Origin of the sequence: Larkinella terrae (assembly GCF_009668025.1) — a bacterium.
Lineage (GTDB): Bacteria > Bacteroidota > Bacteroidia > Cytophagales > Spirosomataceae > Larkinella > Larkinella terrae.
In genome coordinates this window covers 224,823-282,493 of record NZ_WJXZ01000007.1, presented here as the reverse complement: position 1 = coordinate 282,493, position 57,671 = coordinate 224,823, and the positions used below count along the sequence as shown (strand labels likewise).

Here is a 57,671-nt window from a genome sequence, read left to right as displayed (position 1 = left end):
AAGCGCACGGTTGCGTGTTTAAAAACCGCATTACCGTTCATGACAACATCAAAACCGCCCTCGTCGACCATTTCTTTCGTAGCCGAGCGCGACGGTCGACTGCTCCCCGGATCTTTCACATACAAATCTTCTGCGTAGCGACCGTCGGCGTGCAGGTGCGTGGTCAAAATGCGGTGTTCGGAATCTTTGGTGGCCTGCAAAACAGCCGCCCCCGCGCCATCGCCGAAAATAACGGCAACACCCCGGCCAGCCGTACTTTTGTTGATCCAGGTTGACTGAATTTCCGAACCCACTACCAGAACGGTTTTGTACATACCAGTTTTGATGAATTGGTCGGCGATCGACAAGGCGTAGACAAAACCCGAACACTGGTTGCGAATGTCGATGACCCCGATTCCTTCCAGTCCGAGTTCGCGCTGCATCAGAAAACCGGAACCGGGAAAAAAGTAATCCGGCGTAATGGTTGCAAAGACAATCAGCTCAATATCATCCGTTTGCAAACCGGCGCGATCAATCGCCATGCGGGAAGCCGCCGTCGCCATGCTGGCGTTGGTGTCTTTTCCGTAGGTAAAATACCGCCGTTGCTGAATACCGGTGCGTTCCCGAATCCATTCGTCCGACGTGTCCATGTACTGGATCAGATCCTGATTCGTAACGACGTTTTCGGGGACGTAAAATCCCAGACCGGTGATTTTGGAATAGGCCATTCCTTAGGCAGTAATTTCGGCGATCGAGAACGTATATTCTTCCATAATCAGGTTCGCCAGCAGTTGGCGGCAGGCGGTATCGACGGTCGCTTTCGCCGTTTCTTCCGATTCCGCTTCGACCTCCAGCCGGATGTGTTTACCAATCCGGACGTCGCCCACCGAATCGATGTGGAGGTTGTGTAATCCTAATTTTACGGCTTTTCCCTGCGGATCAAGGATTTCCTTTTGGGGCATTATGTCAATTTCAGCGATGTATTTCATGATTGGAGGTCCGGATAGAAGACCGAAAGCAGACAGGAAATTCCGGAGAACTTCGTTGCCTCTTTCTTCCCTCACTCCTTCTTTTTAGCAAAAAATGAGATCAAAATGTACAATACGATAATGAGCGGTACGGCTGCGAATTGCAAAAATAACAACAGAAACGCCGATAGTATCAGAAAAATGAATTTTATGCGGTTTTCGCGCCAGCCGAATGATTTGAATTTGAACGCCAGTAATGGCAATTCGGCTACCAGCATGAACGAAAAACCGATCAGAAAAAACAGCGTAATGGGGTTGTGCCACAGAAAAGAAAACTGCGGCTGGTAGTGACTCATGAGCGGAAATGCCGCAATAAAAATCGTATTGGCCGGAACCGGGAGACCAATAAACTGGTCAGACTGACGGGTGTCGATGTTGAAATTAGCCAGTCGCAGGGCCGATAAAACCGCAATCAGATACGCCAGATACGACCAGTTGCCAAGTCCCTGAGACCAAAGCTCCTGAAAAATCAGCGTAGCGGGCAGAACCCCGAACGTCACAACATCGGCCAGCGAGTCCAGCTCTTTCCCAAACGGGCCGGAAACGTGCACCAGCCGGGCCACAAAACCGTCGCCAAAATCGAGGATTCCGGCCAGAACAATCAGCCAGGCTGCCGTTTCGGGCTCACCGCGTAAAGTCATGACCAACCCGACGCACCCGCACAGCAGGTTGCCGCAGGTCATGGCATTGGGCAGATGACGAAGTAGCTTATTGATTGATTTGAAAAACTAAGTGAAACACGGCGGAACTCCATTTCCTAAAAACCGCAAACAACGGTGTAAATCTACACGAGAGTGTGGTCAACTCAAATTTTGGGCGAAAGAAAAAGAATTGATTCGCCGGTTAATCGCTTGTCCGTGCCGTTATCGATCAAAAAAAGCGTAAATTGGTCTTCAATTCCAGCAGCAAGAAACGTTCAGTGGACCAGCCAGCGAGCCGAAAAATCATCCACATCGACATGGATGCGTTTTATGCCTCTGTTGAACAACGGGATAATTCCGCGTTGCGCAACAAACCGATCGCTGTAGGAGGGTCGAGCCAGCGGGGCGTAGTGGCTGCGGCCAGTTACGAGGCCCGCAAATTTGGAGTTCGCTCGGCAATGGCGTCCACGGTTGCCATCCGCAAATGCCCCGATCTGATTTTTGTCAAACCCCGTTTCGACGTCTATAAATACGTTTCCAACGAGATACGGACCATTTTTGCCGAATACACCCCACTAATCGAACCGCTGTCTCTGGATGAAGCGTATCTGGATGTTACTGATAATCTGAAAAATATTGCATCAGCGACGCAGATTGCCGAAGAAATCCGCGCCAAAATTCACGAGAAAACCCAACTGACGGCTTCCGCGGGCGTTTCTTACAATAAATTCCTGGCCAAACTGGCCTCCGATTTCCGGAAACCGAACGGCTTGTACGTCATCAAACCCTCGCAGGGGCTGGCCTTCGTGGAAACCCTGACCGTCGGGCAATTTCACGGCATTGGTCGGGTGACAGCCGCCAAACTAAATCAGCTCGGCATTTTTACCGGTTTAGATCTGCGGCAACAATCGGAGGCATTTCTGAAAAAGCATTTTGGCAAAGTCGGAAGCTATTACTACACCATCGCCCGGGCCATCGACGAGCGTCCGGTTATGCCCGACCGGCTGCGGAAATCGATTGGTTCGGAAAACACCTTCGACCACGACCTGTCTACCGAGGCAGAGTTACTGGCCGGTTTGCAACCGGAACTCGATTCAGTCTGGCGGTTGTGCGAACGCATGCAGGTGGTGGGCCGCACGGTCACGCTGAAAGTAAAATTCGCCGATTTTGAGCAGATTACACGCAGCCGGACCACGTTTGGCCCTATTTCCCAGAAGTCATTTCTGGACCGAATCGGCACCGACTTGCTGACTGCCCTCTTTCCTGTCCCCAAAGGCGTCCGGTTATTGGGCGTTTCGCTGTCCAATCTGGAAGCCTCCGATGAATCATCCGGTCAGCAGTTAGTACTTCCTTTCTAACCACTATTCAAAACCGTCGGACCTTCTACCTATTGTAGGCTATCTTTCCATCGCCTTTTTTGTTATTTTTGTCCTGCATCACTTCAAAACCGCAGCAGACAGACTATGAAAATGTTAGCGATCCTGACCTTTGCCCTCGGAATTTCCCTCAGCGCCGTCGCGCAGGATAATGTGAGCTACCACGGCAAGAAAATTACGGCCGACAACGCCACGCCATCTTCGGCACTGGCGGCTAAAATGGGCGATAAAAAAGAATTAGCGACCAAAGTCGAAGGCACCGTCGAGTCGGTTTGCCAGGTGAAAGGCTGCTGGATGCGGGTTAAAACCGCCGATAACCAAACCATGCTGGTGCGGTTCCGCGACTACGGTTTCTTTGTCCCGAAAGACATTGCCGGCAAAAATGTCGTTTTTGAAGGAACCGCCGAAACCAAAACAACTTCTGTAGCTGAACTTCGTCATTATGCCGAAGATGCCGGAAAAAGCAAGGAAGAAATCGCCAAAATCACGGAACCCGAAAAAGCCCTTACGTTTACGGCTGACGGAGTAATTGTCAAAAAATAAAAAGCTGACAATCAGGCAAAAACCGCCGTCAGTTTTGATAAATACTGTATCCTGAAAGCCGCAGATCGTGCGGCTTTTTTGTTTTTACGGTACTCGTTGAAGCACTTTAAAATCAAAAATGAAAAATGATGAATATTGAATGATAAAGTAATGAGGCAGAGCCACTTTTACATTCGACATTCATCATTTTTCATTTAAAATTTCTTCCTTAAAACCCAAAGTATCCTTCGGCGTTGTTGTAACAGATGTTCTGCACAAGTTTGCCGATCCACTCGATGTCGTTGGGTAATTCGCCATTTTCGACGTCGTTCCCGAAGATATTGCAGAGAATCCGGCGGAAGTATTCGTGACGCGGATACGACAGGAAGCTGCGCGAATCGGTCAGCATCCCAACAAACCGGCTCAGTAAGCCCATGTTCGACAGGGCGTTGATCTGCCGCTCCATGCCGTCTTTCTGATCCAGAAACCACCAGCCCGAGCCAAACTGAATCTTGCCCGGCGTCGATCCATCGTTGAAATTACCAATCATGGTCGCCATGATTTCGTTGTCGCTCGGATTCAGGTTGTACAGGATGGTTTTGGCCAACTGATCCCGGTCGTCCAGACCGCCCAAGAACCGCGCCAGCGGACCTGCCTGCCGGAAATCGCCGATGCTGTCCCAGCCCGTATCGGGGCCGAGGGTTCGCAGGGCCCGTTTGTTGTTATTCCGTAGCGCGCCGAGGTGAAACTGCTGCGTCCAGCCTTTTTCCCAATCCCATTCCGCAAACCGGTCGAGCATATACGACTTGAATTGCAGTCGCTCGGTTTCGCTCAAAACCGCATTGGAAAGCAGTTTTTCAAACGTCGAACGAACTTCTGATTCGGTATACGGTTCGGCGTAAATGAGTTCCAGGCCGTGATCCGACAACCGGCAACCGGCCTGGGCAAAGTAATCGTGCCGCTGTTTCAGGCATTCGATGAAAACGTCAAGCGACCGAATGTCCTGGTTACAAACCTCGCCGACCCGTTTCACATACGACTGAAAAACCGGTACGTCGTCGATTGCCATCGCCTTGTCGGGGCGGAACGTTGGCAGCACTTTGATTTCAAAACCGTCTTCGGCAATTTTCCGGTGATGCTCCAGCGAATCCGTCGGATCGTCGGTGGTGCAAACTGTCCTGACGTTGAAATGACGCAGCAAAGCGCGGGTCGACATGCCGGGCAGTTGCTCGGTGCAGGTATCGTAAATCTGCCGGGCCGACGTGGCATTCAGCACCGTTTCGACGCCAAAGGGGTTTTTCAACTCCATGTGCGTCCAGTGGTAAAGTGGGTTACGCATTGTATACGGCACGGTTTCGGCCCACTTCTGAAATTTCTCGTAATCCGACGCGTCGCCGGTGCAGTATTTTTCCGATACACCGTTGGTCCGCATCGCCCGCCATTTGTAGTGATCGCCGTAGAGCCAGATCTGCGTCAGGTTCTCAAACGTTTTATCGGCAGCAATCTGATCGGGCGGCAGGTGACAGTGGTAGTCGATGATTGGCATCGACTTGGCGTAATCGTGGTAAAGCCGCCGGGCGGTATCGGTTTGGAGAAGAAAATCTTCGTCTAAAAAGGATTTAATCGGTTGATCAACCAGCATGATCGTAATGGAGTTCGTTCAGGAAGTAAAGCCGGTTACGCCGACTTTTTACCCGTCAACAACGCATCGAGTACAAACGAACAGCCCGGAAGCACGTCGATGGGCTGGTCCCAGTTCTTCAAAAGCCAGTCTTTCTGGGGTTCCGCAATCCATATTTTTCTTGATTCGGTAAAAATCCAGATCACTTTTTCGACGCCAAAATTGAGCAATTGGGTGGTTTTTTCCTGGTAATAATTAAAATCAGAATGAAAGCGGCTGAAGTCAGCTTTGGTGTCTACTTCAATCGCAATCTTCGGCGGAACCCAGGCATATTTGGACAGATCCTGACCTTCCAGCTGCGAATTCGAAAAAACGGCAATATCGCAGGCTCTCCAGTCATTCTTTTTAAACTGAACACCTAATTCATTGGTGACCACCGTAAACTCTTCCTCATTCAACCCATTGATTAACCGGGCGACCAATTTGGCGATCAATATTCCTCGTAACAAACGCGAACTCATTACGCTTTCTGCCGATTTAATACCGCTCAAGACATCCTTGTAGCCGGCGTAATAAACCGGTTTGCCGTCCCACATCTCATAGACGAGCGATTCGAGCAAACGAGCCCTCGCGATCCGGGCCTCGCGCTGCGCCGGATTGCGTTTTGTATTCTGTTTTTCCTGAACTTCCGCCATACGTCAGTTTATGGTTAAAGGTTTTAAAGTTTAAGGTTAAAACCAGGACCAGACTTTAAACCTTAAACTTTAAACCATAAACGATTTTACAGCAATATACAAAAATCAAAGACTCGACCGCTCAATTCCCAGCATCAATCCGCGCAGCTCGGCCAGCCCGCGCAAACGTCCGATGGCCGTGTAACCCGGGTTCGTTCGTTTACCGGAATTCAGATCATCGAGCATTTTGTGGCCGTGATCGGGACGGAAAGGCATCCGGAAATTCTCGATTCCCTCCTCTTCCCGGCGACGCTGTTCGCCCAGCAATGCGCTGACGACGGCAAACATATCCACATCGCCGTCGAGGTGATTGGCTTCGTAGAAATTACCTTCCTCATCGCGTTTGGTTGCCCGCAAATGAATGAAATGAATGCGGGAACCCAGCCGATCGACCATGCCCGCCAGATCGTTGTCGGGCCGAACGCCGTACGAACCGGTGCAGAAACACAGCCCGTTTGCCGGAATATCAATGGCATCCAGCACCAGCCTGGCATCGGCTTCCGTACTGACCACGCGCGGCAGGCCCAGAATCGGAAACGGCGGATCATCGGGGTGAATCGACAACCGAACGCCCGCATCCTGCGCCACGGGGGCGATTTCCTGCAGAAACGCGTACAGATTTTCGCGTAACTCCTTATCGCCGATGTGCTTATACGTATCCAGTGTCGCCTGAAACTGCTCGACGGTATAGCTTTCTTCCGAGCCCGGCAAACCCGCGATGATGTTCCGCTGTAAACGTAGGGCAGCGGTTTCGTCCATCGCTTCAAACCGGCTGCGGGCATTCTGAATCTGTTCTGGCGAATAATGCGCTTCGGCGCCGGGACGTTTCAGAATGAACAATTCAAAAGCCGCAAACTCCGTGGCATCAAACCGCAAAGCCGTCGAGCCATCAGGCATCAGGTAATCCAGATCGGTGCGGGTCCAGTCCAGCACCGGCATGAAATTGTAACAAACCGTATCGATGCCGCAGCGACCCAGGTTCACAATCGACTCCTTGTAATTCTCGATGTATTGCTGAAAACCGTCGGAGCGGGTTTTAATGGCGTCATGTACCGGAATACTTTCCACTACCGACCACGTCAACCGGTGTTCGCCCGGAGCGGCTTCAATGAGCGATTTTCGGGCGTTGATTTCATCGACGGACCAGACCTGTCCGTTCGGAATATGGTGTAACGCGGTTACAATTCCCGTTGCGCCGGCTTGCTTGATATCGGCGAGACTAACGGGATCGGCGGGACCGAACCAGCGCCAGGTTTGTTCTAATGCCATTTTTCAGTTCGTAATTTTGACGGAAAAGTACCCAAACCGGTTGGCTCTACTCATTTCCAGATGCAGGTTCTGCCAGCTAATTTTACAGCAGAAGCGGTTTTTCCGGATTTTAAGTTACGATTTCTTCGTATAACTAAATTCGTTCCCAATCACCAGCCCATCCAGTTTATTGCGTGCCTCCTGCGCGCGCAGTTCAACCCGACGGATTTTGCCGCTGATCGTTTTCGGCAATTCGTTGACAAATTCGATGATGCGGGGCATTTTAAACGGTGAAAGATGCGCCCGACTGAATACAAAAAGCTCTTCGGCCAGAGCAGCCGAAGGTTCAGAGTCCGGCGTCAGCACCACAAAAGCTTTAATTTCGAATCCTTTCACCGGATGCGGACTTCCCACAACGGCCGATTCCACCACTGCCTCGTGTTCCAACAGGGCGCTTTCCACCTCAAACGGACCAATGCGATAATCCGACGATTTGATCACGTCATCGTCCCGGCCGACGAACCAGATGTAACCATCCTGGTCTTGGTACGCCTTGTCACCCGTAAAGTACAGCCCTTCCCGAAAAACCGCTTTCATTTTTTCCGGCTCATTGAAATATCCGGCAAAAATCCCGTTTGGCGTTCCGGTATCCATTTTCACGCAGATCGTCCCTTCCTCGTAAAGCGACTGTTCGTTTCCTTCATCGTCGGCGATAACCACCTCATACAAAAAGAGCGGTTTTCCCATGCTGCCGGGCTTGATCACCGCGTTCGGCAAGTTGGCGATGAGGCAGGAACTTTCGGTCTGGCCGAAACCGTCGCGAATCGTTATGCCGGTTCCTTTTCGCCAGACCTCAATGATTTCGGGATTTAAAGGCTCGCCAGCCGCCACGCATTCCCGCAGGCTCAGCCGGAATGGCGTCAGGTCTTCCTGAATCAGCATTCGCAGAACGGTTGGCGGACAGCAAAAGGTCGTAACCTTATGTTTTTCAAGCTGCTGCAATTGCAATCGGGCATCAAACCGCCCGGGCTGGCTGTACGAAAAAATTGTCGCACCCATATTCCAGGGGGCAAAAAAACTGCTCCAGGCAAACTTGGCCCAGCCCGGTTGCGCAATGTTGTAATGAATGTCATTCGGCTTCAAACCAATCCACGAAGCGGTCGTCAGGTGCCCGATTGGGTACGTGAAATGCGTGTGATTCACCACTTTCGGCATTCCGGTGGTCCCGGAGGTGAAGAATAGAAACAGGGGGTCATCGGCCCGGGTCGGTGCGGCTTCGGCGGTTTTTGGGTAGTTCTGCACTTCATCATAAGCGATCCAGCCGTCGCGTTGGCCGTCGGTCAGAATCTTCAGGCCGATGTGAATAGTGGCCAGTTTTTCGGCCGCGTCGATTTTCTCCGCGTTGTCCGGGTCGGCCAAAACCACTTTCGGTCGCAGCTTGCCAAACCGGTAGACGAGGTCGTTCACTCCCAGCACGGTGGCCAGCGGAATCAGTTTAAAACCGCCTTTGATCACCGCCAGAATGGACGTCCAGATAGCCGGAAGACTGGCGAGCTGCGCCATGATGACGTCGCCCTGCTGCACTTCGCTGGCCCGCAGCAGGTTCAGCAACTGGTTACATTCTTCACTCAGTTCGCTATACGTATGGGTTTCCGAACGGTCGCCATTGGTCCAGATCAGGGCCGGTTTGTCCGGAAACCGGGCGACGTTCAGGTCTTCAAAAACGTCGGTGACCCAATTGAAATACGCCGGTTTTTCAAGTTCAAGATCCGGAAGAAGATCGAATTTTTCGTTAAAAATAAGGCTTCTAACGCGTTCGACGTACGCTGTTATGTCTTGACCCATAGCTATATATGATTTTCAAACATACGTAAGCCGGTGACCGGAAAGAATTACTCACGTTCAGGTGGAATGATTGGGAACCGGGCCGAAAAATTAACTTTACCCGGGTAAAATAGCATCCTGTTGTAATTTTACTATACTTCGCAGAATTTTGTCTTTTTAAAGATTGCAAACCTCGTTTCATGAAGCCCGACCCATCCGGAAACTATCGCTGGCGCATTGTGCTGCTTTTGTTTTTCGCGACCACCATCAATTACATCGACCGGCAAGTGCTTTCGTTCACGATGATCGACGAAACCTTTCGGCGGGAGATGATGGGAAAACCGGTCGGCGAAGCCCTGACCGAGAGCGATCTGGATCAGTTCAAGGTGCTGTACAGCTACGTCGATACGGTTTTCAAAATTGCCTACGCCCTTGGTTTTCTGCTGATTGGCTGGCTCATCGACCGGGTTGGCACGAAGCGTGGTTTTTCCCTTTCCATCATTATCTGGAGCATTGCGGGCGTTCTAAACGCGTTCATTAGCTCGCTGCAGGGCCTCAACCTGGTCCGGTTCATGCTGGGTATTGGCGAAGCCGGTAATTTTCCGTCGGCTATTAAATCCGTCGCCGAGTGGTTTCCCAAAAAGGAACGCTCGTTTGCTACGGGCCTGTTCAACGCCGGAACCAACGTCGGCATCATTGCCACGGCAGCTCTGATTCCGTGGCTTACGCTCCAGTTTGGCTGGCGGCTTTCGTTTGTGGCCACGGGCTTGCTGGGTTTTCTGGTGCTGCTGGCCTGGCTCCGGATCTACCGCCGACCCGAAGAACATCCGCGCGTCAGCAAAGCCGAACTTGCCTACATTTTACAGGATCACGAAGAGGAAATTCCGGAAGAAAAACTATCCTGGTGGCGTTTGCTGGGCTTTCGGCAAACCTGGGCCTTCATCGTCGGGAAGTTTATGTGCGACCCCATCTGGTGGTTTTACCTCAGTTGGCTCCCCGATTTTTTCAACAGCAGTGAATCCCTCGACCAGCGACTGGACCTGAAAAACGTCGGACTTCCCTTTCTGGTCATTTACATCGTTTCCGACGGCGGCAGCGTGCTGTTCGGCTGGCTGTCGTCCAAGTTTATCCACATGGGCTGGTCGGCAAACCGGGCGCGAAAAACCACGATGCTGATCTGTGCGGTTTGCGTCGTTCCAATATTTTTTGCCGCCCAAACCAGTAGTATTTACGTAGCTATTGCCTTGATTTCATTAGCGACGGCGGCCCACCAGGGCTGGTCGGCCAACATTTATACGTTTGCTTCCGACCTGTTCCCCAAAAGTGCCGTGGCTTCCGTGACCGGTATCGGCGGCATGTTTGGCGCAATGGGCGGTATTTTGCTGGCGGCCGTAGCGGGAAATATCCGGGTCAACCTGGGTTATTTGCCCTTGTTTATCATCGCGAGTTCGACGTACCTGATTGCGCTGGTGATTATTCACCTGCTGTCGCCCACGATGCAACCGGTGACTAAAAAGGAGTTGGAAAGCATCGGCGTTTAGATTAAATGGATAGATGGTTAAAAATGGTTGGATGGTTAGAAGGATTCAATGATTTAACCATCACAACCAGCTAACCATTTTAACCATAAACAGCCATCCAACCATTTTTAACCATCTTTCCATTTTTAACCAGTAAACCGTATTAACCATTTAGTTAATTGAAAAAAATTGTCACTTTCGGCGAGGTCATGATGCGACTGGCTCCGCCCGGTTTTGCAAAATTTAATCAGGCGCATTCGCTGAATGTCGTCTATGGCGGAACGGAAGCCAATGTGGCCGTTTCACTGGCTTATTTCGGGTGTAAAACAACGCACGTAACCCGGTTTCCCGACCACGCGCTGGGCCGGGCGGCAGCCGCTACCCTGCGCTACCACGGCGTCGATACGGACCACATCACCTTTGGCAGCGGAAGGCTCGGTTTGTATTTTCTGGAAACCGGAGCCGTCAGCCGTGCCAGCCAGATTATTTACGACCGCTACGATTCGGCCTTTTCGCTGATTCAGCCCGGCGATTTCGACTGGGAAGCCATCCTGACCGGCGCCGACTGGTTTCACTGGTCGGGCATTACGCCAGCCTTGTCGCAACAGGCTGCCGATTGTTTACAGGAAGCCATTCAGACCGCCAATCGCCTGGGAGTGACGGTTTCGGGCGATATTTATTTTCGGAGTAATCTCTGGAAATACGGTAAAAAACCGCAGGATATTCTGCCCGCTCTCACCGCAGGCTGCGACCTGGTGCTGGGCAATCAGGAAAACTTTGAGGAACTCTACGGCGTCAAAGCCGACTCGTTCGAAGACGCCTGCCGGGGCATGCAGGCGCTGTTTCCACGAAACCGGTATTTCACCGACACCGAACGGCAATCCATCAGCGCATCGCACAACCGGCTGGTTGCCAAGCTGTTCGACGGAGCAAAAACGTATTCGTCGGATGTATACGACATTACGCACATCGTTGACCGGATTGGTGGAGGAGATGCTTACCTCGCCGGATTGATTTACGGGTTATCCGTCAAAAACGATCCGCAATACGCCGTTGAATTCGGGGCAGCCGCAACGGCCCTGAAGCATACCGTTGAAGGTGATGCGAACTTAGTTACCGTTCCGGAAGTTGAAGCCGTAGTCGGTGGCGACAAGTCCGGCCGATTGAGAAGATAGTTTTTAACCAATTAACAATGAATAATGAACCGGTTTAAACTTTTCATAATTGAATCAAAATGACTGCATTTTGTCATCCCGGGGAACGAGGGATCTTCGAATGAATACTACTCGATCCTATCACCCGAAGATCCCTCGTTCCCCGGGATGACAAAGTGGAAAGTTTAAACAGTCTCAATGAATGGGGTAACCTGTTGAAATTCATTGTTCATTATTCATTGTTCATCATCTCCAAAAAACCGTGTCTCGTTTTTCAAGATTAGATGTTTACCAGACCATTCGGCGGGTGCCGGTGGTACCGGTTTTTTACCACGCCGACGCCGAGGTGTGCCGTGAGGTGCTGGGAGCCTGTTACCGGGCCGGTATCCGGGCGTTTGAATTCACCAACCGGGGCGATTTTGCCCATGAACTGTTCTCGGAATTAGCCAAAATTACCGCCCGCGATTACCCGGATCTGGTGCTGGGAGCCGGAACGCTTGTCGAAGCCGCAACTGCCGCACTGTATATTCAGTCGGGAGCGAACTTCATCGTGGGGCCATCGTTTCACGAATCCATCGCCCGCATCTGTAACCGTCGGAAAGTAGCCTACATGCCCGGCTGCGCAACACTCACCGAGATTTCGGCGGCCGAGGAATTTGGGGTTGAAGTAGTGAAAGCCTTTCCGGGCGACACGCTAGGACCCGGTTTTGTCAAGGCTGTCAAAGGCCCGATGCCCTGGACGAGTATCATGGTCACTGGAGGGGTCGAACCCACGCAGGCCAGCCTGAGCACCTGGTTCGGGGCGGGGGTTACCGCCGTCGGCATCGGTTCCCAGTTGTTCCCGAAAGATGTCCTGAAAAACCGCCAATACGATCAGATCGAAACCAAAGCCCGGGAAGTGATCGCCATCATTGACTCGCTGCGCTCGCAATGATGGATGATGGACGATGAAAAGTGGAAGCAAAATTCATCGTCCATTATCCATCATTCATAATTCCAGTTCAGGTTGCGCCCAATGCGTTTAAACTTTACTTTTACACATTACAAAACGAGTTGATTTCCGTCGAGACAACCGAGAAAGCTATCCAGTATCATGACATCACTGAATCGTTCGAACCATCCGGCAACCATCCACCCCGAACGCGTACTGCAATTTGGCACGGGCGTTTTGCTGCGTGGTTTACCCGATTATCTCATCAATAAAGCCAACCAGCAGGGTATTTTCAACGGTAGTATTGTCGTCGTTAAATCGACCGGCGGGACAACGGATGAGTTTGCGGAACAGGATGGTTTGTATACGGTAGTCACGCGCGGTTTTCAAAAGGGTCAGACAGTCGATAAACACACGGTGGTTTCGGCCATCAGCCGCGTGCTTTCGGCGAAGGAAGACTGGAAAGCGATTCTCGATATTGCCAAAAAACCGTCGTTGCAGGTCATCATTTCCAACACGACCGAAGTCGGGATTCAGTACGTCGCGGAGAGTATTTTTCAGAATCCGCCCCAGTCCTACCCGGGCAAGTTAACGGCGTTTCTCTACGAACGATTCAAGAGCTTCGGTGGGGGCCGCAGCAAAGGGCTGGTGGTTATCCCGACGGAATTGATTTCGGACAACGGGCTGAAACTGCGCGACATCGTTGAAAAACTGGCCAAACATAACGAGTTGGGCAAGCTGTTTATGAAGTGGCTGAAATACCACGTCCGTTTCTGTAACTCGCTGGTCGATCGCATTGTACCGGGAAAACCGGATGCCGAAACCCATCAGCAGACGCAGCAGGAACTGGGTTACGAAGACAAGCTGCTGATTATGGCAGAACCGTACCGGCTCTGGGCCATCGAGGGCGACGACCGGGTCAAAAGCGTCCTGACGTTTGCCAAAGCCGATCCGAATGTGATCATCGACGAGGATATCAATTTTTACCGGGAGCGCAAACTCCGCGTCCTGAACGGCGGCCATACCATCAGCGTTCCGCTGGCTTACCTGCTCGGTCTGGAAACCGTCAACGAGATGATGAACCACCCGCTGATGAGTCGTTTTGTGGAGGAAGTGATTACCCATGAAATTGTGCCGACCTTGCCCGAATGGATGATTCCGGAAGAGAATCCGGACGCGGTTCGGGAATTTGCCGCCGACGTGCTCGACCGGTTTCGCAATCCGTATATCGAACATTTGCTGCTGAGCATTACGCTGCACGAAACCTCGAAAATGCGCGCCCGGAACCTGCCGACCATTCAGCGGTTTGTGGAACAGCAGCAGCAGATTCCGCAGCGCATGGCGCTCGGTTTTGCGGCTTACCTCCGGTTTATGAAAGCCGTCCGGTTTGAAAAAGGCGTTTACCTGGGCGAAGCCACCACTCCGACCGGTGGCATCATTACCTACCCCATCCGCGACGATTACGCCGAATATTTCTACAACATGTGGCTGAAAGTCGATGTCCACGATGCGGCTTCGGTGCGGAATTTTGTGCAGACACTCTGTGCCGATTCGGCGCTGTGGGAAACGGATCTGGAATCGTTGACCGGTTTTGCCGATGCCGTAGCCGATCACCTCAACAACCTGCTGACGCTGGGTGTGGAAGCTACGATTGAACGGCAACTGGTTACGGCCGAATCTACGACCAGCGGCTCAGGAATTGATTGAACGCATCCTTGTGCTGATCGCTGACGGGGATGGTGGCGGCTCCGATCTGGATGGTATTGCGGGTTACGGCTTCGATTTTGTCCAAAGCGACGATAAACGACCGGTGTACCCGCATAAACCGCCGGGACGGCAGCTTGTCTTCCAGCGCTTTTAAGCTGGTCAGCGACAGAATGGGCTTGGGTGCGGTATCGGGACGCTCCTTCCGCAAATGCACTTTTACGTAGTCCTTCAGGCCTTCGATGTAGAGAATATCGTTGAACGCAATGCGTACCAACTGGTATTCCACTTTCAGAAACAAATATTCTTCCTCCGGTTCGGGAGCGGAAGGTAACACGACTGTGGGCCGGTGAATCAGCTCAAAATAGGCCCGCGCCTTGTTGGCAGCCCGCAGAAATTCTTCGTAATTGAACGGTTTGAGCAGGTAATCCAGCGCATCGACCTTGTAGCCTTCTAGCGCAAAGTGGTTAAAAGCCGTCGTGAAAATAATTCGGGGAGCATGGCCGCTTGTCTGGTTGCGTTCCAGCACGCGGGCCAGTTCCATTCCCGTCAGATCGGGCATCTGAATATCCAGAAACAACAGATCGACCGGGTGATCGTGAAGCCCCTGTAACGCTTCTACAGCACTGCTGTAACGCCCCGTCAGCGTCAGAAATGGAGTTTTGTCGATGAAGGCACACACCAGCCCGAGGGCCAGCGGTTCGTCGTCAACCGCAATGCAGTTTAATGTCATGAGAGTTGCAGGTTCAGATGAACCAGGTACTCGTTGGCGGGGGCATCTTCCTTCACGGAAAGTTGGTAGCGTTCGGGATAAAGCAGATCGAGCCGCCGACGCGTATTGGTCAGGCCGATACCGCTGCCCACTTCGAGTGACTGATTTTTTTCGGGAAATATCGTATTTCTCACTTCCATTTCCAACTGTGAACCTTCCTGGTGAATGCTAATCACGATCCGGCTGGGCAGCATCGCACTGACGCCGTGTTTAAAAGCATTCTCGACAAACGGCAGCAACAACATCGGCGCTACCGGCACATCCCGCAGCGGTTTGGGCTGTTCGAGCGTCACAGTCACCTTGTCCGTCAGCCGGAGTTGCATGAGCTGGATGTAGTCCTGCACAAAGTCAATTTCCTTGCTCAGCATGGTCGTGTTGTTACCGGTTTCGTACAGAACGTACCGCATCATCCGCGACAGCCGGTGCAGCGCTTCCCGCGACGCTTCGCCGTCGATGAGCGTCAGGGCGTAAATATTATTGAGGGTATTAAAGAAAAAATGCGGATTGATCTGGGCTTTCAGGAACGACAGTTCGGAGCTAACCCGGGCCTGTTCCAGGTCGAGCCGCAGCCGGGCGTCTTCCTGCCACTTCTGAACGGAGGCAATGCTGGTACCGATTCCCAGCATCAGAAACGTCGTCACCAGAACCGACTGGCTCCAGCCCCAGATATTCCGGGGTTTGCGAATACCGCCCTCCGGGTGAAACGCGCGGAACATCTTTTCGGGCAGATCAAACCAGGTATCGATGTTAAAAAGCAGAATCAACACCATCGCGGCTGTTCCAACCAGCGAGGCTATGTAAAGACCGGTTTGGTCGCGGAAGAGTAACCGGGGCGCCAGAACGAGGGTATTGAAATAATAGGCCCCAACCAGCAAGGCGAAATAAATCCCCTGCTTTACCCAGAAAAGCCTGGGCAAGGTAACATCCCAGTTCAGCGGTTGATAAACCAGGAGGGCAAAACCGAGTAATCCCCAGGCCAATACGTGAATCAAAACCGGAACATTACGGCGTAACGTGAGAAAATTCATGGGATGATAGGATTTCAGGCGATACTCACAAGATGAATAATTTCTTCCAGAATGACAAAACAACCTGGCATCAAATGAAACCAGGTTGTCCAACTACCATCTCTATTAAATAATATCTATATTCAGACAAAAGAAGAAAGAGAATAGATAAGCGATTAACCGGTTAAAAATTAATAAGATAATCTATCATCTTTTTTCTTTTGTCTAACTGTCTCCTATATACAGGTTCGACTAAAGTATTGTATGAATTGCCGTCGAACTATGATTGTCGTCAATCGATTTACAATCATACGGTACAAATTTCAAAACCGCATTTGAGAATCGACAAATTGCCCTCTTGTCCCGACCAATAGCCAATTTTCACCTATTAGTACCTTTCAATTTGTATTTTAAACATAAACCGGCGGTTTTCATCCATTAATCGGTCAGATCAACCCATTAATCGACGTCTCTAACTCACTGGTATATCGCGTTTTGCGGGCAATTTTCTCTGGTGTTGCTTTGTGTCGTTGGTCAGCTGCCAGCCGGTTGCTCCCCGACAAGCGCTCCATATTTCCCACAAAAAACATCATACCAATGAAAACCGTAATCGCTTCTCTTCTTATCGCTTTTTGCGCATCGACTGCCAGCTTCGCCGGTACCACCACGAACCCGACGGACGACAAAGTTCCGTTTGAAACATCGGTCATTGCTTTTCCCGCCCATATGAAACTTGACGTGATCGTTCAGAACCTGGAAGGTGCTAACCTGACCATCCGTCTCGTCAACGAAGCCGGTATTACGCAGGCAAGCCAATGGCTTAACAAACACGAAAAAGCATTCCGCACCCGCTTCGACATCAGTGCCCTGAGCGATGGAGTCTACAAAATTATCGTTACCGATGGTGCCAATACGAAAACTCAGGAGATCAATATCTCAACCAACGTACCCACGCCGGTAACAAACCGGACCATTTCCATTGAGTAATATCCAGCGAGCCCACTGTCTAACCGGCCAGTGGGCTCACCAGGAAACTGAAAAGTTCCGTTTGGATTCATCGGTGAAAAGACGCCATCCGGCGATGTTCCCCAGCCTTTAGTCTATTACATTTTCCAGAATACAACTGAGATTGTTGTTTTGTAACTTCAATGCATTCTGAGCACGAAATCATGAAAAAAATTTCCCTCTCTTTATTTTTAGTAGCATTCAGCCTGATATCCTTTCAGACGCTCGCTCAATTTCCGGGCGGAGGTGGTGGCGGTTTTGGCGGTGGGATGCGCGGCCCGGGCATGGGTGGGCAGCGTGGTAATGACCAGAAAGAAAAAACATTTATTCCCGGCACCGCCGACGACGATCGGCCCCGCGGTAACGGGAAAATCAGCGGCCTCCTGATGGACTCCACCTCAAGCCAGCCCGTTGAATATGCAACCATCGCTCTAATAGATACGAAAACCAATAAGCCCATCGACGGTACGACGGCCGATGGCAAGGGAAAATTTACGTTATCCAAACTTGCTCCGGGCACGTACAAGCTCCAGTACTCGTTTCTCGGCTACTCAAATAAAACCTCCGCTCCCATCAATATTGTAAAGGGTTCGGATATCAACGTGGGTGTCGTCAAATTATCCCAGGACGTTCGCACGCTGGGTGAGGTGACCGTTACGGGTCAGGCGGCTTTGATCGAAGAAAAAGTGGACCGTCTGGTTTACAACGCGGAAAAAGACATTACGTCCAAAGGGGGTGATGCGACCGACATCATGCGGAAAGTGCCGATGCTGAGCGTCGACCTCGACGGAAACGTCAGCCTGCGCGGAAGCAGTAACGTTCGGGTGTTGATCAACAACAAACCGTCGACCATCGTGGCAACCAGCGTGGCCGATGCCCTGAAGCAGATTCCAGCCGACATGATCAAGTCGGTGGAGGTGATTACCAGCCCGTCTGCCAAGTACGATGCGGAAGGTTCGGCCGGTATCATTAATATCGTAACCAAGAAAAATACGTTGCAGGGTGCCACCATGAATGTGGATATGGGAACCGGTAACCGGAGTTCGAACCTGAACCTGAACGCCAGCTATCGTCAGGGGAAGATGGGCTTCAACCTGGGCGGTTTTGGCCGGGCGATGTACAACATCAAAGGGGCCTTCAACAGTACGCAGAGCACTGTTGGACAGGTAGGAACCACCACCACCATCCAGTCGGCAGATACGCGTCAGCGCGGCATGTTTGGCAATTACCAGCTCGGCTGGGATTATGATATCGACAAGAACACGTCGCTGACGGCTACGGTGCGGTACGGTTTGCGGAACATGACCAACTTCCAGGACAACCTGCAAACGCTGTCGTATCTGAATTTGCTGGCGAGTATGTCGGGCCGGAATGTCGCGACGAAAAACACGTCCGGAACCGTTGATGCAAACGTCAGTTACACGAAAACCTACAAGCCGAATCAGGAACTGAGCGTTCTGGGTCTCTACAGCCGCAACAACAACACCAACAACTTTGTGGCGGAATTGCTGAACGGCACCGACATGCACACGATTACCGGTCGTCAGCGCAACGACAACCTGAGCTCCAACCAGGAATCGACGCTGCAGATCGATTACCAGACGCCCATCAAGAAAAACCAATTGCTGGAGTTTGGGGGAAAAGGAATTTTCCGGAACGTGAACAGCGATTACAAATATTTTATCGCCGTTGGTGATAACGAAAATTATCAGAACAGCCCGAATCAACAGGCTAACACGCTGAATTATGACCAGAACATCACGGCCGGTTATGTGGCTTACACCTACGCATCCAAAACGAAATGGACGCTGAAAGCCGGTGGTCGTTACGAATATACCTTCATCAACGCACATTTCAACCAGACTGAGCAAGGCAGCGACCTGAGTACGATTCCGAACTACGGCGTTTTTGTTCCGAGCGTCAACGTTTCGAAAAGCATCAAAGGCGGCAAGATCGTGAAGCTGGGATATAACCGCCGGATTCAACGCCCGGGCATCCAGTTCCTGAACCCGAACGTCAACGTTTCCAATCCGCTCAACATCAGCCAGGGTAACCCCTTCCTGAAACCGGAGTTGACCGATAACTTTGAGTTGGGCCTGAGCGGCCAGGTTAAGAAATTCTACCTGAATGCCACATTGTTTGCCCGTGTAACCAACAACTCCATTACGAGTGTTCGCGATACCGTGACCCGTAACACGGGCTCGGTTGTGAATCCGGTTTACCAGCAGGTGATTAGCAGTAGTTTCCAGAACATCGGGAAAGAACAGGCGTATGGGGTAAACCTCTTTACAAACGTGACGCTGTTCTCGATCTGGCAAATGGGCGGTGGTATCGACCTGTATCACACCTACCTGACCAACAACAACGCCAGCGCGGTTTACGGCGCATCCAACTCGGGTTGGGTCATTGGCGGCCGGTTGTTCACCAGTGTGACGCTGAAAAACGGCTGGGGTCTTCAGGGCTTCGGTGGCGGTCGCGGACGCCAGATCAACCTGCAAGGGTATCAGGGCAGCTTCGCCTTCTATAACCTCGGCGTCAAGAAAGACTTCAACAACAAGCGGGGCAGCATCGGTATTGGCGCGGAAAACTTCTTCAACCACCCGTTCAAGGTGCGTTCCGAGTCCAAGTCGCCCATCCTGACCCAGAGCAGCGTGAACAGCATGTATAACGCCGGTGTTCGCGTCAACTTCTCGTACCGCCTGGGTAAAATGAGTCTCGATGGCTCAGGATTCAGCCTCCGCCGGAAAAAATCCATCAACAACGACGACCAGAAAGGCGGTGGGGATGATAACGGCGGTGGCCAGCAGCAACAACAATCTCAACCAGCGGGTGGAGGAGCCGGTGGCGGCCGTCCACGTCAAAAATAATACCTGACTGTTCCTGACCTGGATGCGCTGATCTGTCGGGCGGATGAAACCTGGAATACTATTCTCATCCGTCCGACGTTTTGGCTTCGGGCCAGTCCTGCACAATCCTTTTATTTTAACCAACCATCCTTCTCTATCATGAAAACAAACCAAGTTGTTGCCGGTTTTCTCGCGGTCGTTCTGTTAACCGCAGCCCCATTAATGACCATCGCCGGTACGCACGGCCCCGATAAACGTGCGGCTAAAACAGTGGCAAAACCGGTTACGTACGCCGTTGATCCTGAACAAAGTACGATTGTGTGGAACTCGAAGAAAGTGGGTGGTGAACACACCGGAAACATTAAGCTGGCGAAAGGTGAGTTTGTTTTTGATGGCAAGAAACTGACGGCGGGAAATTTTACGGCCGACATGACCACGCTCAGCGAAAACAAAAACAGCGAGCGTGTGGTGAACCACCTCAAAAGTGACGATTTTTTTGGCGTTGAGAAAAACCCGACCTCTACGTTCAAAATCACTAAAGTCGAAGCGATTTCCGGCGCCAAAACCGGTGAACCCAACTACAACGTTACCGGTGATCTGATGATCAAAGGAACCACGAAACCCATCACGTTCCCGGCGGTTGTTAAACAATCGGGCGATGATGTGGAGGCTACTGCGAAACTGACCGTTAACCGGTTGGATTACGATATTAAATACCGGGCGGCCATCATCGGTACGGCGGCAGACCGGATTATTGAAGATACGTTCACGCTTGACCTGAAAATGGTCGGTAAGAAGTCGAAACCGATGTAATTTCGGGCTTTTATTACCTTTTCTGCCCTACCAGTAAGTCATTCGTTATCAAAAGAGGAATCTGTTTTCATTGATCGGTTTTATGTATTAATGAAAAAAGAACTCTCCTTTGGCCAGCGAATGACTTTTTCTGTAAATCGGAACGCAACAAATCTCCCGTAAGCTCAACCATCTGTGATGAAATACAAAACACGAATTGCTAAACCTATCTCCTTCCTGATCAATGCGACCCTGCTCGTCGGGCTGGCTTCGTTTACCTTACAAGACAATCCGAAAGATCAGAAACCGGACGAAAGCCGGTTTACGCCGGTCGTTATTGCCGACAACCTCGACGAACCGATGGTGTTTGAAGTCCTGAAAGACGGAACGGCCTACATTATCGAACGGAAAGGAGCGTTCAAGAAATACGATCCAGCCAGCAAAACCGTCAGCCTGATTGCCACGATTCCCGTCAACACCAAATACACCAGTGCCGAAGGTGTTTCGCGCGAAGCCGAAGAGGGTTTGATGGGACTTTCGCTCGACCCCAATTTCGATAAAAACCACTGGGTGTATCTGTATTATGCACACCCGACCGAGAAGAAGCACATTTTGACTCGTTGGGATCTCGTCAATGATCAGCTCGTGAAAGGTTCCGAAAAAGTGGTGATCGAAGTAACCACCCAACGCGAAGTTTGCTGCCATACCGGTGGCGGAATGACCTGGGACAAAGCCGGGAATCTATATCTGACCGTCGGAAACAATACCGGAAACCAGCAGGCTGCCCAAACCGACGAACGGCCGGGTCGCGCCAGTTGGGACGATCAGGGACATGCCGGAAATACGAACGATTTACGCGGTAAAATTCTCCGAATCCACCCCGAACCAGACGGTTCCTACACCATTCCCGACGGCAACCTGTTCGCTAAAGGAACCGCTAAAACCCGTCCGGAAATCTATTCGATGGGCCACCGCAACCCCTGGCGGATTTCGATCGACAGCAAAACCGGTTATGTGTATTGGGGCGAAGTGGGTCCCGATGCCAACGAAGATACGGAGATTGGACCGCGCGGTTACGACGAATTGAATCAGGCCCGCAAACCGGGGAACTTCGGATGGCCGTGGTTTGTCGGCAACGATCAGGCGTTCCCGGTTTTTGATTACGCGACCAATAAACCGCTCGACAAAAAAGATCCAAAAAAAATCATTAATAATTCGCCGAATAACACCGGTTTGACGGAATTGCCGTCAGTCGCGCCCTCGTTCATTTATTATCCTTACGGCGTTTCCGAAAAGTTTCCGCTGGTGGGTAGTGGTTCGCGCAGCGCAACGGGTGGCCCGATTTACCACCGCTCCGATTTCAAAGATCCGAAGCGGCCCTGGCCAGCGTATTACGAAGGTAAATGGATTGCGACCGACTTCTCGCGCGGCTGGATTATGGCCATCACGATGGATGAAAACGGCGATTACAAATCCATGGAGCGGGTTTTGCCCAATTACCGCCCCGTTGAACCCATTGATATGAAATTCGGTCCGGACGGTGATTTGTATACGTTGGAATACGGCAGCAACTGGTTCCGCAAGAGTGACAACTCAAGGCTGGTCCGGCTGGAATACAACGGTGGAAACCGCAAACCGCTCGTTCAGGCGACGGCCAGCAAAAAAGGCGGCACGGTTCCCTTCCAGGCCACCTTATCGTCGGAAGGCAGTAAGGATTTGGATGGTGACGCGCTGAAATACCATTGGAGAGTGGCAGCTCCGGGTGGTGCGGCCCGCGTGTTTACGACGGCCAATCCAACGGTTTCGTTCGACAAAGCCGGGTTGTATACGGCCACGCTGACCGTGAGCGATCCGAAAGGCGCCAGCAATAGCCAGTCGGTCAAAATCATCGCGGGCAATGAACCACCGGTTGTTGCAATCAATCTGGCCGGTAACCAGTCCTTTTTCTTTCCCGACAAACCGATCCAGTACGCGGTGCAGGTAACGGACAAAGAAGACGGTAGCCTCGCCAAATCGAATGCGGCCTCGGGCCAGATCAAACCGTCGCGGGTCGCCATCAGTATCGACTACACCTCCCAAGGTTTCGATTACGCAGAAGTCGTTCAGAGTCAGCGCAGTGTCGATGCTTCCACGCAATTCGCCGTAGCGCAGACTTTGATTGGTCAGAGCGATTGTAAAGTTTGCCACCAGGTCGCGTCCAAATCCGTAGGCCCGTCTTTTAACGACATTGCCAACCGGTATAAAGGTAAACCCGAGGCATTCAACCCACTGGTGAAGAAAGTCATCAACGGCGGTGGCGGTGTCTGGGGCGAGGTTGCGATGCCCGCTCACCCGGCGATGTCGGCGGGCGATGCGGCTGCGATCGTCAAATACATTCTGAACAGTACCGAAAAAACGTTGAGTACGCTGCCGGTTCAGGGCGAATATATGGTCAAAATCCCGGAAGGCGACAACGGCAAGGGAGCGGTTTTGGTGCGGGCGGCTTACACCGATTCGCCGGTCAAAACCATCCCTTCGCAAACGGCAGAAAGCCAGATCGTTTTGCGCAACCCGGAAGTAAGTCCGGCCGATGCAGAAATCACCAAAGGCGTCGACATCAAGGCGCGCGGCATGGGAAGTGGTGTTAGCCTGATGGCGTTTTCGAACGGGTATATCGGCTATAAGAAGCTGGATTTGACCGACATCAAACAACTCGAACTGGTTGCATCGGCACAAAAGCGCGAAGGCAGTGTCGGCGGAACCGTCGAAGTTCACCTGGATTCGCCTACAGGCGAGCTGATTGGTCAGATTCCCGTCGAAGTAGCGCAGCCCCGGGCCGCCAACGCTGCTCCTACCGCTACTTCGATCCAAACCGCCGGTGGGGCCACCCCGGCCGCCGGAACCGGAACGGCAGCCCAGCCAAAAACCGCTACGCCTTCGTATACACCGCGCGGTCCGGTTCCGCTGAAAGTCGATCTGAAAGAAACCAGCGGAAAGCACGATGTGTATCTGGTTTTCAAAAACGACCAGGCCAAAGCCATCGAACCGCTGTTGTCGCTCTCCAGCATTAAGTTTATTCCGACGATGAAGTAGTTTTAAACCCGTTACGACGATGTCTTCCCGAAGAGAATTTCTCAAAAATTCCGGTGCGCTGGCGCTCAGCAGCCTGATTTTACCGGCTTATGCCCGGGCCAACTCCCTGACCGGTTTTCTGGCTCCGGCCCCCATTGGTTTGCAGTTGTATACCATCACCAAATTAATGGCGGAAGATCCGAAAGGTACGTTGCAAAAAGTAGCCGCCATTGGTTACAAAGAAATCGAAACGGCGGGCGGTTTGAAAGAAGGCTATTACGGTTTCAAACCCAAAGAATTCAAGGCGCTCATCGATGATCTGGGCATGAAATGGCGGGCACACCACGCCGGTGGTGCTCCTTTCCGGCCGCGAACTCCGCCCAGTGTTGGTGGCGCTCCGGCCGGAGCTACTCCCCCCGCTGGCGGTCCGCCACCCAACGCCGACCGCCAGGCGCTGATGGCGGCTATGGCCAAACGCCCAAACTTGCGGGACAACTACCAGCAACTGGTCGATGACGCGGCTGAAGGTGGCTTAAGTTACCTCGTTTGCGCCAGCACGCCCGTTGCGACGCTGGACGAGATCAACAAATCGATCGAGGTATTTCAGAAAACCGGTGAAGCCTGTAAAAAAGCCGGTATCGCGTTTGCGTATCACAACCATGCGACGGAGTTTGATCCGGTTGATGGTGGCAAAACGCCTTACGAACTCATTCTTTCTCAGACGGATAAGGAACTTGTCAAGATGGAATTGGATCTGGCCTGGGCCACAAAAGCCGGAAAAGACCCCGTTGCCTTGTTTAAAGAAATGCCGGGGCGGTTTCCACTCTGGCACATCAAGGATATAAAAGACGATCTGAAAACCATCACGGAAGTGGGCAATGGTGTCGTCGATTTCAAGCGGATTTTCAAGGCGGCCAAAACCGCCGGACTCAAATACTATTTTGTGGAGCAGGACGGTGCCCCCGGCATCGAAAACGTTTCGACCAGCTACCAAAATCTGGCAAAAGTAGTGGCGTAAACAGCGGTTTCAGGAGTCGGGAAATTCCCAAAAATCCGACTCCTGATTCTAACTGAACGATAAATGGCCCTCTTGGAGGGCTTTTTTATACTTTTCTTTATCGAACCGAAACAGATAAGGCGACTTGAAGGCCCCTCCTTTTCGTTGTTCTTCCAGCCGTTCGATAATGCCCAAGGCCCGCATTTTCTTGGAAAAATTGCGGGGATCGAGCGGGCGGTTCAGGATGGTTTCGTACAATCGTTGTAACTCCGGCATGGTGAATTTTTCCGGTAACAAATTGTAACCGACAGGTTGCCAACTCAACTGAACACGTAGCGTTTTGAGCGCAACTTCAATGATGTGATTATGGTCAAATAGCAACGGAGGTAGTTTTTCAACGTCCAGCCAGCGGTATTCATCCGTCAAAAAGTCGGCAGTGGGTGTTACTTTCATGAAGTCGACCAGGGCAAAGTAACCGATGGAAACCGTTCGGTCGGGCCATAAACGGGTTGAATTATCCGGCCAGTTCAGTTTCCGACTGATTTCGGCCCGGTTGTACCGAACCTCTTCGCCAAAGGTGTGGAATTGCTGCAGAAAAAGCTCTTTAATACCGGTTCGTTCTTCCAGAATTCGCTGGGCCGCTACATCCACCGATTCCTTTTTATAGATAAAGCCACCCGGCAGCCCCCACTCATCGCTCTGCTTCCATCGTAACAGTAAGACTTTCAATTGATTATCATAGAAACCAAAAATCACACAGTCAATCGAGAGGCCCAGAATGCACCGCGCATCGACGTCCTTGAAAAAGGCTATCAGTTGTTCTTTATAATCCATGGAGAAAAAATAAAAAAATAAGCTTTATGTATTTAATACATATTCAGTATTTATTTTTATTACTCTGTCAACACCGGCCCTGTCAGCGGTTGGAGACCCTGACAGCGGTTGGAGACTAGTTTACACATCACCAATTATTTAATATAACTGTAACTATACCCTGTCAGCGGTCGCAGACCCTGACAGCGGCTAAATAGCAACTCTTATTAACTCTTAAAAGCCGCTGTCAGGGTCTGCGACCGCTGACAGGGCGTGAAACTCCAAATGAAACAATTTTCCATCAGGCTGTCCCTATTCCTTTTATTACTGGTTCAGATACCGCCACTCCGGGCACAGCAGGCTCACGTTAATCTGGACTGGAATCCGCAAAAAAACACACAAAATCTCAATCCGTTCGGTGCCAATGTCATTTCACCCGAAGTAACTGACAACCATATGGTTACATTCCGGCTTAAGGCTCCCCGAGCTCAGGAAGTGCTGCTGACAGGTGGTCCGATGTTGCTGGCGCTCAAATCCACTAAAGCGATTCCGTTCCAGAAAACCAGCGACACGCTCTGGACCCTGACAGTCGGCCCGGTAAAACCGGATATTTACGTCTACAAATTGATCATCGACGGAGTGACAGTCGTCGATCCAAACAACACGCTCACCGGTTTTTCGGATCAACCCGGCTACAGTCAGTTGGTAGTTCACGGCGATGGTCCGGCTTATTACGATGCCCAAAAGGTTCCGCATGGAACCGTCACGCGCCACGTCTACCATTCGGATGTGCTGAATGGAGAACGTGAAATGTACATCTACACGCCCCCCGGTTACAATCCGAAGAAAAAATATCCGGTTTTATACCTATTGGGCGGCAGTGGAGAACTGGCTTCGACCTGGGCGCTCGACGGTCGGGCGAATTTTATCGAGGATAACCTGATTGCGGAAGGTAAAGCCGTGCCGATGATCATTGCCATGCCCAACAACCAGGTCCTTCACCGGAGCGACCCAAAACATACGGAGCTGACGTTCAAACTCTTCGAAGAAGAATTACGCAAACAGATTGTGCCTTTTGTTGACAAAAATTACAGCACGCTGACCAACCCCAAAGGCCGGGCACTGGCCGGTTTGTCGATGGGTGGACGGCATACGCAACTGGTCGGTTTTAATTGCCTGGATCTGTTCAGTTCCTTCGGCTGCCTGAGTTCGGGAGATCTGAATACCGAACAGACCAGTGCAAAATTTCTGAACGATCCGGATATCAATAAAAAAGTGGATTACCTGCTCGTTGGGCAGGGAACCGGCGAAGTAGCCACGATTGGTCTGCGGGCCGTTGCGCTGCACGAGGCTTTGCAAAAACACAACGTTAAGCACGACTATTACGTCGGTGGCGATGGCGCCCACGATTGGGGAACCTGGCGTCATCTGCTCTATTTCCGGCTTTTACCAAATCTGTGGCAAAAGAAATAATTCCTAAAATGGTGTTAGGAGTCGCTCCTGAGACCTTGCGCAAAAAATTGAAAAACCGGGCCTTCGAGTCCGGTTTTTTCGATTTATAATGCTTGAATTTCCGTACCCTGATCCGTCACGCGAATTGTTGTCGATTGTACCTTTATAGCGCAAACCTTCCATCCTGACCTCAAACAGATAAGGGTTTTATCTCGTTAACCGGGCCAGGTCTTATTTTCCCGGCCATCCATCGAATGTTTGCCAGGACCCACAAAATAGATGGTAAGATAGATTAGAAAAAACAGCAGAGGCATTTCCTTTTTGCCAAACGGATCGCTGCCGTGGGCAAAAAAGACAACAACCAACATATTGACCATAAGCACAATAGCTGCCAAACGAGTCTGAAAACCAAGGAGGATAAGAACGGAACATCCAAATTCGGCCAGTGTAGCAAGGATTAATGAAGGCGCACTGCCGATCCCGATAGGATCGCCGAATGTAAAATTTCCCGTAATCAATTTAGTGAATTTGGGCCAGCCATGCGTCAGCATCAAAGCCGATGCACCAATCCGCAGCAACAAAAGAGCGAAATGTACCGTCGCCGGACTAGCCTTGGTTCCTAACAGTGGTTTCATAGAAAGGTAGTTTAGTTACCCTATTAAACGAGTCTTTCCAGATTCTGTTCGATAAAAGGCGTTGTTTATCGAATTTCCAGCTCCTCAAATATTCCCAGCCTGAGAATTTAATTTACGTCACCTCGTTTATAATCTTTATCAAAAATTAACATTTCATTTATAATATTTAAACTTCTACGTATCAAATACTTAGAAGACCATTAAAGCAATAAGCACAATAATTAGCTTAGAATATCTATTTGAAAATAATTCTATATTTTTTTTAAATGAATACTATTTTAGATTTATGGTTTACTATTAACCACACATCCAAATGAGCACTGTTATTGGAATTACCTCAAGTCGTTTTGTCGCAATATATATGACTGAAATAGCCAAATCAGTTTCTTTAAATATACAACTACTATTTGACATAAAACAAGTTAAAAGTTTACTAAACTCAGCGTATAAAGATTGGATACTTTTTGACATTTATGATAAATCATTGGATTATTACGAAATAATCAGTGAATTGAGAGAAGTAGACCCACGTTTCCGATTAGCAATATTAGTTGACAATAGCGTAATAAATAATAAATATTTTGAACTATATATACATCGCTTAAAACCCGATTTAGTATGCGGTTTTCACGAATTACCTTCCTGTTTAAAATCCATTTCCTTAGGACAACGATTTCTACCTTCGCTGCCAATGGCTATATCTGTGCAGGTAATACCAGGCTGGAACGAGTTAACTGAGCGCGAAAAGGAAGTTGTTTGGCAACTTGCAGAGGGAAAATCAACGGCTGAAATTGCTAGTCAGTTATTCATTAGTACTAAAACCGTGGGAAATCACAAAACAAATATCTCATCAAAACTAAATGTAAGTGGTGGTCCAGGCTCTTTAATACGATTTATTTTTAAAAATAAAGTAGACATATTATCAACAAAACAACAATTATAGAAACAAAATTAGTAGATATTCCTTATAATAGATGAGTATCATCCCTCATGTACCAAGGGTTTATTCTTGAGAATTTTATGATGTTTTTATCATAAAATCCACCCTTTGCAATCATGAGAAAAAGTATTTACTTTGCATCAGCAAAACATCTATTTTTACTGATACTCACCCTGATTGGGACACTTAGTTTACAATCTTTTCGATTTGGTAACAATGTTAAGAAGGAAATTTCTCCGGCTAACTTATCTAAGGAAATGAAAAATCCTTCAGCAAAACGCCTAAAAAAAGAAAAGAAAAAGCGAGATATCAGGCCCGTTGACCAACCTCTTTTAAGTTTACGTTCTACTAATTATAGTAAACAAAACCAGAACTATGTTGACAATGATCCTGTCCGATTTATATTCTATTCGAACAAAAAGGAGGTTAACTTAGGCGAAGAAGTAGAATTATCGATTACTGCTCAGTACTATACTTTGCACCCGGCCTTGATCACTGTTTTTCCGGGTTCTAACGCCTTCAGTCTGAAGGTGATCGTACCAGAAGGTTTTGTTCAGACAGGTGGTGATTACGTCGATCTGATTGGTGCGGAACTTTCCTCTTATCAGAAGACAGCCACCTATACGCTGAAGGGGAAATTCATTTCGGTTCCCAAGGACAATTCATTCCGCCTGCTTAGAAGTCACCGAAACGCGGATGCTGGCAGTAAATTCGTTGAAAAGGGGAAACTTCAGGTTATCTGCCGGAATTCCGTCGAAGCATACGCTAACAGCGGTTCTTCGAAAGAACTAAGATTAGCTGCTTCGGATGTTGCTTGTACACCTTTCTCAGAAACATGTTCAGGAAATAACCAGGAGATTCGTAATCAAACCATATCGGTAACTCAGTCAGGTACTTATTCGATGGTAATCAGCTATCGTTCACCCGAGAAAACCGTTGCCGGAATTGTGCGGATTGATGGAGTCGCGCAAACGGTCAGCTTCCCTCAAGTCAATACCTACCAGAATCAGACTGTTGGAACAATTACGCTGAGTGCAGGTACGCATACAATTGGGTTAAGTTCAGGCTCAGCCGGAGGGTACATCTGTTTTAACTCAATCTGTTTAACCAACACCCCCTCCACGCCTGCTTGTGATTATGCCATCACCGCTAGCAGTAGCAATGCCAATCCGGGCTGTGGAGCACCGATTACACTCACTGCAGGCTGTACAGGCAATGATTGTAGTGGGGTGAGCTACAGTTGGAGCAGTGGTCAAAACGGCCAGACGGTCAGCACCACCTCGGCCAGCAACAATGGGCCTATGACTTACACGGTTACTGCTACCAAAACCGGTTGTTCAATAAAAACGGCTCAGACTACGGTTACTGTTAGTGGGTGCGGGGGAGAAACTCTTACTGGTTGTTACATCATCCGCTCCAAAAAATCCGGCCAATTGATGCAAGCGCTCTCTGGAGATGTAGTCGAACAAAGGGCAGCTAACAACTTGTCAAACCAGATTTGGAAAGCCGAGAGCAAAGGTTCGAATCAATATCGGTTCACAGTTCAGGATGGCTCGAATAAAAGTATGCAGGTCAATGCCGCCAATCAGGGCGAATTGATCCGAATTGGGACATATACAGGCTCAGATCTGCAGAAATGGACAATATTGAGCGATAATAATGGTGGTTTCCGGCTTAGCTCAGCAAATGGTCTTCTCACCTGGGATCTGCGTAATTTTGCCAATGATCCACAGCTTCAATTGTGGGGCAATCCTAACGAATCGGTAGAAGATTACCGTGTCTTTAAGTTCGAATCGGTTGGCTGCTCCGTTAATCCACCAACAAATGGAGTCTGCACAACTTTACGGACAGCCGACTCTCCCGCCAATCTGACTGCCGGGCTCACTTATCGTTACTTCCAATCTATCGCTAACAATGACTGGTGTACTGCCAACGGACTTGGTGGCCAACCGGTTATAAGTTCAGGTGTGGTCAACGGTTTTAACCTAACGCCAAAACTTCGTGATGATAATTTTGGTCTGGAGTTTACAGGATACATTCAAGTACCAGCCGATGGTCAGTACACTTTTTACTTAAGCAGTGACGACGAGTCTCGGCTCTTCATCGGAGGACAACAAGTCGTTATTCATAGTGGCTGCCACGATACCGCTCCTGTAGGTCAGGAACCAAGTGGTAGCATTTGTCTGAAAGCAGGTTACCATGCGATTCAGGTGCTATACAGTCAAGGTGTAGGTGGCGCCGTGCTAAAAACGTTCTGGCAGGGTCCCTCCATAGCTAAACAAGAGATTCCAGCCAGTGTGCTATTTCGCAGTGGTACAACAACAGGGTCCTGTGATTTTCAGGTAAATGCAACCGGGCCAACCACGGCGGCCTGTAGCAGTGGAATTACGCTCAACGCTCTTTGTACGGGAAATGATTGTAATGGCATTAGCTACAGTTGGAGCACTGGTCAAAATGGTCAGTCGATCAGAACCACCTCGGCCGGTAGCAATGGCCCTATGACTTACACAGTTACTGCATCCAAAACCGGTTGTGCGGCCCAAACGGCCCAGACCACGGTTACTGTCAGCGGGTGTGGCCTCCCTCCCACGACTGGCTCCTGCACAACTTTACGAACAGCCGACTCCCCCACCAATCTGACTGCTGGGCTCACTTACCGTTACTTCCAATCTATTGCAAATAACGATTGGTGCACATCCACTGGACTTAGTAGCCAACCAGTGGTTAGTTCTGGCTCGGTGAATGGTTTTAGCCTGACACCAAAACTCCGAGACGATAATTTTGGTCTGGAGTTTACAGGATACATTCAAGTACCAGCCGATGGTCAGTACACTTTTTACTTAAGCAGTGACGACGAGTCCCGGCTCTTCATCGGAGGACAACAAGTCGTTGTTCATAGTGGCTGCCACGATACCGCTCCTGTAGGTCAGGAACCAAGTGGCAGCATTTGTCTGAAAGCAGGCTACCATGCGATTCAGGTGCTATATAGCCAGGGTGTAGCGGGCGCCGTGCTAAAAACGTTCTGGCAGGGTCCCTCTATAGCTAAACAAGAGATTCCAGCCAGTGTGCTATTTCGCAGTGGTACAACAACAGGGTCCTGTGACTTCCAGATAAATGCAACCGGGCCAACAACGGCGGCCTGTAGCAGTGGGATTACGCTCAACGCTCCTTGTACGGGGAATGATTGTAATGGCGTTAACTACAGTTGGAGCAGTGGTCAAAACGGTCAGTCGATCAGCACCACCTCGGCCGGTAGCAATGGCCCTATGACTTACACCGTTACCGCTACTAAAACCGGTTGTGCGGCCCAAACGGCCCAGACCACGGTTACTGTTAGTGGGTGTGGCCTCCCTCCCACGACTGGCTCTTGTACAACTTTACGCAACGCCGACTCTCCCACCAATCTGACTGCCGGACTCACTTATCGTTACTTCCAATCTATCGCTAATAATGACTGGTGTACAGCCAACGGACTTGGCGGCCAACCGGTTGTAAGTTCAGGTGTGGTCAACGGTTTTAACCTAACGCCAAAACTTCGTGATGATAATTTTGGTCTGGAGTTTACAGGATACATCCAAGTGCCGGTCGATGGCCAGTATACTTTTTACTTAAGCAGTGACGACGAGTCCCGGCTCTTCATCGGAGGACAACAAGTCGTTGTTCATAGTGGCTGCCACGATACCGCTCCTGTAGGTCAGGAACCAAGTGGCAGCATTTGTCTGAAAGCAGGCTACCATGCGATTCAGGTGCTATATAGCCAGGGTGTAGCGGGCGCCGTGCTAAAAACGTTCTGGCAGGGTCCCTCTATAGCTAAACAAGAGATTCCAGCCAGTGTGCTATTTCGCAGTGGTACAACAACAGGGTCCTGTGACTTCCAGATAAATGCAACCGGGCCAACAACGGCGGCCTGTAGCAGTGGGATTACGCTCAACGCTCCTTGTACGGGGAATGATTGTAATGGCGTTAACTACAGTTGGAGCAGTGGTCAGAACACGCAATCAGTTAATACAACAGTTGCTAGTGCTGATGGTATCTCTACATACACCGTTACAGCTTTCAAAGCAGGCTGTTCGAATAAGGCGGCCCAAGTTAATGTAACGATCAATGGTTGTACATCTTCCGGTACTTACCAGTCCATGGGTAGAGCTGGGACACGTCGCGATCAGTTTGATGTCACACAATCCGGTGCACAGAACGCCATGGTTGGTATAAATGATGTATCAAATTATAACGTAAGCGGGTATAACACTTTTTACTTCATTAACGATGTCTTCATAGGTAATTCATTAATTAACTATCAGTTGCCAGTTAATGCAAAGTATGTTGTAGACAAACTTATTACTAAAGCTACAGTGAGCTCTGGCTACCAACGTGTTGAAGACTTATGGAAACAGAACAGTGAGGATCCCAAATGGATTAATAGTTGGCATCAGCAAATAATAGACACGTACGACGCAGGAACACCAATAGGTGATCAAATAATAAATGGTGGCAAAGGTAAACTATTACCTCTATACGAAACCTGGTTTATTAGATCCAATAATTGGAATTCTGAAGCTTTAAAAAGCACCCCTCCTTTAGACTTACCTACTGGAAAGGTTTTCGGCGGAGACCCTTTAGATGGCACTGCAAATTTATCTGAGTATCGTTCCCACGGTTGGAATCTAATTCATCGAACATCTATTAATGGTCAAGATGTACCTTTTAATGAACGCTTGGTCATGCCAAATGCAAAAAATTTCTACGACGGCCTCCAAAGATCAACAGCACCAATTAAGAATTATTCTAATGGGAATCCTTCATACGAGCAAGGTGTAGCTGCCCAAGATTATGCTGGACTTGATAATTTTGGGTGGTTAATTGATCAAGTAGGAGAAGATGAAAATTATGTTTTAGGGTATAGCGATGGATATTTGGGCTATCACGAACGGTTTAAACAAAGAAACCCTACCAGCCATACTTTTGGTAATTATCATGCCAATTCTTTCCGATACAGGGCCTTCTCTAATAATTTTCAACCTTCTGAAGGCGGTGTCCGCAACCCCTTAAATTACAACAATTATATACGTCCTTATCAAAGTCAACAACAAGCTAGAACTGGAGTATCTGGGAATCTGGATCCCTTTTATTCCGATCATGGGGGTAAAAGTTTGAGCAGCATTGGAGTTGAACAATTAGTAAATTTTTATCCAACTAATGTAAATGATGTCGACGCAATCTATGTCAAACTTCACGAAATAGACATCATTCTAAAGCAAGACCCTTCTAACAAGCCTATTGGATATTTTTGGGCGTTAAGAGAAGATGCATCCAAAAACAGTGGCATGCCTGGCGACGCATCCAGTGGGCAGAACTCGTATGAATGGGAGCATGAAACAACAAATCCAGCAGGACGAGCCCTCCAAAAATCTCAAAGTGTTTGTAGTCTAATCGCTGCGGAAGTTTTTGCATTTGATATAATGACTCGTGGCAAAGGGTTAGTATACTTTCATAATCAGCCACTAGCCGGGAATGATCGAAACAGGATTAGTTACAGCGAAGCTCGTCCAATTACATGGTTACCAAATCCTGGAAGTCCTAGCAATTTCCCATATGGGGCATCAGGCGAGGGAGAAGTTCCATTAACTCCATTAGTTGGTTTTGACGCAACTTATCAAGGACGTATTAAAGCACAAAAAGTTATGGATTGGCTTGGAACAACAGTACCTAACTGGGAGTATGCAAGCTATTCCTTAAGTGGTTCGCTACGAACCGCTCCATCTGATGGATCAGCCATACTTCAACATGCCGCGGCTTATAAACCAATGGCAATGATTTTAAGTAATGGTAATAAAAAAGCAGTTTGGGCATTTGACCCTTATTGTCAGCCCAATTCGGTGCAAACGCTAAATGTAAACTTAAATGATGGAACATCAATTGACATAGTACTTAAAGGAAATGCATTACATGTAGTACTAATAAACTGAAGTACAGGATAATACTCCTAATATTAAAATTTATTTCTTACTGTTGAATTGGCATTATTGAATAATATTAGTTTCGCCAATTTAACAGTAAGAAATAAATTTTAATATTATGTTGTTTAGTTAAAAATCATATTTTAAACTAAAAAACAATTTATGAAAACCAATTCTATGCCAATTAAATTAACAATTACCAATTTATCCGCAAATGAATTTATATTATTTTTCTCTTTATTTACCTTTTTTATTATACAAAAGTTACCTTTCATTTTACATAATGGTGAAATAAATCCCGATGAAAGCCAAATGTTAACTCAGGCTATTACATTAGAGTTTGATCCCGTTTTTTGGAGGTCTGTGGATGGTACTACGAGTGGACCTATCAATAGTTACCTTCTATTATTATTAGAGTATATAGGATTTCCATTCAATTATTCGACGCTGCATTTGTTTTCAGTCACACTCACTATAACTTCACTAGCAATAACCTATTTCACGTTACGAATCTTTCTTCCGTTTAATGTCTCATTTCCAAGCTTATTCATTATTTATAGTTTTTTTTTCTTTACTAATCATAGAGACTTTAACCATTTCAATAGCGAATTACCTTCTGTTATGTTACTTACAACTGGTGTTTTTATTCTTGCTAAAGTATATTATAAGAAACAGTCTTCGCCATTGATGTATGGTGCTTTGGGAGTCATTTGCTGCCTGGTGCCATTGGCTAAATTGCAGGGAGCACCTTTAGCATTTTTATATATAACTTTTGCTATTTTTAACTTAACTGGCTCTAAAATAAACAAATTTGATAAACTAATAGGAATTGTTTCAATTGGAATTGGATCAGGTTTAGTAGGTGGGTTATTACTTTACTATTTATTCCAAAACAAACTCATTTATGACTTTTATATAATGTATGTAAAAACAAATTTAGTTCATAATAATCCTGGAAATAGCCTTATGCTCTTTATAAAATTAATTTTTAAATCATCGTATGATTTTTTATTCTTCTTTACATTCAGTATTTCAATCTGGGTATCTTCAGTTTTCACTACAATAAGGAATAAAACCAATTTATTAGATAATAAAGTACTTTGGTTTTTAATTATAAATCTTATTATATCTTTTTTTGTAATTGCTAGGACTGGATATATTTTTGAGCATTATTTGTATTACACTTTCTTCCCAATTACTTTATTGAATGCTTTTTTCATAAATCAATTAGTAAAATCAGAGAATTTAAAAAAATATTCTGAAATAATATTCAGTATAGTAGCGCTTATTTTTTTTACTGGATTAGCAATAACAAATTATCTTAAATATTCCAGCAAAAATCAATCCTTCTCCGCAAGCCATACACCATTATATGAAGACAAGGTAATTAATTTAATTAACCAATATGCAAAGCCTACTGATTGCATTGTTGTGTGGGGCTGGAATTTAAATTATCATGTCCTTACCGGATTGAGACAGGGTACTCGAGAGAATCATTCCATTCGGTGTATGAATACAAATTCTTTAGGTGCTATACGGGATCTAAAACTCGTTGATTATTATCGCCAACAATATGTTGATGATATGAAGAGAAATAAGCCAGTGGTTTTTATTGATGAAGTAGAAGCAAATAGTTTTTTTATCAACCCAAAAATGGTTGTACACCAAAATATTCCTGTATTAAGAAACTATGTAGCTTCTAACTACAAATTGGTCAGCAAAGAATCAGGTGTATCAGTTTATGTCCGTAAAGACCGAATTTAAATCAAGCCAAAATAGCTTAAGTTAACCCTATTAGGGTTAACTTAAGCTAAAGGCGCTCCGATAATCCGTTTCTGATCTTCCAAATTATCAAAATTGATACAACAAACGCGCTCTTACCCCGGCGGACGTATGGTTGAGGCTAAACTGCGTCGACATCAATGGATTTGACAAATAAGGACTGCCTTGAATGATCCAATGGCCCCACTGCTTCTCAATCGAAACATTCACGAGCCAGTTGTTATATACATTCGGTGAGCACTTTTCAGAAAACTTTTTCTCTATAAAATCAAACGGCCCTACCTGATGCATATAGGTTATGTTGTCCTTCGCTTCCAAACTGAAACTCGCTCCAACTGCGGGGGTTAAGGCAATAGAATTGCCGAGCGGAATCCGGTATCCAAACGTGATGGGTAATTGCAAAGTCGATCCTCCACGATTAATATCCAGAATCTGGGTGCGGATTTCAGGTGGCACTTTTCCCGGATAATCCCGCCGGAAATCGCTCCTGCGATTGAAGGCATACTGGATCTCATTCACAAATTTCTCGCCCGTAACTTTCAAACTATTCAGGCCCAGCCCGATGGTTAAATGTTCACCCATCAGGATTTCAGTAGCAAATCCAAAACCGCTCTGGCGCCCGCCAATCTGAGCGCTTGCCCCGGCCCGAACGTGCACGAACGGCTGGTTCGGTTTTTCAACCTCCGGTTTCAGGAGGGACGAAGCGGCCAGACGCGGAGTGGACGCCCGCATCCGGCGAAGTCGACGATCAAATTTTTCAGTATAATAACTCGAATCTATTTCCAAAGGCCGATGCGGCACGAGCTCCCAGGAAATCGAAACAGATTCGGCCAATGGCGAAACCGAACCGGAATTGCCGGATGAGTTCACCTGACCCGAGGCACCATTTCCATTCGCCGACAAAGGCCGGGTGATTTCAAATCCGGACGGTTTTTGCCGACCGGAGTACCGCATCTCATCCCGTTGATTCCAGTGTTCACCGGTTGAATTAGAAGAATTTGACGATCGGAAATTGTTTTGGTCGGAAGATTTACGGCCAGTATTCAACCGATTCGGATCATCCGATTCATTAAAGCGGTTTTTCGATTCCGAAAACCGCTCCTTCGTTCCGGACCGTTCCGGCAAACCGCTGCCCTGCGGCAGACCTCCCTCCGATCGTTGCGTTTGCGACGGTTCATCAGTTGAACTGTTTCTGCCCGCATTCGTTTCGGACTCATCGGTTTCCGAATTTTCAGCCAATGCGCGCTCGTCTGGCCGATATCGAGGACCGATGGGCGTTAAACGGGGCGCCGGAACCTCGCGAACGATGTAAACCGTATCGGTTTTTGGGGCAACCGCCACCGGCGTATCCACCGGAACCTGTTGGAGAATCGTCACTGAATCCTTCAGTGTCCGTACGGTTTGTTCCAGTTTCTGGTTGGTGCGGTATTGCCAAACCGTCAGAACCACCAGCCCGGCAACCGTGGCAGCACTCATCATGGGCACCAGCCATTGCACCGCTCCACCGCCAATAGACGGCACGCCGTTGCGACGCAGAAATGACCGGAGATGCAACCAATCGGACTCCTGGAACGGAGGGTCTATCCCCTCCAGCTTTTGTCGTATATTTTCCTCAAATTTATCAGTTTTCATAGTAACGAATAGGAATCGCAGGATCGGATGGAAACAGGTGTGGGTAGGCAGACTTGATGGCCTGCTGAAGACGTTGCCGCGACCGCAGAAAATGCGAACGGATCGTGGCTTCGTTGCTTTGCAACACCTCGGCAATTTCCCGAAGGCTGTAGCCATCTACTACATGCATCGAGAACACAGTTCGATAAGCGGGCGGCAGTTGCTGGACCAGCGCCAGAATCTCGTCGGCCGAAATCTGGCCGATTACATCGTCTTCAAACGCCACATCCTGACCCGCTTCCAGGGCCGTTGTGTCTAATTTGTGGTATTTGCGGTAATAACTAATGGCGGTATTGATCAGAATCGACCGCAGCCAGGCTTTGAACGGATGGGAAGCGTCATATTGATGAAGCCGTTGAAAAACCTTCAGAAAACTTTCATTCAACACTTCTTCTGCTTCTTCCGTATTGGCCGAATACCGCATGCAAATACTTTTGGAATAGCTATAAAACTTTTTAAACAAAACACGCTGAGCCTGCGCATCATTGCTGCGGCAGGCTTCAATCACACTATCGATATCGTTTTCCGCGAAGGAGGGGCGCTTTCGGAAGAACAAGGCCGTAACGATTTAAGTAAATAATTCACGCATACATTCCCAATACGTCAATATTCGGGCGACTGTTGCAGCCTCCAGCTACTTTTTTTCTTTTTTTTCGATTACCTCAATTTCTGCATTTTTTTTCGAATACCGCTGCAACAGTGCCAGATTCTCCGGCGTAATGGCAATTGTATCGTTGGAAAACCGGGAGGCTTCAAGGTTAGACTGACCCGCTCCGACGTTGAACCTGAAATTAAAAAAGCAATGAAAATGCACTTGTTGGTCATTGCGGATAGTCTCCATTACGACTCGGGCCTAAATTCCCGACAAAGCTACATCGATCAGTTTGTCCAGCAACTCGAACGCGGGGGGCTGGAAGTGGTCGTGACTTATCATGCGCCGATGGCGCTCTGCACAATAGCGGACGTGTTGCAGCGAGTGCCGCTCCGCCGGTACGACCTCATTATCCTGCAGATTGCGAATCGCCATTTGCGCGACGCCCGCATGGTACTTCGGCCCAGCGCCGGAGATTTGCTACTGGAACACCTGAACGCCTGGAAGTTACGTCTTCAATCGTGCCTGAGCAATATCAAACCGCTGCGCGAAATTTACGGACATCTGTCGGTGATTCTGGAAACCCTTCGGTTTCACCGGGGCCGGGTTATCCTGATGACGCCTTTCCCCCATCGTGAACCAGTCAGCGGCTGGCTGCGCCGGAAAGGCAGCGCGATCCTGAAAAGCGAAGGCAACCACCGGGGTTTCCGGGTGTTTGACGTACAGGCGCTGATCGATTCGCGGGAAGAATTTTTTATTACCGGCGACCGAGAACGCCTGAATGCTATCAGTCACGAACTCATCGGCCGTCGGCTCTACGACTTTTTCCGAACTGAACCCAGCATCTCGACCGGTCATTTGAAACTGGACACCTGATTGCCCACCAACTCTTTACCAACCAATTATAAATAACTTCAAAACCATGAAAAAATCCCTTTTAGTCGCATTGACTGTTATTGGCGCGTGTTTGTACGGATGTAACCAGAGTCAACAGTCGGTAAATCCGGATTCCGATTCGTCCACTTTATCGATCAGTTCGGCCCGTCTGGCTTCCGATAGTGCCGGGTTTTTCTGCAAAAAGAAAGTAACCAAAATTGCCGTTACCGAGCTTCCGGCGGCCGTTAGCAGTTACATTTCTTCCCATTATGCCGGAGCGACAACCGACTATGCCGCGAAAGACGATGCCGGAAATTACCTGGTTGCCATCACGCAAAACGGCGAAGCTAAAGCGCTGTTGTTCAATGCAGACGGTACCTTCAACGAAGAACTGGAGCTGAAAGGCGGTCCGGGTGGCAAAGGTGGCCCGCACGGAAAAGGCGGACCGGGTAAGAAAGGAAGCCTGGAGCAGGTTGCGGTTACCGATCTTCCGGCCACGATCACCAGCTACATCAGTTCGAACTATGCCGGAGCGGAAATCAAAACCGCTGCCAAAGACAGCACCCGTGGCTATTTGGTCATGATTGTGGTCAGCGATCAAGCTAAAACCCTGCTGTTCAATACCGACGGCACTTTCAACAAGGAAGTTTCCAAACCGCTTCGCGGCAAACTGGCTTCCGTTGCCGTTGCGGATTTGCCAGCGGCAGTTACCAAATATGTTTCGGACAATTATACGGGTTCGACCATTAAGGATGCTGCCAAAACACCGGAAGGACAATTGGTGGTGATGGTGAAAACCAGCGATGGAAAACCGGTTGCGCTACTTTTTGCGGCTGATGGCACCTTCAAACAGGTGTTGAAGCCGAGAAAATAAGGTACTCACCTTTCTTTTCCCCGGTCAAGCGGTGAGATGGCATCGCTGCCGGGGGAAACAGGTGAACGTGGGACAGTGAATGTGAGGACTGAATTCTGAATACAACCTGAAGTATCTATGAAAAATAAATTGCGCATCAAATCGGCGTGGTGGGGAATGTCGTTGCTGTCTGTTTGGCTACTGTCGTCCTGCAACAAGCAAACCGATCTGGTTACACCGACAACGACCAGTAATACCACGTCTGACAACCAAACCGTTGACAACTGGATTCTGGAAAACATGCGGGAGTATTATTACTGGAATGACAAAATTCCCGCCAGCCCCGATTTAACGCTGGCTCCCTCCGATTTCTTTGACTCGCTGCTTTATTCGTTCGACGCCACCCAGCGCCCCGACGGCGACCGGTTTTCGTGGATCGAGGAAAATGCCGATGAGCTGTCGGCTTCGCTGAGCGGAGAATCCACAACAACGGGGATGGAATTTACCTTGTACCTGCGTTCGCAGGGTTCTACCAATGTCATTGCGCAGGTTTTGTACGTGTTGCCCAACTCACCGGCCGCGGCTGCCGGTTTCAAACGGGGCGACATCATCAGCAAAGTAAACGGACAAACGATTACCACCAGCAACTATAACTCGCTGCTCTATTCGGGCGGTACATCCTACTCGTTTGGTCTGGCCGAAGTTCAGAATAGTGCGCTGGTGGATACCGACAAGTCGATTTCGGTAACGGCCACAACCTTCCAGGCCAACCCGGTTTTTATGGATTCGGTGTATTCAGTGAGTGGAAAAACCGTTGGTTATCTGGTATATAATCAATTTGTTCCCGCTCCCAACAACAGCAACGGCTCTGAATACGATGACCAGATTGATGCCATTTTCAGCAACTTCAAAGCCAAAGGCGTCAACGAACTGGTTCTCGATCTGCGCTACAATCCGGGCGGTTATACGTCTTCATCGGCAAATCTGGCGAGTCTGATCGGCAAGAATGTCGACCAGACTAAGGTTTATTTCCGGGAAGAATGGAACTCAAGCCTGACGCCCTATCTCAAACAGGAATACGGCGATGAATTTTTCCTGCAACGGTTCGTCAACAAATCACAGAACATTGGCGGCAACCTCCAGCGGGTGTTTGTCCTGACAACGGAAGGAACCGCTTCGGCCAGCGAGCTGATTATCAATGGCCTCCGCCCTTATATGACTGTAACCACGATTGGCACTACAACCTACGGCAAAAATGTGGGGTCTATCACCATTGTTGATGATTCCGGAAAAATAAAATGGGGCATGCAACCGATCGTCTTCAAATCTTTCAATAGCCTGGGCCAGTCCGACTATTCGACCGGTTTTACGCCCAACGTGGAAGTTCAGGAACCGATTAACCTGCTCCCGCTCGGCGACGTAAACGAAGCGCTGTTGAACGAAGCACTGTTTCAGATTACCGGAAGCCGCACCGCCCGGCGGGCCGCTGTCGAAAACCACCTGACCAGCCTCGGTTCGTCTTTCCAGCGGAAAGCCGGAGGAGGACGGATGATTAAAAGCATGTCGAACTTTAAAACCTTTAAGCTATAAGCAACACTTCTAAGCAGGCCATCTCCCATGAAAACCGCTCTCACTACGTTCTGGCTTTCCGTTATCGTCTGCCCGGCCCTGGCCCAGGGAATCAGCGACTACTATCGTCCGTCGGTGGACCCCATCGATGCCTACAACCCGGTCGAACGAACGGCCAAAACCCGCCGAACCGAAATGAAGCAACTCGTGGCCCGCTATGGAGAAGCTTATATCCGTGAACGCTGGTACGTCGGTGCCGACGGTTTTTTCCGAATGGATAAGAGTCAGCTCGACCAGACCTTCAACGGACTTATCAGTACCAAAGCCACCACGCAATCCGGCTGGAGCGCCGTGGTGGGCTGGGTGAGCAACGAACGCTGGGCCGTGGAAGGCGGGTACGCGCGCTCCTCCATCCACAACACCCTGGTCGTCGGCAGCGGCTCCAATGCGCTAGACCTCCGCTTTGAGAATAATAAGAACGGGATGGTGCTGCGGGGCAAACGACTCATGCGATTTGGAAACCGGGTGGCCGGACGATCCGGATTATGGCTCGGTGCCGGAATCTGGGCCATTCCGAACAACGGGCGGCAGGTCAGCAGCTTTCTGGTCGAAGGATATAATTACAGCGGGGGCGGGGGCGGTTTCGGTCGCACCAGCCGGAGTCGGCTCGACACCATTCAGATCTTCGGCGAAACCCGCCTGAGCTCATCCCTCAGCAGTATCGCCGAGGCATCGGTGGAATACATTGTCAAGCTCGGCGGACGCGCCGAACTCAGTTTTTTTACCCGCAAACAGTGGGGACTTAGTAACTCAATCTCAACCAACCTAATGTATAGTGTCAACCGTGGAGAGTCGCAATCGGCTGTTCTTCAGAGCAACGGCAGCGGCTGGAGCGTAGGCCTATCGCTGCGATACGTCTACGCCCTGCGGTATGACCTGCGAACCATGCCGGGCATTTTTAATCTGCGGGGAAACCGCGCCGGTTCGGCCAGTGAAAAACGACGAAATAACCAGCTTTAAGTTCATGATTGATACCAGACTAAACCTTTTAACACCCAGTTCCCTACTCCGTTGCCAATCCGGCAACGGCTTTTCCATTTACTCACTTTCCCCTTTTTTTCTATGAAAATTACATTCAAGCACGGGCCACGCACACCGTTCTCAACTGCGATCAAATTCATTCAAAACCGTCGTTCAGCAACGCTCACCATTGTTTTTTACGCCATGATCTGGGGCTTTTGGGGCAGTTTCCTGAGTAGTTGCAAAAACGAAGATACCGTCGATGTGCTGGGCGACTGGAACCGCCGGTCCGATTTTGAAGGTGTGGCCCGGAACGCCGTGGCCGGGTTTGTTCTCAATAACGTTGCCTACATGGGCACGGGAACCAATGCCGACAACGATCGGCTGAAAGATTTCTGGTCGTACAACCCCGCTAAAAATACCTGGACTCAACTGGCCGATTTTGGCGGGGAAGCCCGCAATACCGCCGTCGGTTTTTCGGCCGGAACGAAAGGTTACATCGGTACGGGCCTGAATGTCAACAGCGAACGGTTGAAAGACTTCTGGGAGTTTGATCCAGCGGCCAATGCGTGGAAACGAATTGCTGATTTCGGCGGTACCGCCCGGCGCAATGCCGTGGCCTTTTCGGTGGGCAACAAAGGCTACGTGGGCACCGGTTTCGACGGCAATTACCTGAAAGACTTCTGGTCGTATGACCCGGCCAAAGGCACCTGGGAAAAAATCGCCAGCTACGGCGGAGCGAAACGCCTTGGCGCGATCTCGTTCGTGATCGACGGTCTGGCGTATGTCGGTACCGGTAACAACAACGGATCGGCCGAAAAAGACTGGTGGGCGTATGATGCCGCCAATGATACCTGGATCGAAAAGGGCGATTTTGAAAGCGATGAGCTGGTGCAGCGTAGTTACGCGGTCGGATTCGCCATTGGCACGAAAGGCTACGTGACCGTCGGTGATGGCAGCAACGCCGTCTGGGTCTACGATTCGGCCACCGACGACTGGTATGAGCAGGGAACATTTGAAGGATCTTCCCGCCAATATGCCTTTGGTTTCGCGATCAACGGAAAAGGATACATCACCACTGGAAGCAGCGGCTCCGGCCGTTTCGACGATTTGTGGGAATACGACCCAACGCTTGTTCAGGACACCAGCACCAACTAAATCGATGAAAAACAATCGGTTGCGACCAATAGCCACCTTGCTGGCCGGGCTGGTTCTGATTACGGTTTACAGCCTGTTTTTCCGAAAACCGGATTATGAACTTCAGACCATGTCCACCGGAAGCGGCTGGGGCTACCAGATCGTTCACAACGGCAAAACCGTGATCAATCAGCCAACTGTACCGGGTCAACCGGGGCAACACGGTTTTCCTACGGAGGTCCTGGCCCGGAAAGTGGGCGAGCGCGTCGTTTCAAAACTCCGTCAGGGTCAGTTCCCTCCCACGCTCAATCCGGCAGAACTGAGCCAGTTAGGTGTTTCGGTGCAGTAACAGGTTTACGGTATTCGGTATACTGAAAACCGTATACCGAATATCAACTCGACTTGATTTCCTTTTTCAGATAACTATTCTATGCGAACATTACCGCGCTTTTTTGCGCTACCGATTTTAGTCGGGATTATCTGCTCGGCCTGCATGTCGGGTGACCTGGACGTCGGCCAGAATGTGGTCAAGCCCGACGAGATGCAGCTTCAATACATCGACACCGTAACGGTCAATCTGTCGACCATTATGGTTCCGGATTCCTTTATCACCTCCTCCGACAGCAGCGTTCTGGTTGGTCGCTGGAACGATTCCCAAACCGGTCTCATGTCGGCCCGTGGCTTTGCTTCTCTGTCTTACGTTTCCAACGATTTACCCGACCAGAAAGGCATTCGGTTCGATTCGCTGGTGCTGGAATTGGTTCATGCCTATTCGGTGGGCGACACCCTGAGTCCGTTCACGCTTCAGGTGCACCAATTGCAGAAACCGCTCGAAATTGGGCCGGTTCATTACAACACGCAGGCCGTTGCCTACAACACCAGTCCGCTGCTCCAGACGACGGTGGTGCCTCAGTTCAAGGAAGAAATTCGGCAGATTCGTCTTCGGATTCCGGAAACGCTGGCCAAGACGTTCTACGATAAGCTGATCAGCAAGGAAATCAACAGCGCCGAAACCATGTCCGATTTCTGGAAAGGAATGGCGTTTCTGAGTTCGTCCACCAATAACGTTTTTCTGGGGTTGAATCTAACCTCATCGCTGTCGGGAATCCGGCTGTATTACCGGGGGAACGATATCAGCCAGACGAATTACAATCTGCTTTTTCCGTTTCAGGCGTCTCAATTTACCCAGCTAACCAACAACCGAACCGGCACGCCCCTCCAGGCACTCAAAGTTCAATCCGATGCCGTTTCCAGCCGCTCCACGCAGAATGCCTCGTTTGTTGTTCCGGGCGCTTTTCTGAGCACGCGGATCGAAATACCTTCGCTGACCGAATTTATCAAACCGGAAAACTTCATTGGGTTAAACCTGGCCGAACTGATCATCGAACCGGTCCGAAAGGATGTGCGCGACAACGCTCCGCCCCCGTCCAACCTTGGTCTTTACTTTACCAATAACCAGAACGAAACGACGGAAGCCGTTCCCGGCACGAGCACCGGTGCCACCTCCGCCGTAGCCGCGTACACATTTTTGCCCAATGCCATTGAACTTGAAGACGCGTATGTATTTAACATCACGCATTACATCAACCAGGTCATAAAGGGCCAGGCGGTCAACCGGCCGATGCTGCTGCGGGTGCCGGTGGGGCAAAGCACGATGAAAACCATGCTCCAACGGGCTATGCTCGGCAACCGGCAAAATGCCACCGACCGAATCCGGCTGAAATTGTATGTAACTTCGGACACCTAAACGGGTTGAAAACCGCTAGATTAAATCCCATTGCCGCCGGTATTCCCGCGATAAATACGCGTTGGCCTCCCGGTCGTGGACAAATTTTTCCTTTCTGGCATTCCATTCCAACTTTTTGCCCAGGCGGTATGAAATGAGTCCCAAATGCATGGGCATCGTCATCTGGCGGGCGTATTCCAGATTGGACTCGGGCTGCGACCGGGATTTCACGGCATCGACAAAATTTTGCTGATGGCCGGGAGAGCGTTGTATGGTCTTGGGGATCTCCGGAATGTCCGTCATAATCACTCCGTTGACGGTGATTTCGCGGGAACCGTAATCGCAGAGTAACGTACCTTTGTCGCCTTCGAAATAGGCCCCAATGCCTTTCTTAGCGGCTCCCGGCACGTTGGGCGGTTCGGAAGTCCAGTAGAGCTTCAGATTTTCGAACTCATAATCTATGTTGATCGACTTGGGGGCGTCGGCGATTCCGTCCGGCGCTTCCCCGGTTGCGCTGACGCTTTTCAGGTTTTTCGGCTGAATCGACCACCAGACCACGTCGGCGATGTGGCACCAGAAATCCTGAAAAACCCCACCCGAATAATCCAGAAAATACCGGTAGGTAAAATGGCACCGCTGGGGCGTATAAAGCGACTGCGGAGCCGGACCGAGCCACATATCCCAGTTGAGCGTCGACGGTGGCGTCTGGTAATTGGCCGGACCCAGATCAGGTGGCAAACCGGTTTTCCACAGGCGAACGGTATGAACCTTTCCAATGGCGCCACCCCGAATCAGTTCAACCACGCGGTGGTAATTATCTCCGGCGTGAATCTGCGTTCCGAGTTGAAAAACCCGCTTATGCCGGTTCAGATTTTTCAACATCTTCTGCCCTTCGCGAACATCGAACGACAGCGGTTTTTCGCCATACACATCCTTGTCGGCCTGAAAAGCCAGAATGGCAATCTGAGCGTGCCAGTGGTCGGGCGTGGCCACGGTAATGGCGTCAATGTCTTTCCGGTCGAGAATGTGCCGAAAGTCTCCGTATCCCTGCGCCTTCGTTCCCGGATTCAACTCCGACAACCGTTTCAGGCTGCTGTTCAAATGGTCCTGATCCAGGTCGCACAAGGCGACAATTTCGACTTCGGGCAGTTTGGCAAACCAGCCCATGTGGTTGTTGCCCATGCCACCCAGGCCAATGTGGGCGATGCGCAGCCGGTCGCTGGGAGCCACCTTCCGGAGGGTTGGAAAGAACGCCAGACCAAGCGCGCCAGCGCTGCTCTGTTTCAGGAATTCCCGGCGGTTAAGCGGATGATTCATACGGTTATAGGGTCGAAAATTGGATTTCAAGGTACAAAAATAAGCCTTGTCATTTTTCAAGTATTCACGAAAAATTAACAGGTTTTCCACGGAAGAATCTGGCGGCTTTTCGTTATTTTACGTCTCTATCATGCCTCCTCTCCACCTTCTTCCGACTTGTATGAACAGACCCGTACATGCCTATTTTCTAATCGTTTTCCTGCTTTTAAGCGGTCTGCCACTTCTTTACGCCCAGAAAACCGAAAACGTCATTCTGGTCACACTCGATGGCGTTCGCTGGCAGGAAGTTTTCAACGGTGCCGACTCAACGCTGCTTTTCGACCCGGTTTATTCGCCGGATACGGCAGCGGCCCGCAAAAACTTCTGGGCTGCCACGCAGCAGCAACGGCGCCAGTTGGCTTTTCCGTTTCTCTGGAACACGGTTTCCAAACAGGGACAACTTTACGGTAATCGATTGAAAAACAGCAAGGTTAATAATTCCAATCCGTTCTGGTTCAGTTATCCAGGTTACAACGAAATCCTTTCCGGTTACGCCGATGATCGCATCAAATCGAACGACAAAATTGATAATCCGAATACCACCGTCCTCGAATTTTTGCACAACCAGCCTGCGTACAAGGGAAAAATTGCCGCCTTTTCGTCCTGGGACGTCATCGAAGCGGCTGTCAATGAGAAGAAAACCGGGATTTACGCCAACTCGGGTAATGAGCCAGTGCCTTCGCCTAAAACCGCTGCGGATTCGCTGCTCAACAGCATGATGTCCACCATTCCCCCTCAGGTTTGGGACAAAACCGTTCGCAGCGATTTTCTAACCTATTACATGGCGAAGAATTATCTGCTGCAAAACCACCCGAAGGTCCTTTTCATGCAGTTCGACGAAACTGACGGGCTGGCCCACGCCGGCCGCTATGCCGACGACCTGCGGATGGTCCATGCCGTCGATGCGTTCCTGGCCGATCTCTGGAAAACGATTCAGCAAATTCCGCAGTACGCCGGAAAAACGACGCTGATGATCACGACCGATCACGGGCGCGGTCACACGCCGAAATCAACCTGGAAAGGACACGGCACGAAAACGCCGGATTCGTACCAGATGTGGTTTGCCGTTATCGGCCCCGACACACCGCCCACCGGCGAGCAATCCGGCGGTCCGGTGCTGTACCAGAACCAGCTGGCGGCAACCGTGGCCCGGCTTCTGGGGCAGGATTTTAAATGCGAACACCCGGTTGGAGCACCGGTTTTGACGGTTTTGAAACCGTAGAAGAAGAGAATGTTAAATGCAAAATGATGAATGCTAAATGTAAAAGTGAGTTGGGAATTTTGCCACTACTTTTACATTTAGCATTCATCATTTTACATTTAACATTCTTTTTTGCAAATCACCCTTTCATCAGCCGTCGGACCACGAGGATGCCAACAACCAGCCCAAGCAGAATACCGCAGGCGTCGGCCAGGAGGTCGAGCCATTCGAAATCCCGGTTGATGGGCATGACCAATTGGTAAATTTCGATTAAAAAACCGTAGACGACGCCGATGATGAAAAGGCGGACCGGAAACCGGTAGATGGTCACCCACAGAAGGCCCCACAAGCCGAAGATGCTGACGTGCAGAAGCTTATCATTCACCGTTAGCCCCGGAGAGGGATAATCGCTGGGCCAGGCGCAGCCGATAAAAATGATGATTGTCCAGGCAATAGCGGCCCATTTGATTAGAACTTCCAGTCGCATATCAGCGGGTGAGGGCCGTCATTCGCCACTCGGTCAAAAACAAAAATAGGATAATTACACTGACTAAATAAAGCACATTCCGGGAGTCGATCAGGCCGCGTCCCAGCGCCTGGTACTGCTCGTCGAGCGCGATCCAGGTCAGCGGATAAGCCAGCGTGCCCCAAAACTCCAGTCCGGCAACCGAACTGATTCCGACGTATAAAAGAAAACACAAAAACACGCCCACAACAAACGCAACAACCTGATTTTCATTGATTGAAGACGCGAACAATCCGACTGCCACAAAGACGCCCCCCAGCAGCAGCAGCCCCACGTAGGAACCAAAAACCGAGGCTGAATCCAGATTACCGCGCGGGTTCCCCAGTTGGTAAACCGAGTAATAATACAGCAGAGTGGGTAGCAATAACAGTACCACCAATAGCCAGTTAGCCAGAAATTTAGCGAGGATCAGTTGCCAGCGCGTCAGCGGTTTGGTGAGCAGCCACTCGATGGTTCCGGTCCGGACTTCCTCAGCAATGGAGCGCATGGTGATAGCCGGGATCAGAAACAGCATCACGTAAGGCGTCAGGTTAAAAAAAACGCCCAGGTCGGCATAGCCGTAATCCAGCAGACTCGTATCGGGAAAGACCCACAACATCAGCCCCACCGCCGTCAGGAACACAATCATGATGACGTAAGCGACCGGCGAGCTGAAAAAACCGTTGATTTCTTTCCGAAAAACTGGCAGCATTTTTAATTCGATTGAAAGACGTTAGACAAGCGATAAAAGACTTAAATAACTCATTCAGAAACTACTTTATTGCCCGTCTCTTCTCTCTTGTCTAACCTCTTCCCTCTCACTATTGATTCTCAAAATCAGAGAAAGGGGGGCGGTTTCGGCGGAGGAAAGCGGCAACGACCAGGGAAATCAGCACGCCGAAAATAGCCGCAAACAAAATACCGATTCCAAACTGCAATCCGGGACTCTGGACTTTCTCGGTAATCTCCATCGCTTTCTCGATGTCGCTATCCGACATGCCCCGGTTTTCCAGTTGCTCGCGGGCATTGTCCAGCATTTGCTGGCGGATAGTCGGATCGATGAAATTCGTGTAAATCAGGTTGTAGGTGATCGAAACCAAACCGGAGACGACCGACAGCAGGGTTCCCAGCCCAACGCCTTCGCCGAAGCTCATAAAACCGCTGTTCAACGAGCGGTATTCGCGCATGGCCATGACAATGATTACGATCGAGATGATCAGGCTGACCCACTGGATGGATTGATTGGTAAACAGACCGGCGACATTGATAATGGTGGTCCAGATCATAAAAATGACGCCGGAAATCAGGCCCCATTTTAGCGCAAGGCGGGCGGTAGACGGTTTTTCTTCCATGTCAATACACGTTTAGTTAATTAGGACTTAGGCGATTTTGAACGGTTTGGTGCGTCGGGTGCGGGATTGTACAGACTGTAATCCTGCTTCCGAAAAAGTAAGGAAATAACCAGCACCGGCAAAATAGCCAGAACGGTTTTCTTGCTGATTTCGTCGCCAACCAGGGTTTCCAGCGTAATCCGATCGACGCCTTTGAGCACGCTCAGGTATTCCTTCTGCCCCAGCGATTCGACCAGCCGCCCTTTGGTTGAGACGATTAATTGCCGCATTTCGTCAAGATACTGCGTAAAAACCGTGGGATCGACGTATTTCAGGAACAGGTAAATCAGCCAGGCTGTCAGCAGGGCACCCACCGTATTCACCACGTAACAAATCGTCAACGCTTCCCAGAGGTGTAAAAAACCGTGGCCGATATTTTTCCGATAATACCAGACTGCCGCCACCATCATGATGATCTGAAATCCGAAATCCAGTACTTTTTTATTTCCCAACGGCATGATATTCAGGGAATAAAGCACCAGGAAATAAATGAAACACAAGCCTCCCGCCAGCAACCCAAAAAAAACCGGGAGCTTTAACAACGGATGGTTAAAAAATGAAATGAGTTGTTTCACTGCGTTTTATAAGTGTTCAACAAAGCCCTTGTTTATAGTCCATAACGCTTTTCCCCGTAAGGTTTTGCCAAAAAACGGCGAGTTTTTTGACCGGGAAGCGGTTCGTTCATACGTCCATTCGGCATCCGGATCGAACAGCGTCAGCGTCGCTGGCTGGTTTTCGTCGATGGTCAGCGCGGGCAGGCGCAGGATTTCGCGCGGGCGTTGGGTCCACTTCTCAATCAATTGTTCCAGCGGCAATTCCGGGAAATGGGTTCTGACCAGCGCAAAGGCGGTTTCCAGTCCAATAATGCCAAACTCGGCGTGGTCGAATTCGATGTTTTTGCTCTCATCGTCCTGCGGATTGTGGTCCGAAACAATGGCGTCGATGGTGCCGTCGGCTAACCCCTGCTTCAGTGCTTCGACATCGGCGGGCAACCGAAACGGCGGATTGACCTTCAAATTGGTATCGAAACCCATCAAAGCCGAATCGGTAAAAGCGAGTTGGTGAGCGGCAATATCACAGCTGACGGGCAAGCCCTGCGCCTTCGCCTGCCGGATCAGTTCAACGGAACGAGCGGTTGAAATCGTCGAAAAGTGTAAAAACGTTTCATTAGACTGTTCGGCCGTGGGTGGGTACGTGTATTCCAGCAGGCGCAAATCGCGTTCGATGACAATTTCCTCGGCCATCGCGGGCATACCTTTCAGGCCCAGCAAGGTGCTGGAAAGCCCCTCGTTCATCTGCCCGAAATGCGTCAGGTTCTGCTCTTCCGGCCGGTTCATCAGCAAACCGTTGAACGGCCGGAGGTACTGCAGGGTTTTCAGCAGCAGATCGGGATGTGTCAGCGGTACTTCGCCATCCGAAAAAGCCACCGCTCCGGCATGATGCAGATCGATCATGTCCGTAAAATCCTGCCCTTCCGTTCGTTTGGTAATCGCGGCAATGGGGTGAACCGTGACCGGCTGCCCCTGCGTGGCCTGCCGGATGTAGCCCAGCGTATCTTTTGAATCAAGTACCGGTTTGGTGTTGGGCAAAATGGCAATATCGGTAAAACCGCCCAGTCTGGCGGCCTGGCAAACCGTACTCAAATCCTCTTTCTGTTCGTAACCGGGATCTTTCGCCGAAACCCGCATATCGACCCAACCGGGCGAGACGCACAATCCTTCCCGTTCAATGAGCTGCATGGAATCGTCGGCGTCTATTGACTCACCGATCTGGCGGATCAACCCATTTTCAATTAATACGTCACGAACCTCTCCATTCAGGGGCGACTGGGCGTCTACGATTCGGGCGGCACGAATAAGTACTTTCATGGGAAATGCAAAAAAAAAGCCCCGGATGGAGCTTCCTGATCAAATCGGTGGGTTAAGCACCTACTAAATCTTTATAGGCTTCGGCGGATAACAAGTCATCGAGTTCCGCACCCTCGGTCAGTTTCAAACGAATGATCCAACCCCGGCCATACGGATCATCGTTGACCAGTTCGGGCGATTTTTCGACTTCCGGATTAATTTCAACCACTTCACCGGCGATTGGCAAAAAGAGATCCGACACGGTTTTAACGGCTTCAATCGACCCAAACACCTCGCCTTTCGCCAAACTCTGTCCAACGCTCGAGATGTCCACAAAAACGATGTCACCTAATTCACTCTGGGCAAAATCCGTAATACCAACAATGGCGGTGTCACCATCCATGCGAATCCACTCGTGATCTTGCGTATACTTTAGTTCTCCGGGAAAATTCATACGTAACGTTTCGTTTAGCGTTGCAATTTACACAGGTAAACCGGTTTTACAAACCCCCGGCCGGGCCTTGTTGGCGGTCATTTGAGGGCAAAGGCCACGTAGCGGTCGCCGGAACGGGTTTTCAGTTTCCCTCCGCCACAGGCAATAACCACATATTGTTTGCCATGCACCGAATACGTTGCGGGAGTAGCATAGCCAGCCGCCGGAAGCTGCGCTTCCCACAAAAGTTTGCCGGTTTGCCGGTCAAAAATGCGGAATTTCTCGTCGGGCGTTGCGGCAATAAAAAGCAAACCGCTGGCCGTGACAACGGGACCACCGTAATTGTCGGTTCCGGTCGGTGGCAGGCCCTGTTTGGTCAGTGCCGGAAACTCACCCAGCGGAATCTGCCAGCGATGCTCGCCGGTATTCAGGTCAATAGCCGTCATCGTTCCCCAGGGCGGTCGACTAACCGGATAACCGTTTCGGTCATACCAGCGGTTATAGCCCGTGTGGGTGTACGGCACCCAGGTGAGGGTTTTCGTTGTTGCCACCGCATCCTGACCGGTTTTCCTGCCGGAAATAAAATCGACAATGGCCGCCCGTTCGGCCGTCGACAGGTACGAAAAAGCGGGCATCATTCCCCGGCCTTTTTGTAGCAGTTGAAGAATCGCTTCCGGTTTCATCCGGTCGGCAATCCCCAGCAACGACGGATACGCCCCGCTGTGATCACCCCGACGATCAACGCCGTGGCAGGCTCCGCAATTGGTCGCGTACAACTTTTCGGCACTGCTCACAGCCGTCGGTTTTGGCGCGTCGACCAGCGACGAATAAACCGGAATTTCCTTGGCCGGAATGTAAATAACACCGTTTGGATCAACGGCGGCTCCTCCCCATTGCGCTCCGCCGTCGGTACCCGGAAAAAAGATCGTTCGCTGACGGCCCAGCGGATTATACGGTGTTCCGGTTCGGCTGGCTCGTAGCTGGTTCACAATTTCCTCCCGGTCGGCAACGGTTTCGTTGATGTCTTTTTCGGTAAAAATCTGCCGGGTAAACGGCGCCGGTTTCAGCGGAATGGGCTGCGTGGGAGATGCTTTTTCACCAGGAATATCGGAAGCCGGAAACGGTTTTTCCTCAATCGGAAACAGCGGTTTTCCCGTTACCCGGTCGAAGACAAACACCTGCCCCTGCTTGGTGATCTGGGCCACGGCGTCGATTTTTCGGGGCCGGCCATCCGGGCCATTGTGAGTAACCGTCAGCAGATTCGGCGGAGCGGGCGGGTCGCGATCCCAGATATCGTGGTGAACGAGTTGATAATGCCAGATTCGCTGTCCGGTCCGGGCGTTGAGCGCCAGCAGGCAATTGGCAAACAGATTGGCTCCCAGCCGGTTACCGCCGTAAAAATCGAATGCCGCCGAGCCGGTGGGCACATATACGATCCCGCGTTTCCGGTCGATGGCCATGCCCATCCAGTTGTTGGCACCACCTACGTTCAGGTAACCGTCTTTGGGCCAGGTGTTGTAGCCAAATTCGCCCGGTTCCGGAATGGTCCGGAACGTCCAGACCCGTTTTCCCGTCCGAACGTCGTACGCCCGAATATTTCCTTTCAGCGCCGTTGGGCCTTCCGACACCCGGGTCCCGACAATGATGCGGTTTTCAAAAATAATACCGGGCGTATTGGAAATGACGTAATCATCGGCACCGGTTCGGGCCAGGCCGTCGCGCAGGCTGATTTTTCCGCCCTGGCCAAAGGTTGGCACCGGTTTCCCCGTTGTCGCATCGAGCGCATACAACAGGTGCCCGAAGGCAAAGAAAATCCGTTTATCCCGGCCGTCGCTCCAGTAGGTGACGCCCCGGCTGTTCATTTTAAAGGTGTCGTCGTTCAGGGCGGTTTTCCAGCGTTCTTTTCCGGTGGCCGCGTCCAGCGCAAAAGCCTGCGAACCCGCCGAAACACCGTACAAAATACCATCGATCACGATCGGGTTGCACTGAATCTGCGTCTGATTGCGCACTGAGTCGGCCCCACCGGATGCGTATTCCCAGACCTTCGTCAGTTGGTTGACATTTTCCGGCGCAATCTGATTTAAAGACGAATAATGGTTCTTTTCGGCGTTGCCGTTGTATTCACGCCAATCGGTGTCGGCCAACTCCTGATAAGGACCCGGAATAAAGGCAAAACCGATGAGAAGCAATAAAGTGACGGGGAGCCAGGCGGCAACGTTTCGGAGCATCAGAAAGTCAAATCAAACCGGTTTATCTGCACATTGAAAGAAAATTATACGACGTTGTTACTCCTACCACTTAAAAGTTCTCGCCTAAAATTCGAAGGAAAACCCGCTTAAGTAACCGATAACGAAAAAAGGGGAGTTTAAATGCCGCATCAATAACCATCTTTTTCTATCTTTCAGGTATTTACCACCTGGCAACATTCATTCCTAAACCGCTATCTTTTTCCTCTTACATGAAGCAATATTACTACCTGGAGGGCAACCAACAGCTTGGGCCGTTTACCCTGGAAGAATTACGTTCGAAACCCATCCAGCCCGATACGAAAGTCTGGACGCAGGGACTTCCCGACTGGGTTGCCGCCAGCACGGTTCCCGAAATCAACGAATGGCTGTCGGGTGCGCAAATTCCGCCCATCAACCCGTCTTTACCACCCATTCAAAGTCCCCCGAGCCGGCCTTTTCAGGATTCGTACACGCCCAACCAACCGCTTGGCGGCACGATGCCGAAGCCCAAAACATGGCTGGTCGAGTCCATCCTGGTGACGCTATTTTGCTGCCTGCCCTTCGGGATTGCCGGAATTGTGAATGCGTCCAACGTCGATTCCCGGTATTCCAATGGCGATTTTGCCGGTGCCCAACGCGCTTCCGACGAAGCCGCCAAATGGACGAAAGTCGCCTTGTTTGTTTCGATCGGTTTCTGGGTCTTATACATCGCAGCCATTTTCATCGGCGTTTTCAGTGGGGTCACCAACTCTTTTTTCTAACCCGTTTGGGCGGGCCGCGTTTCTGGTTCTGCTGCTCGGGATAGCCGCGTTCTGTTTCTGGTTTGACCCCAGCGAAGTGTCATTTTTTCCGCCCTGCCCGTTTCGGCTGCTGACGGGGCTCGAATGTCCGGGTTGCGGCTCGCAGCGGTGTCTGCACCAGTTGCTGCACGGCCACATGGAGCGGGCTTATGGGTACAATCCGCTGATGGTTTTGTCTATCCCGTACGTTGTAACCGGGCTGCTGCTGGAATACACACCTTTGCGGACAAAACATTCGGCTTTTCACCAGCGGTTTTACGGCAAAACCGCCAGTCGGATTGCCTTTGGAATGGTGGTTCTGTTCGGGATCGGGCGGAATCTTTTCTGATTCAGAAGGCTTCGCCCAGCGAGATGTAAAAACCGGTGCCTTCGCGGGTTACGCCCAGGTCGGCGCGCAGGAAAACGTCCTTTTTCTGAAAAAATAAAAACCGCACCCCTCCGCCCGCGGCCCAGCGAACGTGGTTGAGCTGGACGGACGCAACCGAGGGCGCCACGGTTCCTAATCCGGCAAAAAGGGAGCCGCCCCAGCGTTTGCTGAAGCCAAAAGGCAGCCAGCGGATTTCAGCCTGCGTAGCCAGCACATTTTTATCACGGTACCGGCCCAGGTAATAGCCCCGCATGAGCGACTCGCCCCCGATCAGGCCCAGGTTATTGAACGGAACATCGCCGGTAATGAATGTACCAGCCAACTGCATGGCCAGCACCCGGTTCGGCCGACCAAGTGGCCGGTATAACCGCCCGTCGAGCACCACACTCTGGTACTTGAAATCGCTGCCAAAACCGGGTTGGTACCATAAAATACCGGTTTCCAGAAATTGACCTTTCCGAACATTCAGGACATTTTTCCGGTCGTCATAAACGAGTGCCAGACCGAGTCCCGTCGTTTTCGACCCCCTCCCTCCGACCGGCAATTCGAAATTCGACGTTTCTTCCGACTCGAATGAGACCCGCTGAATGCTCTGGAAATCGGCTTCGGCACCCGTGTACCAATTGTTCCTGATTTTACGAAGAATGCGCTGGCGAATCTGAAAATAAACCGAGTTCACCAAAACCGGGTTGGACTTTGACGTAGCCGGGCCGATGCCGTAATAGAGTAGCGGAAATTGCTGGTAACGCGCCTTTCCCAGAAAGAAATAGGTGTTCTGGTCGGTGTAAACGGCATTTTCGAGCAAGGCCCCAAACTGCCCTTTCAGTGTGACGAAGGTATTGAGATTGATTTCGCTCAACCGGTTGACGACGGTATCGCCTTTCACATAAAACAGCGAAAAAGTCCGAATGCCCACCTCTAGGCTGGTTTCGGGCGCAAAACCGAGCGTTGGGAACACGATCAGTTTGGAGGTAGCCGCCGAAGAAGTATCATTCAGAATTTTCTTCACAAACCGGACGACCTGTCCCTGCGCCCAAACCGGCGAAACCGCCAGTCCGAAAACCAGTAGCAATGCAATAATCCGCAGGCGAATTTCCATAGTGCGTCCTCTGTCTACCACTGACAACTGGAAAAACCGCCTGATTGATTTACGGTCACTAAAAAACCGGTAGAAATGGTGGTTACTCGGCCAGATTGAACCGGACCTGAACACCGCCCGCCGTGGTCGCCCGACGGTAGGAGTTGGAAACCAGCGGATCGTTGAACGTCCGGTCGAAATAAACCTGCACATTCAACCGGCGACTGACGACGTAACTCACCTGCGGACGCAGCTGGAAGTTAACGTTTCCGGCCGTAATAATCTGTTCGCCAACGCCATTAACGTTCGTGGGCGTAGTGGATGAATCGTCAAACTTCCGCTGCACCGTGCGCGTATCGCGGAACGTCAGGTTACAGTTGAACGTCAGATCATTTTTCAGGCGTTTGTACGCTCCGTTGATTTTGAACGGCACCTTGAAATTCGTTTTTGTAAATCCAAACCGGAACGTAATGTCTTTGTTACTCAATTCGGCCACCTGGGCGTTGGACAAGTTCAGCGCGACGCTGCGATCCTGATTGTATTCCAATCCCCCGCTGATCTTGCTCTGCGTCCGGAACGTAATCCCCAGCAAGGGCGCAAATCGCTCGGTCATCGTGATCGTACTCATGACAAAAACCGGAACGAACTGTCTGTCAATGTTATAGCGCGATGCCAGCGGATAATTCATGA

Annotated in this window: 48 protein-coding genes (2 of these 48 cut by a window edge); 25 read left to right on the top strand and 23 right to left on the bottom strand. The window is 50.1% G+C overall.

What is annotated here, in order from left to right:
• The 3 genes from GJJ30_RS14020 to pssA form a co-directional block, all read right to left on the bottom strand.
• A protein-coding gene (locus GJJ30_RS14020) for a 3-oxoacyl-ACP synthase III family protein (protein ID WP_154175786.1) crosses the window boundary here: on the bottom strand, positions 1-707 show its 5' portion. 295 nt of this gene lie to the left of the window's left edge; 707 of the gene's 1,002 nt are visible here — the first part of the coding sequence; its start codon is at positions 705-707; its stop codon lies off the left edge, out of view.
• A gap of 3 nt (positions 708-710) precedes the next feature.
• Positions 711-968: a phosphoribosylformylglycinamidine synthase subunit PurS gene (purS, locus tag GJJ30_RS14015; RefSeq protein ID WP_154175785.1), complete on the bottom strand. Its 258-nt coding sequence runs from the start codon at positions 966-968 to the stop codon at positions 711-713.
• Between the two features lie 71 nt (positions 969-1,039).
• Positions 1,040-1,723 (bottom strand): CDP-diacylglycerol--serine O-phosphatidyltransferase, encoded by a 684-nt coding sequence (gene pssA / locus GJJ30_RS14010; protein ID WP_310588284.1) that lies wholly within the window; start codon positions 1,721-1,723, stop codon positions 1,040-1,042.
• A gap of 203 nt (positions 1,724-1,926) precedes the next feature.
• Between pssA and dinB the strand changes: the two genes are divergently transcribed.
• Together dinB and GJJ30_RS14000 are read left to right on the top strand one after the other, a co-directional pair.
• A complete protein-coding gene (gene dinB, locus GJJ30_RS14005; protein ID WP_310588249.1) occupies positions 1,927-3,006 on the top strand; it encodes a DNA polymerase IV in 1,080 nt (359 codons plus the stop codon).
• A gap of 105 nt (positions 3,007-3,111) precedes the next feature.
• Complete coding sequence (locus GJJ30_RS14000) at positions 3,112-3,567, top strand: DUF4920 domain-containing protein (RefSeq protein ID WP_154175783.1); 456 nt, start codon at positions 3,112-3,114, stop codon at positions 3,565-3,567.
• 208 nt (positions 3,568-3,775) lie between these two features.
• Here GJJ30_RS14000 and uxaC read toward each other — a convergent pair whose 3' ends face one another.
• The 4 genes from uxaC to GJJ30_RS13980 form a co-directional block, all read right to left on the bottom strand.
• Positions 3,776-5,188, bottom strand: coding sequence for a glucuronate isomerase (gene uxaC, locus GJJ30_RS13995; protein WP_154175782.1), 1,413 nt, complete (start codon positions 5,186-5,188; stop codon positions 3,776-3,778).
• Between the two features lie 35 nt (positions 5,189-5,223).
• Positions 5,224-5,862, bottom strand: a complete 639-nt coding sequence (locus GJJ30_RS13990) for a hypothetical protein (protein WP_154175781.1) — start codon at positions 5,860-5,862, stop codon at positions 5,224-5,226.
• A gap of 105 nt (positions 5,863-5,967) precedes the next feature.
• A complete protein-coding gene (gene uxuA / locus GJJ30_RS13985) occupies positions 5,968-7,170 on the bottom strand; it encodes a mannonate dehydratase (RefSeq protein ID WP_154175780.1) in 1,203 nt (400 codons plus the stop codon).
• Between the two features lie 114 nt (positions 7,171-7,284).
• A complete protein-coding gene (locus tag GJJ30_RS13980; protein WP_154175779.1) occupies positions 7,285-8,994 on the bottom strand; it encodes an acetate--CoA ligase in 1,710 nt (569 codons plus the stop codon).
• Positions 8,995-9,173: 179 nt separating this feature from the next.
• On the opposite strand from GJJ30_RS13980, the gene GJJ30_RS13975 reads away from it, so the two are divergent.
• From GJJ30_RS13975 to GJJ30_RS13960, 4 genes are all read left to right on the top strand, one after another.
• A complete protein-coding gene (locus GJJ30_RS13975) occupies positions 9,174-10,514 on the top strand; it encodes an MFS transporter (RefSeq protein ID WP_154175778.1) in 1,341 nt (446 codons plus the stop codon).
• Positions 10,515-10,672: 158 nt separating this feature from the next.
• Positions 10,673-11,668, top strand: a complete 996-nt coding sequence (locus GJJ30_RS13970; RefSeq protein ID WP_154175777.1) for a sugar kinase — start codon at positions 10,673-10,675, stop codon at positions 11,666-11,668.
• A gap of 241 nt (positions 11,669-11,909) precedes the next feature.
• The gene (locus tag GJJ30_RS13965; protein WP_310588248.1) at positions 11,910-12,581 is read left to right on the top strand and encodes a bifunctional 4-hydroxy-2-oxoglutarate aldolase/2-dehydro-3-deoxy-phosphogluconate aldolase; all 672 of its coding nucleotides are present in this window, start codon (positions 11,910-11,912) and stop codon (positions 12,579-12,581) included.
• A gap of 159 nt (positions 12,582-12,740) precedes the next feature.
• Positions 12,741-14,285 carry a tagaturonate reductase gene (locus GJJ30_RS13960; protein ID WP_154175776.1) on the top strand — a complete coding sequence of 515 codons (1,545 nt, stop codon included), beginning with the start codon at positions 12,741-12,743 and terminating at the stop codon, positions 14,283-14,285.
• Here GJJ30_RS13960 and GJJ30_RS13955 read toward each other — a convergent pair.
• Together GJJ30_RS13955 and GJJ30_RS13950 are read right to left on the bottom strand one after the other, a co-directional pair.
• Entirely contained in the window at positions 14,257-15,015 is a 759-nt protein-coding gene (locus tag GJJ30_RS13955; protein WP_154175775.1) for a LytR/AlgR family response regulator transcription factor, read from the bottom strand. The two genes, GJJ30_RS13960 and GJJ30_RS13955, sit on opposite strands and share 29 nt — an antisense overlap.
• Positions 15,012-16,082, bottom strand: a complete 1,071-nt coding sequence (locus GJJ30_RS13950) for a sensor histidine kinase (protein WP_154175774.1) — start codon at positions 16,080-16,082, stop codon at positions 15,012-15,014. The genes GJJ30_RS13955 and GJJ30_RS13950 overlap by 4 nt, the downstream gene beginning before the upstream one ends.
• A 576-nt stretch (positions 16,083-16,658) precedes the next feature.
• Here GJJ30_RS13950 and GJJ30_RS13945 point away from each other — a divergent pair.
• The 5 genes from GJJ30_RS13945 to GJJ30_RS13925 all read left to right on the top strand — a co-directional run bounded on the left by GJJ30_RS13945 (position 16,659) and on the right by GJJ30_RS13925 (position 24,773).
• On the top strand, positions 16,659-17,048 hold the full coding sequence (locus GJJ30_RS13945; RefSeq protein ID WP_154175773.1) for a T9SS type A sorting domain-containing protein: 390 nt from the start codon (positions 16,659-16,661) through the stop codon (positions 17,046-17,048).
• Positions 17,049-17,230: 182 nt separating this feature from the next.
• Positions 17,231-19,933 (top strand): TonB-dependent receptor, encoded by a 2,703-nt coding sequence (locus GJJ30_RS13940; protein WP_154175772.1) that lies wholly within the window; start codon positions 17,231-17,233, stop codon positions 19,931-19,933.
• A 138-nt stretch (positions 19,934-20,071) separates the two neighbouring features.
• The gene (locus GJJ30_RS13935; RefSeq protein WP_154175771.1) at positions 20,072-20,725 is read left to right on the top strand and encodes a YceI family protein; all 654 of its coding nucleotides are present in this window, start codon (positions 20,072-20,074) and stop codon (positions 20,723-20,725) included.
• A gap of 177 nt (positions 20,726-20,902) precedes the next feature.
• The gene (locus GJJ30_RS13930; RefSeq protein ID WP_154175770.1) at positions 20,903-23,776 is read left to right on the top strand and encodes a PQQ-dependent sugar dehydrogenase; all 2,874 of its coding nucleotides are present in this window, start codon (positions 20,903-20,905) and stop codon (positions 23,774-23,776) included.
• Positions 23,777-23,795: 19 nt separating this feature from the next.
• A complete protein-coding gene (locus GJJ30_RS13925; protein ID WP_154175769.1) occupies positions 23,796-24,773 on the top strand; it encodes a sugar phosphate isomerase/epimerase family protein in 978 nt (325 codons plus the stop codon).
• A gap of 48 nt (positions 24,774-24,821) precedes the next feature.
• Here GJJ30_RS13925 and GJJ30_RS13920 read toward each other — a convergent pair whose 3' ends face one another.
• The gene (locus tag GJJ30_RS13920) at positions 24,822-25,586 is read right to left on the bottom strand and encodes an NUDIX hydrolase (RefSeq protein ID WP_154175768.1); all 765 of its coding nucleotides are present in this window, start codon (positions 25,584-25,586) and stop codon (positions 24,822-24,824) included.
• A 264-nt stretch (positions 25,587-25,850) separates the two neighbouring features.
• Between GJJ30_RS13920 and GJJ30_RS13915 the strand changes: the two genes are divergently transcribed.
• Positions 25,851-27,038: an esterase gene (locus tag GJJ30_RS13915; protein WP_154175767.1), complete on the top strand. Its 1,188-nt coding sequence runs from the start codon at positions 25,851-25,853 to the stop codon at positions 27,036-27,038.
• Between the two features lie 194 nt (positions 27,039-27,232).
• On the opposite strand, the gene GJJ30_RS13910 is transcribed toward GJJ30_RS13915, so the two are convergent.
• Positions 27,233-27,652 carry a DoxX family protein gene (locus GJJ30_RS13910; RefSeq protein ID WP_154175766.1) on the bottom strand — a complete coding sequence of 140 codons (420 nt, stop codon included), beginning with the start codon at positions 27,650-27,652 and terminating at the stop codon, positions 27,233-27,235.
• Positions 27,653-27,965: 313 nt separating this feature from the next.
• On the opposite strand from GJJ30_RS13910, the gene GJJ30_RS32585 reads away from it, so the two are divergent.
• From GJJ30_RS32585 to GJJ30_RS13895, 3 genes are all read left to right on the top strand, one after another.
• Positions 27,966-28,595, top strand: a complete 630-nt coding sequence (locus GJJ30_RS32585) for a response regulator transcription factor (protein WP_310588247.1) — start codon at positions 27,966-27,968, stop codon at positions 28,593-28,595.
• 113 nt (positions 28,596-28,708) lie between these two features.
• A complete protein-coding gene (locus tag GJJ30_RS13900) occupies positions 28,709-34,558 on the top strand; it encodes a PA14 domain-containing protein (RefSeq protein ID WP_154175765.1) in 5,850 nt (1,949 codons plus the stop codon).
• A gap of 153 nt (positions 34,559-34,711) precedes the next feature.
• Positions 34,712-36,313 carry a hypothetical protein gene (locus tag GJJ30_RS13895; RefSeq protein ID WP_154175764.1) on the top strand — a complete coding sequence of 534 codons (1,602 nt, stop codon included), beginning with the start codon at positions 34,712-34,714 and terminating at the stop codon, positions 36,311-36,313.
• Positions 36,314-36,400: 87 nt separating this feature from the next.
• Here GJJ30_RS13895 and GJJ30_RS13890 read toward each other — a convergent pair whose 3' ends face one another.
• Both GJJ30_RS13890 and GJJ30_RS13885 read right to left on the bottom strand, forming a co-directional pair.
• A complete protein-coding gene (locus GJJ30_RS13890; RefSeq protein ID WP_154175763.1) occupies positions 36,401-37,963 on the bottom strand; it encodes a hypothetical protein in 1,563 nt (520 codons plus the stop codon).
• Positions 37,953-38,558: an RNA polymerase sigma factor gene (locus tag GJJ30_RS13885; RefSeq protein ID WP_154175762.1), complete on the bottom strand. Its 606-nt coding sequence runs from the start codon at positions 38,556-38,558 to the stop codon at positions 37,953-37,955. Before GJJ30_RS13885 ends, GJJ30_RS13890 begins: the two co-directional genes overlap by 11 nt.
• A 246-nt stretch (positions 38,559-38,804) precedes the next feature.
• Here GJJ30_RS13885 and GJJ30_RS13880 point away from each other — a divergent pair, with 246 nt between their 5' ends.
• From GJJ30_RS13880 to GJJ30_RS13850, 7 genes are all read left to right on the top strand, one after another.
• A complete protein-coding gene (locus GJJ30_RS13880; protein WP_154175761.1) occupies positions 38,805-39,470 on the top strand; it encodes an SGNH/GDSL hydrolase family protein in 666 nt (221 codons plus the stop codon).
• A gap of 46 nt (positions 39,471-39,516) precedes the next feature.
• The gene (locus GJJ30_RS13875; RefSeq protein WP_154175760.1) at positions 39,517-40,344 is read left to right on the top strand and encodes a PepSY-like domain-containing protein; all 828 of its coding nucleotides are present in this window, start codon (positions 39,517-39,519) and stop codon (positions 40,342-40,344) included.
• Between the two features lie 117 nt (positions 40,345-40,461).
• Complete coding sequence (locus tag GJJ30_RS13870; RefSeq protein ID WP_154175759.1) at positions 40,462-41,913, top strand: S41 family peptidase; 1,452 nt, start codon at positions 40,462-40,464, stop codon at positions 41,911-41,913.
• Between the two features lie 27 nt (positions 41,914-41,940).
• Positions 41,941-42,912 carry a hypothetical protein gene (locus tag GJJ30_RS13865; RefSeq protein ID WP_154175758.1) on the top strand — a complete coding sequence of 324 codons (972 nt, stop codon included), beginning with the start codon at positions 41,941-41,943 and terminating at the stop codon, positions 42,910-42,912.
• A gap of 102 nt (positions 42,913-43,014) precedes the next feature.
• Positions 43,015-44,070: a Kelch repeat-containing protein gene (locus GJJ30_RS13860; protein WP_229313120.1), complete on the top strand. Its 1,056-nt coding sequence runs from the start codon at positions 43,015-43,017 to the stop codon at positions 44,068-44,070.
• A gap of 4 nt (positions 44,071-44,074) precedes the next feature.
• Entirely contained in the window at positions 44,075-44,398 is a 324-nt protein-coding gene (locus GJJ30_RS13855) for a DUF4907 domain-containing protein (protein ID WP_170299188.1), read from the top strand.
• A gap of 81 nt (positions 44,399-44,479) precedes the next feature.
• Positions 44,480-45,796 (top strand): DUF4270 family protein, encoded by a 1,317-nt coding sequence (locus GJJ30_RS13850; RefSeq protein ID WP_154175756.1) that lies wholly within the window; start codon positions 44,480-44,482, stop codon positions 45,794-45,796.
• A 15-nt stretch (positions 45,797-45,811) separates the two neighbouring features.
• On the opposite strand, the gene GJJ30_RS13845 is transcribed toward GJJ30_RS13850, so the two are convergent.
• The gene (locus GJJ30_RS13845) at positions 45,812-47,092 is read right to left on the bottom strand and encodes a Gfo/Idh/MocA family protein (RefSeq protein WP_154175755.1); all 1,281 of its coding nucleotides are present in this window, start codon (positions 47,090-47,092) and stop codon (positions 45,812-45,814) included.
• Between the two features lie 160 nt (positions 47,093-47,252).
• Between GJJ30_RS13845 and GJJ30_RS13840 the strand changes: the two genes are divergently transcribed.
• Entirely contained in the window at positions 47,253-48,353 is a 1,101-nt protein-coding gene (locus GJJ30_RS13840) for an alkaline phosphatase family protein (RefSeq protein ID WP_154175754.1), read from the top strand.
• 118 nt (positions 48,354-48,471) lie between these two features.
• Here the strand turns inward: GJJ30_RS13840 and GJJ30_RS13835 are convergent, their stop codons facing one another.
• The 7 genes from GJJ30_RS13835 to GJJ30_RS13805 all read right to left on the bottom strand — a co-directional run bounded on the left by GJJ30_RS13835 (position 48,472) and on the right by GJJ30_RS13805 (position 54,736).
• Entirely contained in the window at positions 48,472-48,819 is a 348-nt protein-coding gene (locus GJJ30_RS13835) for a VanZ family protein (protein WP_154175753.1), read from the bottom strand.
• Between the two features lies 1 nt (position 48,820).
• A complete protein-coding gene (gene gldF, locus GJJ30_RS13830; RefSeq protein WP_154175752.1) occupies positions 48,821-49,549 on the bottom strand; it encodes a gliding motility-associated ABC transporter permease subunit GldF in 729 nt (242 codons plus the stop codon).
• A 109-nt stretch (positions 49,550-49,658) separates the two neighbouring features.
• Positions 49,659-50,189, bottom strand: a complete 531-nt coding sequence (locus GJJ30_RS13825) for a DUF4199 domain-containing protein (RefSeq protein ID WP_154175751.1) — start codon at positions 50,187-50,189, stop codon at positions 49,659-49,661.
• 20 nt (positions 50,190-50,209) lie between these two features.
• Positions 50,210-50,803, bottom strand: a complete 594-nt coding sequence (locus GJJ30_RS13820) for a DUF4199 domain-containing protein (protein WP_310588246.1) — start codon at positions 50,801-50,803, stop codon at positions 50,210-50,212.
• A 6-nt stretch (positions 50,804-50,809) separates the two neighbouring features.
• Positions 50,810-52,096 (bottom strand): dihydroorotase, encoded by a 1,287-nt coding sequence (locus GJJ30_RS13815; RefSeq protein ID WP_154175750.1) that lies wholly within the window; start codon positions 52,094-52,096, stop codon positions 50,810-50,812.
• Between the two features lie 52 nt (positions 52,097-52,148).
• Positions 52,149-52,529, bottom strand: coding sequence for a glycine cleavage system protein GcvH (gene gcvH / locus GJJ30_RS13810; protein WP_154175749.1), 381 nt, complete (start codon positions 52,527-52,529; stop codon positions 52,149-52,151).
• A gap of 77 nt (positions 52,530-52,606) precedes the next feature.
• On the bottom strand, positions 52,607-54,736 hold the full coding sequence (locus GJJ30_RS13805; RefSeq protein ID WP_154175748.1) for an outer membrane protein assembly factor BamB family protein: 2,130 nt from the start codon (positions 54,734-54,736) through the stop codon (positions 52,607-52,609).
• Positions 54,737-54,966: 230 nt separating this feature from the next.
• Here GJJ30_RS13805 and GJJ30_RS13800 point away from each other — a divergent pair, with 230 nt between their 5' ends.
• Entirely contained in the window at positions 54,967-55,497 is a 531-nt protein-coding gene (locus tag GJJ30_RS13800) for a CD225/dispanin family protein (protein WP_154175747.1), read from the top strand.
• Positions 55,472-55,864: a DUF2752 domain-containing protein gene (locus GJJ30_RS13795; protein ID WP_170299181.1), complete on the top strand. Its 393-nt coding sequence runs from the start codon at positions 55,472-55,474 to the stop codon at positions 55,862-55,864. The genes GJJ30_RS13800 and GJJ30_RS13795 overlap by 26 nt, the downstream gene beginning before the upstream one ends.
• Before the next feature lies 1 nt (position 55,865).
• On the opposite strand, the gene GJJ30_RS13790 is transcribed toward GJJ30_RS13795, so the two are convergent.
• Together GJJ30_RS13790 and sov are read right to left on the bottom strand one after the other, a co-directional pair.
• Entirely contained in the window at positions 55,866-57,002 is a 1,137-nt protein-coding gene (locus GJJ30_RS13790) for a BamA/TamA family outer membrane protein (RefSeq protein WP_154175745.1), read from the bottom strand.
• 82 nt (positions 57,003-57,084) lie between these two features.
• Positions 57,085-57,671 carry the final stretch of a T9SS outer membrane translocon Sov/SprA gene (gene sov / locus GJJ30_RS13785; protein ID WP_229313118.1) on the bottom strand. Its footprint extends 6,877 nt past the window's final position, so 587 of the gene's 7,464 nt are visible here — the last part of the coding sequence; the start codon falls outside the window, past its right edge; the stop codon is at positions 57,085-57,087.

Bases quoted from the DNA above. Each gene is read 5' to 3' on its own strand.
- purS (WP_154175785.1), bottom strand. From the start codon at position 968: ATGAAATACATCGCTGAAATTGACATAATGCCCCAAAAGGAAATCCTT.
- GJJ30_RS14000 (WP_154175783.1), top strand. From the start codon at position 3,112: ATGAAAATGTTAGCGATCCTGACCTTTGCCCTCGGAATTTCCCTCAGC.
- uxaC (WP_154175782.1), bottom strand. From the start codon at position 5,188: ATGCTGGTTGATCAACCGATTAAATCCTTTTTAGACGAAGATTTTCTT.
- GJJ30_RS13990 (WP_154175781.1), bottom strand. From the start codon at position 5,862: ATGGCGGAAGTTCAGGAAAAACAGAATACAAAACGCAATCCGGCGCAG.
- uxuA (WP_154175780.1), bottom strand. From the start codon at position 7,170: ATGGCATTAGAACAAACCTGGCGCTGGTTCGGTCCCGCCGATCCCGTT.
- GJJ30_RS13980 (WP_154175779.1), bottom strand. From the start codon at position 8,994: ATGGGTCAAGACATAACAGCGTACGTCGAACGCGTTAGAAGCCTTATT.
- GJJ30_RS13975 (WP_154175778.1), top strand. From the start codon at position 9,174: ATGAAGCCCGACCCATCCGGAAACTATCGCTGGCGCATTGTGCTGCTT.
- GJJ30_RS13960 (WP_154175776.1), top strand. From the start codon at position 12,741: ATGACATCACTGAATCGTTCGAACCATCCGGCAACCATCCACCCCGAA.
- GJJ30_RS13955 (WP_154175775.1), bottom strand. From the start codon at position 15,015: ATGACATTAAACTGCATTGCGGTTGACGACGAACCGCTGGCCCTCGGG.
- GJJ30_RS13950 (WP_154175774.1), bottom strand. From the start codon at position 16,082: ATGAATTTTCTCACGTTACGCCGTAATGTTCCGGTTTTGATTCACGTA.
- GJJ30_RS13945 (WP_154175773.1), top strand. From the start codon at position 16,659: ATGAAAACCGTAATCGCTTCTCTTCTTATCGCTTTTTGCGCATCGACT.
- GJJ30_RS13940 (WP_154175772.1), top strand. From the start codon at position 17,231: ATGAAAAAAATTTCCCTCTCTTTATTTTTAGTAGCATTCAGCCTGATA.
- GJJ30_RS13935 (WP_154175771.1), top strand. From the start codon at position 20,072: ATGAAAACAAACCAAGTTGTTGCCGGTTTTCTCGCGGTCGTTCTGTTA.
- GJJ30_RS13930 (WP_154175770.1), top strand. From the start codon at position 20,903: ATGAAATACAAAACACGAATTGCTAAACCTATCTCCTTCCTGATCAAT.
- GJJ30_RS13925 (WP_154175769.1), top strand. From the start codon at position 23,796: ATGTCTTCCCGAAGAGAATTTCTCAAAAATTCCGGTGCGCTGGCGCTC.
- GJJ30_RS13920 (WP_154175768.1), bottom strand. From the start codon at position 25,586: ATGGATTATAAAGAACAACTGATAGCCTTTTTCAAGGACGTCGATGCG.
- GJJ30_RS13915 (WP_154175767.1), top strand. From the start codon at position 25,851: ATGAAACAATTTTCCATCAGGCTGTCCCTATTCCTTTTATTACTGGTT.
- GJJ30_RS13910 (WP_154175766.1), bottom strand. From the start codon at position 27,652: ATGAAACCACTGTTAGGAACCAAGGCTAGTCCGGCGACGGTACATTTC.
- GJJ30_RS32585 (WP_310588247.1), top strand. From the start codon at position 27,966: ATGAGCACTGTTATTGGAATTACCTCAAGTCGTTTTGTCGCAATATAT.
- GJJ30_RS13900 (WP_154175765.1), top strand. From the start codon at position 28,709: ATGAGAAAAAGTATTTACTTTGCATCAGCAAAACATCTATTTTTACTG.
- GJJ30_RS13895 (WP_154175764.1), top strand. From the start codon at position 34,712: ATGAAAACCAATTCTATGCCAATTAAATTAACAATTACCAATTTATCC.
- GJJ30_RS13890 (WP_154175763.1), bottom strand. From the start codon at position 37,963: ATGAAAACTGATAAATTTGAGGAAAATATACGACAAAAGCTGGAGGGG.
- GJJ30_RS13880 (WP_154175761.1), top strand. From the start codon at position 38,805: ATGAAAATGCACTTGTTGGTCATTGCGGATAGTCTCCATTACGACTCG.
- GJJ30_RS13875 (WP_154175760.1), top strand. From the start codon at position 39,517: ATGAAAAAATCCCTTTTAGTCGCATTGACTGTTATTGGCGCGTGTTTG.
- GJJ30_RS13870 (WP_154175759.1), top strand. From the start codon at position 40,462: ATGAAAAATAAATTGCGCATCAAATCGGCGTGGTGGGGAATGTCGTTG.
- GJJ30_RS13865 (WP_154175758.1), top strand. From the start codon at position 41,941: ATGAAAACCGCTCTCACTACGTTCTGGCTTTCCGTTATCGTCTGCCCG.
- GJJ30_RS13860 (WP_229313120.1), top strand. From the start codon at position 43,015: ATGAAAATTACATTCAAGCACGGGCCACGCACACCGTTCTCAACTGCG.
- GJJ30_RS13855 (WP_170299188.1), top strand. From the start codon at position 44,075: ATGAAAAACAATCGGTTGCGACCAATAGCCACCTTGCTGGCCGGGCTG.
- GJJ30_RS13850 (WP_154175756.1), top strand. From the start codon at position 44,480: ATGCGAACATTACCGCGCTTTTTTGCGCTACCGATTTTAGTCGGGATT.
- GJJ30_RS13845 (WP_154175755.1), bottom strand. From the start codon at position 47,092: ATGAATCATCCGCTTAACCGCCGGGAATTCCTGAAACAGAGCAGCGCT.
- GJJ30_RS13840 (WP_154175754.1), top strand. From the start codon at position 47,253: ATGAACAGACCCGTACATGCCTATTTTCTAATCGTTTTCCTGCTTTTA.
- GJJ30_RS13835 (WP_154175753.1), bottom strand. From the start codon at position 48,819: ATGCGACTGGAAGTTCTAATCAAATGGGCCGCTATTGCCTGGACAATC.
- gldF (WP_154175752.1), bottom strand. From the start codon at position 49,549: ATGCTGCCAGTTTTTCGGAAAGAAATCAACGGTTTTTTCAGCTCGCCG.
- GJJ30_RS13825 (WP_154175751.1), bottom strand. From the start codon at position 50,189: ATGGAAGAAAAACCGTCTACCGCCCGCCTTGCGCTAAAATGGGGCCTG.
- GJJ30_RS13815 (WP_154175750.1), bottom strand. From the start codon at position 52,096: ATGAAAGTACTTATTCGTGCCGCCCGAATCGTAGACGCCCAGTCGCCC.
- gcvH (WP_154175749.1), bottom strand. From the start codon at position 52,529: ATGAATTTTCCCGGAGAACTAAAGTATACGCAAGATCACGAGTGGATT.
- GJJ30_RS13805 (WP_154175748.1), bottom strand. From the start codon at position 54,736: ATGCTCCGAAACGTTGCCGCCTGGCTCCCCGTCACTTTATTGCTTCTC.
- GJJ30_RS13800 (WP_154175747.1), top strand. From the start codon at position 54,967: ATGAAGCAATATTACTACCTGGAGGGCAACCAACAGCTTGGGCCGTTT.
- GJJ30_RS13790 (WP_154175745.1), bottom strand. From the start codon at position 57,002: ATGGAAATTCGCCTGCGGATTATTGCATTGCTACTGGTTTTCGGACTG.